The organism is Streptomyces sp. NPDC040410 (assembly GCF_055595715.1).
This window is the reverse complement of sequence record NZ_JBVIVK010000009.1, coordinates 171,644-229,314: the sequence shown is the minus strand read 5'-3', so window position 1 is coordinate 229,314 and position 57,671 is coordinate 171,644. Positions and strand designations below refer to the sequence as shown.

General features: G+C 69.9%; 49 protein-coding genes (2 of these 49 running past the window's edge). 28 read left to right on the top strand and 21 right to left on the bottom strand.

Annotated elements, in window-relative coordinates; translation table 11 throughout:
• The 3 genes in view from ACZ562_RS20260 to ACZ562_RS20250 are tightly spaced (at most 44 nt apart) and all read left to right on the top strand, a layout consistent with a single transcriptional unit that may run on beyond the window.
• A protein-coding gene (locus ACZ562_RS20260) for a LamG-like jellyroll fold domain-containing protein (RefSeq protein ID WP_471180775.1) crosses the window boundary here: on the top strand, positions 1–3,274 show its 3' portion. The gene continues 707 nt to the left of window position 1, outside the view; only the last 3,274 of its 3,981 coding nucleotides appear in the window; its start codon lies off the left edge, out of view; its stop codon occupies positions 3,272–3,274.
• Positions 3,274–3,900: a hypothetical protein gene (locus ACZ562_RS20255; protein ID WP_471180772.1), complete on the top strand. Its 627-nt coding sequence runs from the start codon at positions 3,274–3,276 to the stop codon at positions 3,898–3,900. Before ACZ562_RS20260 ends, ACZ562_RS20255 begins: the two co-directional genes overlap by 1 nt.
• A 44-nt stretch (positions 3,901–3,944) precedes the next feature.
• Positions 3,945–4,994, top strand: a complete 1,050-nt coding sequence (locus ACZ562_RS20250) for a hypothetical protein (RefSeq protein ID WP_471180769.1) — start codon at positions 3,945–3,947, stop codon at positions 4,992–4,994.
• Between the two features lie 230 nt (positions 4,995–5,224).
• Here ACZ562_RS20250 and ACZ562_RS20245 read toward each other — a convergent pair whose 3' ends face one another.
• The 3 genes from ACZ562_RS20245 to ACZ562_RS20235 all read right to left on the bottom strand — a co-directional run bounded on the left by ACZ562_RS20245 (position 5,225) and on the right by ACZ562_RS20235 (position 11,660).
• On the bottom strand, positions 5,225–7,903 hold the full coding sequence (locus ACZ562_RS20245) for a SpoIIE family protein phosphatase (RefSeq protein ID WP_471180766.1): 2,679 nt from the start codon (positions 7,901–7,903) through the stop codon (positions 5,225–5,227).
• A gap of 637 nt (positions 7,904–8,540) precedes the next feature.
• Complete coding sequence (locus tag ACZ562_RS20240; protein WP_471180763.1) at positions 8,541–10,100, bottom strand: serine/threonine-protein kinase; 1,560 nt, start codon at positions 10,098–10,100, stop codon at positions 8,541–8,543.
• Positions 10,101–10,457: 357 nt separating this feature from the next.
• Positions 10,458–11,660: a tryptophan 2,3-dioxygenase family protein gene (locus tag ACZ562_RS20235; RefSeq protein WP_471180760.1), complete on the bottom strand. Its 1,203-nt coding sequence runs from the start codon at positions 11,658–11,660 to the stop codon at positions 10,458–10,460.
• Between the two features lie 370 nt (positions 11,661–12,030).
• Here ACZ562_RS20235 and ACZ562_RS20230 point away from each other — a divergent pair, with 370 nt between their 5' ends.
• Positions 12,031–12,570: a GNAT family N-acetyltransferase gene (locus ACZ562_RS20230; protein ID WP_471180757.1), complete on the top strand. Its 540-nt coding sequence runs from the start codon at positions 12,031–12,033 to the stop codon at positions 12,568–12,570.
• 147 nt (positions 12,571–12,717) lie between these two features.
• Here ACZ562_RS20230 and ACZ562_RS20225 read toward each other — a convergent pair whose 3' ends face one another.
• Positions 12,718–13,494: a chitosanase gene (locus ACZ562_RS20225; protein ID WP_471180755.1), complete on the bottom strand. Its 777-nt coding sequence runs from the start codon at positions 13,492–13,494 to the stop codon at positions 12,718–12,720.
• Positions 13,495–14,304: 810 nt separating this feature from the next.
• Here ACZ562_RS20225 and ACZ562_RS20220 point away from each other — a divergent pair.
• The 3 genes from ACZ562_RS20220 (at position 14,305) to ACZ562_RS20210 (ending at position 17,404) form a co-directional block, all read left to right on the top strand.
• On the top strand, positions 14,305–15,126 hold the full coding sequence (locus ACZ562_RS20220; RefSeq protein ID WP_471180752.1) for a hypothetical protein: 822 nt from the start codon (positions 14,305–14,307) through the stop codon (positions 15,124–15,126).
• 786 nt (positions 15,127–15,912) lie between these two features.
• A complete protein-coding gene (locus ACZ562_RS20215; RefSeq protein ID WP_471180750.1) occupies positions 15,913–16,911 on the top strand; it encodes a DUF6777 domain-containing protein in 999 nt (332 codons plus the stop codon).
• A gap of 262 nt (positions 16,912–17,173) precedes the next feature.
• Positions 17,174–17,404, top strand: coding sequence for a response regulator transcription factor (locus tag ACZ562_RS20210; protein ID WP_471180747.1), 231 nt, complete (start codon positions 17,174–17,176; stop codon positions 17,402–17,404).
• Positions 17,405–17,575: 171 nt separating this feature from the next.
• On the opposite strand, the gene ACZ562_RS20205 is transcribed toward ACZ562_RS20210, so the two are convergent.
• Positions 17,576–17,752: a hypothetical protein gene (locus tag ACZ562_RS20205; RefSeq protein WP_471180745.1), complete on the bottom strand. Its 177-nt coding sequence runs from the start codon at positions 17,750–17,752 to the stop codon at positions 17,576–17,578.
• 101 nt (positions 17,753–17,853) lie between these two features.
• Between ACZ562_RS20205 and ACZ562_RS20200 the strand changes: the two genes are divergently transcribed.
• Complete coding sequence (locus ACZ562_RS20200; protein WP_471180742.1) at positions 17,854–18,990, top strand: CapA family protein; 1,137 nt, start codon at positions 17,854–17,856, stop codon at positions 18,988–18,990.
• Positions 18,991–19,390: 400 nt separating this feature from the next.
• On the opposite strand, the gene ACZ562_RS20195 is transcribed toward ACZ562_RS20200, so the two are convergent.
• Positions 19,391–20,035, bottom strand: coding sequence for a phosphoribosyltransferase (locus ACZ562_RS20195; protein WP_471180740.1), 645 nt, complete (start codon positions 20,033–20,035; stop codon positions 19,391–19,393).
• A gap of 164 nt (positions 20,036–20,199) precedes the next feature.
• Entirely contained in the window at positions 20,200–22,593 is a 2,394-nt protein-coding gene (locus tag ACZ562_RS20190; protein WP_471180737.1) for an ATP-binding cassette domain-containing protein, read from the bottom strand.
• Between the two features lie 1,014 nt (positions 22,594–23,607).
• On the opposite strand from ACZ562_RS20190, the gene ACZ562_RS20185 reads away from it, so the two are divergent.
• Positions 23,608–24,048, top strand: a complete 441-nt coding sequence (locus tag ACZ562_RS20185) for a hypothetical protein (RefSeq protein WP_471180734.1) — start codon at positions 23,608–23,610, stop codon at positions 24,046–24,048.
• Positions 24,049–24,120: 72 nt separating this feature from the next.
• Here ACZ562_RS20185 and ACZ562_RS20180 read toward each other — a convergent pair whose 3' ends face one another.
• Positions 24,121–24,555 (bottom strand): DoxX family membrane protein, encoded by a 435-nt coding sequence (locus tag ACZ562_RS20180; protein WP_471180731.1) that lies wholly within the window; start codon positions 24,553–24,555, stop codon positions 24,121–24,123.
• Between the two features lie 87 nt (positions 24,556–24,642).
• On the opposite strand from ACZ562_RS20180, the gene ACZ562_RS20175 reads away from it, so the two are divergent.
• The 4 genes from ACZ562_RS20175 (at position 24,643) to ACZ562_RS20160 (ending at position 27,129) form a co-directional block, all read left to right on the top strand.
• On the top strand, positions 24,643–25,320 hold the full coding sequence (locus tag ACZ562_RS20175; protein ID WP_471180995.1) for a helix-turn-helix transcriptional regulator: 678 nt from the start codon (positions 24,643–24,645) through the stop codon (positions 25,318–25,320).
• Between the two features lie 115 nt (positions 25,321–25,435).
• Complete coding sequence (locus ACZ562_RS20170; RefSeq protein WP_471180729.1) at positions 25,436–26,008, top strand: GNAT family N-acetyltransferase; 573 nt, start codon at positions 25,436–25,438, stop codon at positions 26,006–26,008.
• Positions 26,009–26,140: 132 nt separating this feature from the next.
• Positions 26,141–26,476: a DUF6233 domain-containing protein gene (locus tag ACZ562_RS20165; protein ID WP_471180726.1), complete on the top strand. Its 336-nt coding sequence runs from the start codon at positions 26,141–26,143 to the stop codon at positions 26,474–26,476.
• Positions 26,477–26,592: 116 nt separating this feature from the next.
• Positions 26,593–27,129, top strand: a complete 537-nt coding sequence (locus ACZ562_RS20160; protein ID WP_471180723.1) for a barstar family protein — start codon at positions 26,593–26,595, stop codon at positions 27,127–27,129.
• A gap of 23 nt (positions 27,130–27,152) precedes the next feature.
• Here ACZ562_RS20160 and ACZ562_RS20155 read toward each other — a convergent pair whose 3' ends face one another.
• From ACZ562_RS20155 to ACZ562_RS20140, 4 genes are all read right to left on the bottom strand, one after another.
• Positions 27,153–27,974 (bottom strand): hypothetical protein, encoded by an 822-nt coding sequence (locus ACZ562_RS20155; protein WP_471180720.1) that lies wholly within the window; start codon positions 27,972–27,974, stop codon positions 27,153–27,155.
• A gap of 485 nt (positions 27,975–28,459) precedes the next feature.
• Positions 28,460–29,143 (bottom strand): HisA/HisF-related TIM barrel protein, encoded by a 684-nt coding sequence (locus tag ACZ562_RS20150; RefSeq protein WP_471180718.1) that lies wholly within the window; start codon positions 29,141–29,143, stop codon positions 28,460–28,462.
• A 44-nt stretch (positions 29,144–29,187) separates the two neighbouring features.
• The gene (pdxA, locus tag ACZ562_RS20145) at positions 29,188–30,177 is read right to left on the bottom strand and encodes a 4-hydroxythreonine-4-phosphate dehydrogenase PdxA (RefSeq protein WP_471180716.1); all 990 of its coding nucleotides are present in this window, start codon (positions 30,175–30,177) and stop codon (positions 29,188–29,190) included.
• Positions 30,174–31,367 (bottom strand): four-carbon acid sugar kinase family protein, encoded by a 1,194-nt coding sequence (locus ACZ562_RS20140; RefSeq protein ID WP_471180714.1) that lies wholly within the window; start codon positions 31,365–31,367, stop codon positions 30,174–30,176. The genes pdxA and ACZ562_RS20140 overlap by 4 nt, the downstream gene beginning before the upstream one ends.
• Before the next feature lie 152 nt (positions 31,368–31,519).
• Here ACZ562_RS20140 and ACZ562_RS20135 point away from each other — a divergent pair, with 152 nt between their 5' ends.
• Together ACZ562_RS20135 and ACZ562_RS20130 are read left to right on the top strand one after the other, a co-directional pair.
• Positions 31,520–32,386, top strand: coding sequence for a LysR family transcriptional regulator (locus ACZ562_RS20135; protein ID WP_471180711.1), 867 nt, complete (start codon positions 31,520–31,522; stop codon positions 32,384–32,386).
• Between the two features lie 300 nt (positions 32,387–32,686).
• The gene (locus ACZ562_RS20130) at positions 32,687–34,165 is read left to right on the top strand and encodes a glutamate-cysteine ligase family protein (RefSeq protein WP_471180709.1); all 1,479 of its coding nucleotides are present in this window, start codon (positions 32,687–32,689) and stop codon (positions 34,163–34,165) included.
• A 138-nt stretch (positions 34,166–34,303) separates the two neighbouring features.
• On the opposite strand, the gene ACZ562_RS20125 is transcribed toward ACZ562_RS20130, so the two are convergent.
• On the bottom strand, positions 34,304–34,984 hold the full coding sequence (locus ACZ562_RS20125) for a class F sortase (protein WP_471180706.1): 681 nt from the start codon (positions 34,982–34,984) through the stop codon (positions 34,304–34,306).
• A 99-nt stretch (positions 34,985–35,083) separates the two neighbouring features.
• Positions 35,084–35,572, bottom strand: a complete 489-nt coding sequence (locus tag ACZ562_RS20120) for a sortase (protein WP_471180703.1) — start codon at positions 35,570–35,572, stop codon at positions 35,084–35,086.
• Positions 35,573–36,562: 990 nt separating this feature from the next.
• Here ACZ562_RS20120 and ACZ562_RS20115 point away from each other — a divergent pair.
• Entirely contained in the window at positions 36,563–36,949 is a 387-nt protein-coding gene (locus ACZ562_RS20115) for a cupin domain-containing protein (RefSeq protein WP_471180701.1), read from the top strand.
• A 19-nt stretch (positions 36,950–36,968) separates the two neighbouring features.
• Here ACZ562_RS20115 and ACZ562_RS20110 read toward each other — a convergent pair whose 3' ends face one another.
• Positions 36,969–37,760, bottom strand: a complete 792-nt coding sequence (locus ACZ562_RS20110) for a DUF429 domain-containing protein (RefSeq protein ID WP_471180698.1) — start codon at positions 37,758–37,760, stop codon at positions 36,969–36,971.
• 582 nt (positions 37,761–38,342) lie between these two features.
• On the opposite strand from ACZ562_RS20110, the gene ACZ562_RS20105 reads away from it, so the two are divergent.
• The 3 genes from ACZ562_RS20105 (at position 38,343) to ACZ562_RS20095 (ending at position 40,252) form a co-directional block, all read left to right on the top strand.
• A complete protein-coding gene (locus ACZ562_RS20105) occupies positions 38,343–38,717 on the top strand; it encodes a hypothetical protein (RefSeq protein WP_471180695.1) in 375 nt (124 codons plus the stop codon).
• A gap of 200 nt (positions 38,718–38,917) precedes the next feature.
• The gene (locus tag ACZ562_RS20100; RefSeq protein WP_471180692.1) at positions 38,918–39,319 is read left to right on the top strand and encodes an ArsR/SmtB family transcription factor; all 402 of its coding nucleotides are present in this window, start codon (positions 38,918–38,920) and stop codon (positions 39,317–39,319) included.
• Between the two features lie 117 nt (positions 39,320–39,436).
• Positions 39,437–40,252 (top strand): SAM-dependent methyltransferase, encoded by an 816-nt coding sequence (locus tag ACZ562_RS20095; protein ID WP_471180689.1) that lies wholly within the window; start codon positions 39,437–39,439, stop codon positions 40,250–40,252.
• 55 nt (positions 40,253–40,307) lie between these two features.
• Here ACZ562_RS20095 and ACZ562_RS20090 read toward each other — a convergent pair whose 3' ends face one another.
• Positions 40,308–41,030, bottom strand: coding sequence for a TetR/AcrR family transcriptional regulator (locus ACZ562_RS20090; RefSeq protein WP_471180686.1), 723 nt, complete (start codon positions 41,028–41,030; stop codon positions 40,308–40,310).
• Positions 41,027–42,322 carry a PucR family transcriptional regulator gene (locus ACZ562_RS20085; RefSeq protein WP_471180684.1) on the bottom strand — a complete coding sequence of 432 codons (1,296 nt, stop codon included), beginning with the start codon at positions 42,320–42,322 and terminating at the stop codon, positions 41,027–41,029. The genes ACZ562_RS20090 and ACZ562_RS20085 overlap by 4 nt, the downstream gene beginning before the upstream one ends.
• Positions 42,323–42,510: 188 nt before the next feature.
• Between ACZ562_RS20085 and ACZ562_RS20080 the strand changes: the two genes are divergently transcribed.
• From ACZ562_RS20080 to ACZ562_RS20045, 8 genes are all read left to right on the top strand, one after another.
• Positions 42,511–43,269, top strand: coding sequence for an ABC transporter ATP-binding protein (locus ACZ562_RS20080; protein ID WP_471180681.1), 759 nt, complete (start codon positions 42,511–42,513; stop codon positions 43,267–43,269).
• A complete protein-coding gene (locus tag ACZ562_RS20075; RefSeq protein WP_471180678.1) occupies positions 43,266–44,189 on the top strand; it encodes an ABC transporter ATP-binding protein in 924 nt (307 codons plus the stop codon). The genes ACZ562_RS20080 and ACZ562_RS20075 overlap by 4 nt, the downstream gene beginning before the upstream one ends.
• On the top strand, positions 44,186–45,067 hold the full coding sequence (locus tag ACZ562_RS20070; RefSeq protein ID WP_471180676.1) for a branched-chain amino acid ABC transporter permease: 882 nt from the start codon (positions 44,186–44,188) through the stop codon (positions 45,065–45,067). The genes ACZ562_RS20075 and ACZ562_RS20070 overlap by 4 nt, the downstream gene beginning before the upstream one ends.
• Complete coding sequence (locus tag ACZ562_RS20065) at positions 45,064–46,173, top strand: branched-chain amino acid ABC transporter permease (protein ID WP_471180674.1); 1,110 nt, start codon at positions 45,064–45,066, stop codon at positions 46,171–46,173. The genes ACZ562_RS20070 and ACZ562_RS20065 overlap by 4 nt, the downstream gene beginning before the upstream one ends.
• Before the next feature lie 5 nt (positions 46,174–46,178).
• On the top strand, positions 46,179–47,456 hold the full coding sequence (locus ACZ562_RS20060) for an ABC transporter substrate-binding protein (RefSeq protein WP_471180671.1): 1,278 nt from the start codon (positions 46,179–46,181) through the stop codon (positions 47,454–47,456).
• A 203-nt stretch (positions 47,457–47,659) separates the two neighbouring features.
• Positions 47,660–48,712 (top strand): alcohol dehydrogenase catalytic domain-containing protein, encoded by a 1,053-nt coding sequence (locus ACZ562_RS20055; RefSeq protein ID WP_471180668.1) that lies wholly within the window; start codon positions 47,660–47,662, stop codon positions 48,710–48,712.
• A gap of 170 nt (positions 48,713–48,882) precedes the next feature.
• Positions 48,883–49,362 carry a DUF485 domain-containing protein gene (locus tag ACZ562_RS20050; RefSeq protein ID WP_471180666.1) on the top strand — a complete coding sequence of 160 codons (480 nt, stop codon included), beginning with the start codon at positions 48,883–48,885 and terminating at the stop codon, positions 49,360–49,362.
• A complete protein-coding gene (locus tag ACZ562_RS20045; RefSeq protein ID WP_471180663.1) occupies positions 49,359–50,975 on the top strand; it encodes a sodium/solute symporter in 1,617 nt (538 codons plus the stop codon). Before ACZ562_RS20050 ends, ACZ562_RS20045 begins: the two co-directional genes overlap by 4 nt.
• A 69-nt stretch (positions 50,976–51,044) precedes the next feature.
• Here the strand turns inward: ACZ562_RS20045 and ACZ562_RS20040 are convergent, their stop codons facing one another.
• Positions 51,045–51,854 carry an SDR family NAD(P)-dependent oxidoreductase gene (locus ACZ562_RS20040; protein ID WP_471180660.1) on the bottom strand — a complete coding sequence of 270 codons (810 nt, stop codon included), beginning with the start codon at positions 51,852–51,854 and terminating at the stop codon, positions 51,045–51,047.
• The gene (locus ACZ562_RS20035) at positions 51,851–52,507 is read right to left on the bottom strand and encodes a carboxymuconolactone decarboxylase family protein (protein ID WP_471180657.1); all 657 of its coding nucleotides are present in this window, start codon (positions 52,505–52,507) and stop codon (positions 51,851–51,853) included. The genes ACZ562_RS20040 and ACZ562_RS20035 overlap by 4 nt, the downstream gene beginning before the upstream one ends.
• A 157-nt stretch (positions 52,508–52,664) precedes the next feature.
• Between ACZ562_RS20035 and ACZ562_RS20030 the strand changes: the two genes are divergently transcribed.
• On the top strand, positions 52,665–53,864 hold the full coding sequence (locus ACZ562_RS20030; protein WP_471180655.1) for a PucR family transcriptional regulator: 1,200 nt from the start codon (positions 52,665–52,667) through the stop codon (positions 53,862–53,864).
• 13 nt (positions 53,865–53,877) lie between these two features.
• On the opposite strand, the gene ACZ562_RS20025 is transcribed toward ACZ562_RS20030, so the two are convergent.
• Both ACZ562_RS20025 and ACZ562_RS20020 read right to left on the bottom strand, forming a co-directional pair.
• The gene (locus tag ACZ562_RS20025) at positions 53,878–56,304 is read right to left on the bottom strand and encodes a SpoIIE family protein phosphatase (RefSeq protein WP_471180653.1); all 2,427 of its coding nucleotides are present in this window, start codon (positions 56,302–56,304) and stop codon (positions 53,878–53,880) included.
• 325 nt (positions 56,305–56,629) lie between these two features.
• Positions 56,630–57,671 carry the 3' portion of a sigma-54-dependent Fis family transcriptional regulator gene (locus ACZ562_RS20020; RefSeq protein WP_471180651.1) on the bottom strand. It continues 629 nt past the right edge of the window, so the window shows 1,042 of its 1,671 coding nt (coding positions 630–1,671); the start codon falls outside the window, past its right edge; the stop codon is at positions 56,630–56,632.

The following is a 57,671-nucleotide window of genomic DNA, read 5'->3' as shown; positions in this document are numbered from 1 at the left end:
GGCTGGTGCGGTGCTCGGGGTTCCGGGCCGCTTCGGCACGGCCGCAGGTTTCGGAGATCTCCCCGCCGAGATCAGAGTCGCCCACCATCCGGACCTCGCGCTGCCGGCGGGGGCGAGCCTGACCGTGGAGTGCCTGGTCCGCCCCGACTCCGGTACGTGGGAGGGGGCCGTCCTGTCGAAGCACGCCGACCCCTCGTCCCCGGCCAAGGCGGGCTGGGCGCTGTCGGTGGGCGGCTTCGGCCGAGGCATCGACCGCAACGTCCGCTTCCTGGTCGCCGACGGTACCCGGCAGGTCGTGCTGTTCGCCGACCTCTCCTTGGCGACCGGCCGCTTCCAGCACCTCGCGGGGGTAGTCGACCGGGCCGCCGGGCAGGCGCGGCTGCACGTCGACGGGGTGCTGCGCGGTGTCGCGCCGCTCGATGCCCTGGCCTCGCTCACCACGACGTCACCTCTGCGCATCGGCCGCTCCGACACCGCGCCGTCCTCCGCATGGCACGGCTCCGTGGACGAAGTGCGGATCTGCGATACGGCACGCACCTCGTTCCACCCGGTGCTCGGCGAGAGCGACGCGAGTTACCGTCGCCGCCTGACGGTCTTCCGTCGGTGGACACTGCCCACTCCCGAGGGTCTGCAGACTGCGGTGAACACGGCGGCCGGCCCGGTGCTGGGCGTCCCGGAACCCTTCACCGTCGAGGACGCCGATCCGGCCGCGGCGAGCGGCTCGCTGCCGGTCACGGTGACCGTGGAGCACGTGCCGTCCGGCGGTTCGGTCGACGCGCTCGGCCGGCGAGGCCACCCCGAGAGCGAGGCCTCCGGCTCCGTCGCGGACGACCGTCACTTCGATACGGCCGTGCTGGTCACCGTCCCCGTCTCGCCCCGCCTGTCCTTCCCGGGCTCCCCCGGCACGCCGCCGCGTATGCGGGTCGGCACCCGGCGTACCCTCCTCGCGCTGGTCGACCGGCTGTCGGCGGAGGTGGCCGCCGGCGCGCTCCGGGTCCGTTCCGGCCACGACCCGGCGGCCGGCGATCTGCGGGCGGTGGGCCGGGCGCTGACGCTCGATCACGACAGTGTGCCGGCGGCGCGTCTCGCGGCTCTGGCACAGCAGGCGGGGTTCAGCTGGGTGCGCAATCTGGGCCACGTCTATGCGTCGGTGGCCTCGACGGATGCGTACGACATCCTGATCGGCCCCAGGAATCCGGCCGCCGGCCAGCGGCACGGCGCGGATCTGCTGGTGGCGGAGGACGCCGACGTCGCGCTCGACCCGCCCCCGCATCCGGGGGCCACCGTGCGCTGGTCCATGGTCCGCACCGGCGAGGGCAGGGGGGACTTCCTCAATGCTTCGAGCGCCACGGTCAACGGGCCCTGGACAGGTCCATCAGCCGCGATGCGGGCTGGTCACCCGGGCCGCCTGCTGCTCCAGGCCGACGTCCGCATCGGCTCACGTACCCTCACCGCCACGCGTCCCGTACGGATCGGCGTGGCGTCCCTGGCGGCGGGCCGCTCCATCGCGGAGGACGGCGCGCTGGACACCCCGGAGCCGGACCTGGCCGCCCTGGCAGACCCGCGCGTCGCGCCCTCCCAGCTGGTCACCGTGGACGACCCGCGGCTCACGGCCAAGGATGCCGCGTCCCGCCGTATGCATCCCGCCCTGGCGGACGCCCTGTCGGCCTGGTTGGAGGTCCTCGCCGCCGAAGGGGCCACCGGACTGCCCCGGTTGACCTCGGGGTGGCGGCCGGACGGCAGTGGCCTGGAGACCGTCGGACGGGCCGTCACCGTCGGACGCGGCACCTGCTCCCTCGCCCTGGACCGAATGGGCGCCCTGGCCCACGCCGTCGGCCTGGGCTATACGGCGCACACCGGATCCGCCCTGCGTATCGCCCAATTGACGGGCGATCCGGTGCGGGTGGAGGGGCCCGCCGTCGTGCCGGAGGACGGGACTGCCGTCTTCCGGGTCCGCCCCCGGGCGCTGCCGTGCGCGGCGGCGACGGCGGGAGCGCGGCTCGTGGTCGCGAACCCGGGGACCGACACCGTCTCGGTGCTCGGGCCGGACGGCGTCGTCGAGAAGGCGGTCACGTCCGGCTGGCGTCCGGTCGACGTCGCCGTGTCGCCGGACGCCACCACCGCCTACAGCGCGGACCGTTCGGGTACGACGCTCACGGTCATGTCCCTCGGCCCGGACCCCGGACCCGAGTCGGTCCGCGCCACGGTGTCCCTCCCCGCCGAGCCGGTGGCGCTGGCGCACAGCCCCACGGCTCCCCTGGTCGTCGTAGCGCTCGCCGACCGGCTGACCCTGTCCGGCGGTACGGCTCTCATCGGTTCCGTCCCGCTGCCCGCACCGCCTGTCGCCCTGGCGCTCTCGCCCGACGGGACGACGGCCTGGCTTGCGCTCGCCGACGCGACGCTCGTCAGCGCGTCCCTGCCTGGCCTCGCGCTCGCCGCGCCGGTCGGGCTGCCGGGCGTGCCCGCGGGCATCGCGGTCAAGGGCGGCCGTGTCTACGTCACGATCCCCGGCAACCGTGCTCTGTGCGTTCACGATCCGGCCACCGGAGTCCTGACGACGGTGACCGGAGTCGGCTCCACTCCGACGGCCGTCGTCGGCGATCCCTCCGGCCCGGGCCTCTACATCGCCGACCCCTCGGCTGCCCGCCTCCTGCGCCGGACGGCCGACGGTTCAGCGCCGCCGACGGGCGCCTCGGTGAGCTGTGTCGGCACGCCGGTCGCGCTCGCGAGCGGCGCGGGGCGCGTCTACGTCGTCACCCGGGCGGACGACACACGCGGGGGCGCCGACGCCGTCGGCGTGCTCGACCCGGCGGCTCCCCACACCGGCATCAGCGCCTACTGGCCGCTCGGCACGGGAGCCGGTGAGCGCCTGCGTTGGACCTTGCGCCCGCTGGCGGCCGCCGCGGCCCGACTGGATGCGTCGGGCACCCCGGCCGTCCTGCTTCGACCGGGCCGCCCCGGCCCACTGCTCCTCACCGCCGACCACCACACAGCGGACCGCGCGCCCTTCCGGCTGCGCATCGGGCTCCATCCGCACCTGCGCCAGGCGGAGGCGGCGGGCACGCCCGTCGTCGTCCGCAAGGACCAGTACGACCTCGTCATGAACGTCCTCAACGAACTGCACCCGATCGGCGTCGAGATCGACACCAGCATGCTGCGGGCCCATGTCGTGGAGCTGCGGGCCGGACTCCTCGACGTGTTTCCCGCCTACACCTATCCCACCTACCGCCAGCGGGTCCGCCCGCTGGGCCGGACCTCGCAGGAGGGTGAGTGATGGCCTTCTCCATCTCCTTTCAGCGCCTGTTCCACCACAAGCCCTGGACCGATGCCGTCGACCGGGTGTCGGCCGGCGGGGACAACGGCTTCAACATCCGCTTCCAGATGCTGGAGGCCGACCTCGACACGATCGGCGCCCGTTTCGACGACGTCACCGACGGCCTCAACTCCCTGGCGCAGGGCGTGGAGTTGGAACGCGCGGTGAACGTGGCCCCCGTCCTCACCTCAGTCGGCACGCCTGGCTGGGACATCTCCAGCCCGGGCACCGCCCGCAAGCAGGCCGGTGCCGCGAGCGCCTCCGGCGCCGTGCCGGTGGCCCTGCCGCCCGGGGGCCGGATCACCGCCTTCCGGGCCCTCGGCAACAACACCGGGTCCGGGGTGCTGCGGCTGGAGCTGATGCGCCAGGACCTCGACGGCAAGGGACAGCTGCCGATCGTGCGGATCCTCGTGCGGGAGCAGCCGGCCGACCGCCCCTTCGACGAGTCCAAGAACCCCTCCGGAGGCGGCGGCATCGACGTCATCGACGCCGAGTCCTCGTACTTCGTACTCGCCCGCCTCGACGGGGCGGGCGTCACGGACAACGTCTTCCTCACCGGCTTCCAAATCCTGTACCGCGCACGCTGACCGACCGCTACCGCCCGGCGCTGTCACACCCGAAAGGACCTGCCATGGCCTGCCTCAACCCAACCCTCAAGACACGGGGGCTTCTCCTCGCCTACGGCGCCGGCGACACCGGCGTCCGCCCCACGCCGCCCGGCGTGCCGTTCTGGCTCTCCCCCGACGTCCGCCTGGCCACCGCGGCCGACGCGCCGGGGCTGATCGCCGACCCGGCGAGCTGGGAGTCGAGCCCGTGGAACCGGCGGGCGGTCGTGGGCACCGACTACTACTTCCTGGTCAGGGTGCGGAACACCGACCCGGAGCGGGAACGGCACTTCGTCAGGTTCCACGCCTGGGTATGCATGTTCACGATGGGAGGGGTCGGCCCGGGAAGCTCGAAGCTTCCCGGAATCGAGCAAGGGTTCAGCGGAGCCTCGACCGCCCCACTGCCCGCGCACCTCGATCCCACCACCCCACAGCCCATGCAGGTAATCCAGAGCAACGAGCTGTGGACCCCGACCGACCAACAGATGAACATGACCGGAGGTCATCCGTGCCTCGGCGTCAACGTCTGGGCCGACGCCGACTCCGACTCCACTCCCACGACTCCCTCGGACGGCGGCTCCTTCATCGGCAACCCCTTCCTCGACCCGACCTGCGACCGCCGCCACGCCCAGGGCAACATGGCCATCGTGCCCAAGCCGGTCGGCATCCGGGCCGACGTGCCGATCATGCTCATGGTCCCGGTCACCGACCGCTGCCCTCTCCAGGCCCGGGTCACCCTGCGTCCCGTGAAACTGGACGACGGAAGCGGACGGCCCCGGCGCATACCCGAGCTGGAACAGGCCGCAGAGGAGCAAGGGATCGGGTATCTCACCCTGCCCGAGGGCGCGCCCTTCGACCACGTCGGCATCGGGCGCGACACGGAGTCCGCAGGCAGGACGCTGACGGCTCGGCTCCAGCCCGGTGAACGGCTCGACCTGAGGGTCGCCCTCGACCCCTGGCCTCAGGAGAGGCCCGGCGATGTCTACGCTGTCGACGTACTGACCACCGACACAGTCGCGCAGCAGCGTTACGGTGCGGCACGCACCTACGTCCTGGTCACCGACCGCCGGGAATGACGAGGTCGCTCACCGCCGGCTTCGCCCCCAGTGAGGGCGGCGCACCGACCGCCGGATCTTGGTCAGTGCTTACGGCTGCGAGGTCGCCGCGGAGATCCCGCAGGCAGCTCCTGCTCGCCGCCCTGTCCCACAAGAAGTCAGCGCAGGCCCGGCCGCGAGCGCCTCGGACGTGCGGAGAGGAGCCGGGCCGCGTGGGTCAGTCATGCGGCTCCAGCGCCTGACTTCCCCTCTCAGTGATCCGGTAGCGCCTGCTCCGCCCAGATCACCTTGCCCTGGGGCGTGTACCGGGTGCCCCAGCGCTCGGTCAGCTGCGCCACCAGGAACAGGCCCCGGCCACCTTCGTCGGTCGTCGCGGCATACCGCAAGTGGGGCGAGGTGCTGCTGCCGTCGGCCACCTCGCAGATCAGCGTGCGGTCGCAGATCAGCCGCATGCGGATCGGCTCGCAGCCGTAGCGGACGGCGTTGGTGACGAGCTCGCTCAGCACCAGTTCCATGCTGAAGCCGAGTTCGGACAGGCCCCACTCGTCGAGCTTGCCGGTCGCCGCGGCGCGCACCCCGGCGACGGCGGCCGGCTCGGGCGGCACGTCCCACTCAGCGATCCGGTCCGCCGGCAGCGCATGGGTACGGGCGATGAGCAGAGCGACGTCGTCCGTGGGGCGTCCGGGCAGCAGAGATTCCAGCACGGCCTGGCAGCTCTCCTCCGGCGGGCGCTCGGGGTGGCCCTCCAGGGCTTCGCGCAGGAGTTCCATTCCCTCGTCCAGGTCGCGGGTCCGGTCCTCGATGAGGCCGTCGGTGTACAGGACGAGCTGGGAGCCTTCGGCGAGGTCCAGCTCGGCTGTCTGGAAGGGCATGCCGCCGAGGCCCAGTGGCGGTCCGGGCGGCAGGTCGGGAAAGGTGGTGCTGCCGTCCGGAAGGACCAGCGCAGGAGCCAGGTGCCCCGCGCGCGCCATGCTGCAGCGTCTCGTCGCGGGGTCGTAGATCGCGTACAGGCAGGTGGCGCCCACGACTGCGGCGGGGCTGTCCGTGCTCGCCTCGTCCTGGTCGATGCGGCTGACGAGGTCGTCCAGATGGCTCAGCAACTCGTCGGGCGGCAGGTCGAGCGTGGAGAAGTTGTGCACCGCGGTCCGCAGTCGCCCCATGGTGGCCGCGGCGTGCAGGCCGTGGCCGACGACGTCACCGACGACCAGTGCCACACGGCTGCCCGGCAGTGGAATGACGTCGAACCAGTCTCCGCTCACACCCGACTGGGCGGGGATGTAGCGGTAGCCGACATCGAGGGCACTCTGCTCGGGCAGGGCGCGTGGCAGCAGGCTGCGCTGGAGGGTGACCGCCAGGGCGTGCTCGCGCGTGTACCGGCGGGCGTTGTCGATACTGACCGCGGCACGGGCCACCAGTTCCTCAGCCAGCGAGAGCTCCTCCTCGTCGAAGGGGCCGTGCTCCTTGGAGCGCCAGAAGTTGACCATGCCCAGCACGACACCACGGGCCTGGATGGGAGCCGCTATGAGCGAATGGATGCCGTAGTCCACGACCTCCTCGGTGCGCTCCGGGTCCTGCATCTGCCAGCCCGTCGCGGTCGACAGGTCGGCCACCAGTTCGGAGCGGCCGGTGCCGTAGCCGCGCGCCTGGGGCGTGGACGGCAGAAAGTCGATCAGCCGGCCCTTCTCGTAGAGCGGATGGTCGTCCCGAATGCCGCACATGGCAACGCGTCGCATGCCTGTTGCCGTGGTGGCCGGCTCCTCGCCATGCAGTACGGCGTCGGCCAGGTCCACGGTGACGAAGTCGGCGAAGCGAGGGACGGCGATCCGCGCGAGTTCGTCGGCCGTCTGGATCACGTCGAGGGTGGTGCCGATACCCAGTCCGGCGTCGTACAGCAGCTTGAGCTGCTCACCTGCGACCTCGGCCCTGCCGGACACGGCCCGCAGCTCCGTGGTGTCGCGCAACGTCACAACAGTTCCCCTGGGGCCTCCGCCGCGGTCCGTGGGCCTCTGGTTGACAGCCAGAAGGCGCGGCCCTGCCAAGTGCACCTCGTCGGTGGCCTCGCGCCCGGAGCTGAGCAGCGACACCGTTTCCAGTTCCAGGCCCGGCAGCTGGGACACATGCTTCCCCTCTGCGTCCGGGGGCAGCTCCAGGAGTCGCCTGGCCTCGTCGTTCGCCAGCAGCAGTCGCCCGTCCTCGCCGACGATGAGCACCCCTTCGCGTACGGAGTGCAGCACCGCGTCGTGGTGGTCGTACATGCGGGTCATCTCGTTCGGGGCCAGGCTGTGGGTCTGCCGCCGCAGCCGCCTGCCCACCAGCGCCGTGGCGGCGGTGGCCACCCCGAGAGCGCCTGCCCCGGCGGTCAGGATGATCGGTATCTGCCGGTCCACCAGACTGGTCACGTTCTTGACTTTCAGCCCGGCGGAGACGAGGGCCACGACCCGGCCGTCGGTGTTCCGGATGGGAACGGTGGCCTGGACTTCGCGGCCGAGGGGGCCGTTCACGCTCTCGGTGTAGACCTTTCCCGCCAGCGACGGCCCGATCGTGCCTACGAACCGCTTGCCGATCCGGTCCGGCAGGGGATGGGTGTAGCGGATCCCTTTGGTGTCCATGACCACGACGAAGTCGACGCCTGCGGACTTGCGTCCCGCCTCGGTCAGCGGCTGCAGCACTTTCGACGGATCGGGTGCTTGCAGCGCGGACAGGACCCCCGGGGAATGCGCGAAAGTCTGGGCGACGGCTATGGAGCGCCGCTTGGCCTCGGCGTTGGTGTCCCGCTGCGACTGCAGGACAAGGGCGAAGACTGCGAAGGCAACGAGCACCACCACCAGCGCCACCTGCAGGATGAATATCTGCCCCGCGACGCTTCGCAAGTTCCTTCGCACCAGCGACCACAGCGATACACGTCGAAGCCGGGCAAAACGGTGTGCCATCTGGCCTTTCTAGCACTGGTCAGCCCGAGTAGTCACGGTCCCGCACTGGAACCTTCATACCGGCCGACAATCCTTCGCCTCGCTTGTCACATCAGCCACTAAAGTGAGACCCCAACTATACCAACTGCGCCAACAGCACCAAATGCCACAGGTAACGCGCGTCGGGTTAGGTGCGGGAGGAGGCTCGGGGCCTCCGGAGCCTCGCCCCGGAAACGCCGCTGTGAGCTGCGGGGCACCTTGCCGACGCCGCCAACCCGCCCTGACGGATCGTCACTTCGCGCCGTCAGACACATAGTTGGCCCGGTCGGGGACTGACGCGCAATCGGGTCCGACCGGGCGTGACCGGTACGTCCCCGGCGGGGTCAGCACGTCGTACGGGTTCGAGGCCGGCGCCGGCGAGGTGCCCTGTCCACGGCGTCACCGCCTCGCCGCAGCCGGTACGTCGCAACCTCGGATGCTGCCCGTCGAGCCGTCCAGTGCCAGTTGCTGATCTTGACGTCGTGCGGCGCGGGCTGACCCCTGCCGGCTTCGACCAGGTTCTTGAGGCTCAGGAGTCGCCCGGGATGCGCCACCAATGGTTGCTCCGACCTGGGCTCATTCGGCGAGTCTGCGGCAGCAGGCAGCCGGGGCGCGTCCTTCAGCGCCGGGTGAGGGTGGACGGCGCCCCGGCGGACTGGGCACCTTCGTCGCCCAGGCCCAGGGTGTCGCGGCCGGTCATCGTGACGACGTAGATATTGCCCTTGGGGCAGGAGAGGGCGGCCGACCGGTCGGTGGGGTGGCTGGTGACCGCCTCGAAGACCATCGAGTCCCCGCGTACCTCCCGCAGTTGCAGGGCCTCGGTGCATCCCAGCTCACGGCCGGTGTCCATTTCGGTCACCTTGCTGACTTGCTTGCCCGCCAACTCACCCCGCAGAGCCGGGTGGAGGGTGAGAGTGACGGTGAACCGGTCGGTCCGGGCCTGGGAGACGCCGTCGGCGGTGGGAGTGCCCGGGCCTGAACCGACCCATGTACCGGCCCAGGACGCGGGAAGCGACGCGGCCGTGGGCGACGGCGACGGCGAAGACGTCACGTCGGATGCGTCATCGCCGGAAAGATGCTGCACGACGAGCGTGCCCGCCGCGACGATCAGAGCCGCGGTGACGGTCGCGGCGACCGCCCGGACGGCACGGCCGGGCAGCCACCGCCGGAGGAAACCGGTAGCCGGCGGGGCAGCCGTCCATGTTCCGCCGGAAGCCGGACCGTATTCGGGATGAGGTGACACAGCGGCCGCGGACGGCGGTCCTACTGCTGCGGAGACCAACGCGTGCGCCTCCTGCTCCCGCACGGCGAGATCCCTTTCCAGCGCCTCGGGCAGCAACTGCGGCCAGATACCGGGCCGGCCGCCCAGGCGTTCCAGCAGCGCGCCGACGGCGCCGGCCGTGGGCCGCTGCTCGGGGTTCTTGGCCAGGCAGGACCGCAGCAGCGAGACCAGGGCGGCCGGAACGCCGTCGAGGTTCGGCTCCTGGTGCACGATGCGGTAGAGCAGCGCCGCGGCCGAGGCCTCCTCGTCCGCGTGGGAGAAGGGGCCCACTCCCGTCGCCGCGTACACCACTACCGCAGCCAGCGAGAAGACATCACCCGGCGCACCTGAACCCCCGGCACTCGCCTGCTCCGGCGCCAGATAACCGGGAGAGCCGATCACACCGCCGGTGCTCGTGTGACGTGAGTCCTCCACGGTGCGCGCGATCCCGAAGTCGATGAGCAAAGGACGATGGCGGCCCAACAGCACATTGGACGGCTTGACATCACGGTGCGCCAGCCCCGCCCCGTGCACCGCCCCCAGCGCCCCGAACAGCTCGGCCGCCAGAGCCAGTACGGAGCGCTCCGGCAGCCTGCCGTACCGCTGCACCCACTCCGCGAGGGACGGCGCGGCCACGTACTCCGTGGCGAGCCACTGCGGGCGCTCCCCCACCGGGCTGTAGTCCACCACCGCAGTCGTCCAAGGGGATCGCACCCGGTCGCTGTTACGTATTTCCCGCGCGAACCGCTCCTCGAACCCCGGCTCCCGCCCGAACTCGGCACGCACCGTCTTCAACGCCAGCGGACGCCCCGACACCGTCCGGGACAAATACACCCGCCCCATGCCACCCTCACCGAGCCGCGCCAGCAGTGGATAACCACCGACAGCCCCCGGATCCGACCCGTCCAGCAACTCCACGCCCCCGCCGTCCCCTCACATCAGCACACTGTCAACCAGGTTCAACCCGGACCAGCCCAACCAAGCGCCGCATCCGTAACATCCGCACCAAGCATCGCCTCCCACACCCACAACAGGCCAGCTGACCCCAAATCCCAAGCTCGGGTGGTGATGCTGGTTGCCGTCCACTGGCACGCCGTTGGACGGGCATCCGAACGGCGGCGGAGGGCTCAGGCGGCTGCCGCGAGAGTAACCGAAGCCGAACCTGCACGGCTCTGCGCCTGCGGAGCCGCACAGGAGCGCGGCGCCTCCGCCCGGCGCGTCTCGCTACGGAGGCACGGGTGCACGGGTCGCCTTCGGGAGGGCGTGGGCCCGGGTTCATTGCCCGCCTAGTTGCCAGAACAGGCGGTTCTCCAGGCATTTCGTCAGGTACGGCACGCCATCGGTGTAACCGGACCCGTGCGCATCGCCGAGCATGCGCACGGCGAGGCTGCGATGGGTGGATTTCCAGCGCTGGTGCCTGCTTTCCAGCCTGCTGAGTGCCGCGTCGAGAGGACGCCACTCCGCCTGGCTGAATCCACCCGCGCCGCGGAGGTCGAGATATGCCTGAACGATGGTGTCATGCGCGGAGTGTTCCGCCTCGGCTCGCACGACGGGAACGCTCGTGAAGGCAGCCGACCGCAAGCGCGGGGCAGTCGGAACGCCGCAGAGAATCTCGAACCTCTTGTACTGTTCGGACTGAATGGCACTGGCACCTTGGGTGAACTGCCGAAATGCCATGAACTGCCCGGCTCGCATCGTGGCGACTATCCGGAACAGCGCTGCGGCGCGCTCGAACATTGCAGCCGCATGATCTACTCGCTCCACACCCGCTTCCAGCCGACCGTCACGCAGCGCTCCGATCGCTGCTTGTATGTCCGTCGCGATCGCGGTGAAGAGCATTTCGTGGGTCTGGAGGACGCGGATGAAGAAGTATTCGTCGTGGAGCACGTATACGGGCTGGACGGTCACGTAGAACCACCGACCGGCATCCGTGGCCGGCGGACCGGGCAAACGGTCGACGAGACCCTCCAAGCGGGGCTGGGGCATGTGAGCCACCTGGGTCGGCAGGTCATGGGCATCCGGTCCCCCGAGGTCATCAACCACGAACCGCAGGGCCTGGCGCAGCCTCTTGCGGAGTGTCGCCGGATCCGGCCGGCCCCGGCCCGGCGACTGCGCCCCGGCCGCCGTCTCGATCTCGAAACGTATGACGTCGGAGACAAGCAGGGTGGACAACCGGTCAGGACTCAGCGCGGAATTCCGGCCGTCCAAGAGGAGCTCCAGGAGCGGCAACGCAAGGTAGCTCCGGTTCCAATAACGTCCCTCATGCTTGTCCAGCATGCAGTCGAGAAACGCTTCGAGGAACGGGCGGCGCGTGGCATGCCGGCATCGAATGTCGCTCAACTCGACCAGCATTCGCTCCGACAGAAAATGCTTACCCGTCCGCCCCGCCTCCTCTGTGACCGAGCGGGCCAATGAGATTCCGTCGAATTCGTTCGGGATATTCCGTGCGGCCGCCCAGCGGTCCACCTCACGGGACACCGACGTGTGTGAACCGCATCTCTTGCGGGTCGGCAGGCCGGATCCCCTTCCCAAACGGAATCCGAGGAAGCCACCTCTGGCCGGTTTCCGAATACCTCGACCTGCACGGTGCGCAGAAGCCATCGTCGCTCATCTCTTCCGTTTCGTCGTGACACAACTCGCCGTGAGACGTCGTCCGTACCACGGCCGCCCCTCACGCTGTCCGAGTGAGGCTTTGGCATTCACTAGGCACGATCGAAACGCCGCACGTCATGTCTCGAATATTCGTGTCTTGACAAGAGCGGGTGCGCCGCAGCACGCACGGACGGTGTTCACGGTGGTGGCTCTCTGCGCCGGCCCGCGCGTGGTGGCTCGACCTTACGATCTTGAGATGAGTGACCGGAGCCCAGCAGCCGAGGAGCTGCAGACAGCACGGCTGTCCCTGCGGCGCCCGACCGAAGCCGACATCGACGCGGTCTTCGCCATCCACAGCGATCCTGAGACTTGCTCGCACAACCCCTCTGATGCGCTGGCCCAGTTCGAGGAGGCCCGAGCGCTCTACCGGCGCTGGAACGAACAGTGGCAGCAGTACGGATACGGGTACTGGGTTGTGCGGCGCCATGACTCCGCTCGGCAGCTCGGATTCTGCGGAATCAAGCCCATGGAACTCCACGGGACGAAGGTCCTGAACCTCTTCTACCGGTTCGCCACCTCTGCCTGGGGCCACGGCTTCGCTGGTGAAGCCGCCGCCGCAGTCACTGCCTGGGCATCCCGTCACGTGCCCGGCCTCCCGCTGATCGCCCGCGTCCGGCCGGCGAACGTAGCGTCCCAGCGCGTGGCGCTACGCGCCGGACTCAGCCGAGCACAGCATCTCGACACAGACGGATACGACGGCTTCGACTGGATCTACGTCGCCCGGCCGGCGCGCTGATCAGAGTCCCCGGAGGCGGCCCTGGGCGAAGCTGCCTCCAGGACCGCCCGAGGCTCCAACAACGATGTGGGTCCGGCCGGTGGCCGTACCACCGGCCGGACCCACAGGTCCGACGCCCGTGCCGGTCGCGGGAATGCTCCGTGAGGATCAGCCGATGTGGTAGCTGTCGCCGTAGACCTTCCAGTCCAGCGGGGGGTTCAGGTCGAGGTTGCCCCGGCGCAGGAAGACACGCTGGGCGGTGTCGACCCGGCTGGTGTCGCTGTGTGCCTCCTCCTGCTTCATCGCCCACACGCGCGCGTCGAGGAAGGCGTTGAGGTAGGCCGTCTCGTCGCCGCCCTGCGCCGGAGGCTTCGCCCTTCGCAGGGCACGCTTGCGGATGTTGCCGAAGCTGGTCGAGTCGCCCCCGTCGCCGTGCATGACGATGGCGTCGTAGTAGGCGAACTGACCGAGTGCACGCAGGCCGTCCGCCTTGCCCTGTTTGACGGCGGGGTTGAAGTAGACACGGTCGCGTTCGTCGTTCTGCGCCTGCTGGAACGCCGTTTCCTGAGCAGCCTTGCGCCAGTCCCTGGTGAAGTTCGGGTCGAGACCGTCGTGCGAGTCCGTGCCGTTGACCTGGCGCAGTGCGGGCAGGTATCCGGCGAGAACGTTGCCGGGCCTGCGGTCGGTGTACAGCTCCACGAGGTCGAGCATGTCGCCGGTACCGGAGCAGAAGCCGATGATGCCGGCGGTGTAGCCGCGACCGTCACCGATGTCCTCGACGTATTGGTACTGGGCCTTCCAGTCGAGCGAGGAGTTCTCCGCGCTCGACACGAGCTTCATGGCTATCTCCTTCTTCGCCGGGTCGTCCAGTCCCGGTGCGGCCGTCGGCGCTCCCACAGCATGCGGGACGCCGAGCAAGGGGACGGAGGTCAGTGCGCCGATCATGACTAGGACGGTGCGGCGGGAGGTGCGGGCCGGTGCTGCCGTCTCGGGTTCCACAGAGACTCCAAGTGAACGTGGGGGGTGGAGAGTTGAACTCGTGGATCGTTAGGAAAGTTTCCTACCAGGCTCTCACGAGAGGCGGTAACCCGCCCGGCGGGAAGTTTGTAGGATCAAATGAAAGCAGCTCGCGATGCCAGAGGCTCGACGGGGCGAAGCCCAGACGCACGTACGTTCGACGCCACCGCGGCGGCAACCGCGGACGGCTGCACCGTTCACGATCCGGCCGGGAGCGCAGACGGGCTGTTCGTGGTGGGGAGTCCGGCACGCGCCGCAATCATCCGGAATCAACGGATCAGGTGCCCGTCACCTGGGTGATCACTGAACTCATCGTGGGGATCGGTCCGTTGCGGCATGAACCGCACCGGGTGACCTGTTGGCGGGAGATGTGCGGGAGGCAGCGCACGACGCAATCCTCGCGCCGCATCCGGCGGGTCTCCGCGGCATGCTGGGGAACGCGGCACTCCGGTCGGGACCCTGGTCGGTGCGTCGAGTCGGAGCCCAGCGGGTTTCCCCAAGGTCGCAAGTACCCATTCTGACTTGCGAGTTCGAACCTTCCTCCAAGAAGAGACCGCCAGCGGCGCATTTCCCTGCGGGGCCTTTACCCGGTGTCGTGGAATCCGTCAAGTCCCGAGCCCTCGGAACATGACCCGCCGGGACCGGGCGGGCCTACTTGAAGTGCGGGCCTCACCAGAACACCGGAACCCCAACGAGGCCCCGGACACAGATACCCACCCTTTTCCTTCAGGAGGAATCGTGAACCGCATCATCCGCAAGCAGGACGACACCACCCGCCCCAAGCGCCGGCTGGGCATCGCCACCGCGGTGGCGTCGGCCGTGGTCGTCGGCGGAGGCGTCATCCTGCCGGCCACCGCCGCCACGGCGGCCCCCATGCCCGAGGCATCACCCTCGACCATGGCTCCCGCCCACCACGGCAAGCACAAGAACTACTGCTGGAGCAAGCACCACAACAAGCATAAGAAGCACAACAAGCACAAGAAGTACTACTGCTGGGGCAAGCACTACAAGTACTACTGGGACGACCACTACGACTGCTACTACATCGTCAAGCACCACCACAAGTGGTACTTCTGGGACACCTACAACGACTACCACTACTGGGAGAAGAACAAGCACCACGAGGACCACTGGGACAAGCACAAGGACCACTGGAAGGACGAGCACGAGGCCGAGAAGACCCACGAAAAGACGGAGGACAAGAAGACGGAGGACAAGAAGCCCGACGAGAAGAAGCCGGACGACAAGAAGCCCGACGAGAAGAAGCCGGACGAGAAGAAGCCGGACGACAAGAAGCCGGACGACAAGAAGCCCGACCCGGCCAAGCCCGACCCCGCGAAGCCCGACCCGGCGAAGCCCGACCCCGCGAAGCCCGACCCGGCTGCCCCGGCGCCCCCGGCCCCGGCCGAACCGGCGCCCGCTGAGCCGGCACCCGCTGAGCCCGCCCCGGCGGAGCCTGCCCCGGCCCCGGCCGAGCCCGCCCCGGCGGAGCCCGCCCCGGCCCCGGCTGCCCCGGCGCCCGCTGAGCCGGCCCCGGCCGAGCCTGCCCCGGCGGTATAGGACACGGACGGGCGGTGAGGACGCTGCCAGTGGGAACGCCACTGTGACGTGCCCTCGCCAACGGACCGGACGGGAACGTGACGCCCGGACCACCACACCCAACGCGACGGGGTGAAGGCCCACCACAGCCTTCACCCCGTCGCCTTCTCCACCCACGCCCTGTCCCCGAAAGGACACAGCTCACATGTCCACCAGGCCCTGCCAGCGGCTCATCGTCTCGACCACCAACCCAGCGGCGAATGCGAATGCCACCAGCACCGCACCCGCACCCACGCCACCAGGCGCAGAGCCCGGCACCGGCCGCTCCCCGCACCGCCCCGGCCCTCGCCGGGAAGGCGGGATGAACGGTGAGCAGCCGGCGGCAGACGGTGCGGTCGGGCGTGGATCACTGGCGGGACCCAGCGGGGTTCCGGCCCCTGGCGGGATGCCGCTGCGCCGGCGCCCGGCGGCGAAGGTGTGTCGGCAAAGGCCGTGCGGGGGCCGGTGCGTGGTAGGCCCTGATACCGGAAGGCCAGGCTCATGAACACCAGCCCGCCGTCGCCCGACCGCCCCGTCGGCCCGCGGCCCTCCGACCGTCTTGCCAGCCCTCCCCCCACTCCTCCTCCCCCTCCTGCGGGTCCTCCCGCGGGTCCTCTGTCGGGCGGGGGCTCCCGGCCACCGACGGGCGGGGGTGCGGGCGGGCCTGGCCAGGGCGGCCGGCCACCGCGTCGACGGGGCAGGCCCGGGCCGCGGGCGGCCCTGATCACCGCCGCCCTCGCGACGGCGCTGGCCCTGGCCCTGGCCCTGGTGCTCACGCACCCCACCGGCTCTGCGCACCAGCAGGGCGAAGTCTTCCTGCAGGCCGCCGGAACCACCGGCCCCGATCCGTTCACCCAGGCGGCGATGCCGGAGGACGCCTCACCGGCGGCCCCGGCCGCCGGCAGCGCGACACGCAGCGTGAACGGCGACTCCCCCGGCCTGTACGGCGGAACACGCACGGCCGCCCGCTGCAACGTGAACCGGCAGATCTCCGCGCTGGGGGCACAGCCGCCGAAGAACCAGGCCTTCGCCACGGTGCTGGGCATCAAGCCCTCCCGCGTCCCCTCCTACCTGCGCGCTCTCACCCCCCTCGAGCTCACCACCGACACCCTCGTCACCAACCACGGTTACCGGAACGGGACAGCCACCAGCTACCCCGCCGTCCTGCAGGCCGGCACCGCGGTCCTGGTCGACCAGCACGGCGCACCCCGAGTGCGCTGCGCCTGCGGCAACCCCCTCACCCCACCCGCCGCCCAGCACACCCCACCCCGCCAGACACGCCAGGCATGGCCCGGCTACCAGCCCTCCAACGTCATCACCGTCACCCCCGCCCCCCACCCCGTAAAGACATTCGTCACGACCAGCCCCACACAGGAAAAGCACCCCACCCGGCGGGGCGAGGCCCGCCCGCACGCCGAGACGACACCCCCGCCCGCCACGCCGTCCGCGCAGGGCACGACGACCGCACCGCCGAAGGACAAGCCCGCGAAGGACACCTCCTCGCCGCGGACCGGCCGGCCACCCACGTCCTCCCCCTCGACATCACCGGCCGGGCCGTCCAGACCCGCCCCGTACACCCCACCACCCCCTTCCACACCGTCTTCGCAGCAAGCACCACCGCCGTCGTCCAGACAGTCCTCACAGCCTCAAGCCCCTCCGTCCGAACAGCCCTCCCCACCGTCCGCGCCTGAGACCGTCACGCCGGACGACTCCGCCGCAATCGGGCCGCCACAACAGCCCGCCCCCGACAGTGCACCCGCCGGGTAACGCATACACGCGCGATGCCGACCAAAGGCACCCTGCCGGGCCAACTGCCAAGGCAGACAACCCCGTTGTGGGGTTCGAAGTCGGTCACCAGGGGCACTCCCGAGAGGGGCCTGTGACGCGCCTGTGACAGTCGGCGGACACGGTCATGACGTCGCCCAGGCAGCATCTTCAAAAGGGACAAAACGCAGCATTCAGGCATTTGCCCCCTGCTTCCGACGGTGTGAGCAGTGATGACCGAGCCGATCCCGGCGGAGAACATCCCATGAGCCTCACACGCACCGCGCCGTCCACCGAAGCCCCCGCACCCGAGTTGGCCCCCCGTGAGCTGGAAACCCTGCGCCACATCGCCGCCGGCTGCACCTACCTGCAAGCCGCCCGCCAGATGGGACTCTCTCCGCACACCGTCGACGCCTACCTCCGCCGCATCCGAGCCAAACTCAACATCAACACCACCGCCGAACTCACGCGATGGGCCATGACTCTCGGACTCTGACGCCCGGGCCAACCAGGCCAGTACCGCCCACAGATGATCCGGCCCCCTGCCCATGCGCCCGGTGTGTGCCCCACGCACGTGGCCGCGCAATCCCACGCCCGATCGGCCACCTCAGGAAACAGACGCCACCCGGCTCCACCGCCCGCGCCGTCACCGGCCGCTTCCTGGCTGTCATGCGCTCTGTATGTCGTCCACCCGCTCGCCCTCCGCCTGCGACGGCTCCGTCCTGGGAACATCCGGGTGCTGCTCCACGGCCGCGCGCTCGGCCGGTTCGTCGCGTTCGCCCTCGGCCTGGGACGGCGTGTGTGAGTACAGCCAGGAGTCGTACTCCGAGGCTCCGGTCTTCATGGTGGGCCTCCCTCGCTCACCTCCCATCCTCCCTCCTCCACCGGAGCGGAGCGAGCGTAGCCGGCGGTCACCGGCGTGCGGGCGGCTCCTAGTGTGGAGGTATGGCCGAGGGCGTGGTGACGCTGTTCGTCTGCGGTGATGTGATGCTCGGGCGCGGTGTCGATCAGATCCTGGCGCGGCCCTGTGACCCGGCGCTGCGGGAGGATTACGTCCGGGACGCACGGACGTACGTGCACCTGGCGGAGTCGGTCAACGGTCCCGTTCCCGCCCCGGTCGATCCGTCCTGGCCGTGGGGCGACGCCCTGCGGATGCTGGAGGAAACCGCTCCGGACGTCCGGATCGTCAATCTTGAGACAGCCGTGACGCGGTGTGACGCGTTCGCGCCCGGCAAGGCGGTCCACTACCGCATGCACCCGGCCAACCTGCCCGCTCTCGCGGTGGCCCGTCCCGACGTCTGCGTCCTGGCCAACAACCACGTGCTGGACTTCGGCCGAGCGGGTCTGGAGGAGACACTGGCCTCGCTGACCCGCGCCGGCCTGCGGGCGGCGGGTGCGGGGCGGAACGCCGAAGAGGCGTGTGCACCCGCGGCGGTCACCGTCCCGACCGGGGGCCGCGTGCTCGTCTTCGCCCTCGGGGCACGCACCAGCGGCATCCCGCCCTACTGGGCGGCGGGCGCCGACCTGCCCGGTGTCGCCTACGTTCCCGACCTGTCGGCCGATGTGGCCACCGCGGTGGTCCGGCGCGTGCGGCAGCTGAGGACGGCGGGCGACATCGTGGTCGTGTCCGTCCACTGGGGGTCGAACTGGGGCTACGGCGTCCCCCGGGAGCAAATCCGTTTCGCACGTGCCCTGGTGGACGGCGGAGTCGACGTCGTCCACGGGCACTCCTCGCACCATCCCCGCCCCATCGAGGTGTACCGCGACCGGCTGATCCTCCACGGCTGCGGTGACTTCGTCGACGACTACGAGGGCATCGCCGGGTACGCCCAGTACCGCGACGACCTACGTATCGCCTACCTCATCACGGTGGCGGCGGCCTCGGGCCGGCTGACCGGCCTGCGCATGGTTCCCCTGCAGGCCCGGCGCATGCGTCTGGAGCCCGCGCGGGACGAGGACCGCGGGTGGCTGCGCACCACCCTCGACCGCATCAGCGACGGCGTGCACATCACCCTGAATCCCGACGGCACACTCTCGTGCGCGCCGTCTACCGGCGCAGGCGCGAGGGACATCGGTCCGTGAACCCTGGTCGTTGCGGCTCATGCTGCTCGGCACAGGCGCCATGGAATCGCCCCGAATCGCCCCGGCGGGTCCCCTGCTCCGCCACGGCCGACGCCGCGCGTTCGACGGCATCCCCGGCGCCGAACCACCGGGCCGCCGTTCGCGCCACGGCCGGTCACCGGCCAAACGGTCGGAGCCGAGGTCCGCGCTGTGCCGGAGCGACGCCGCGCGGGCCTCGGTCGGGCCCGTGATCCGGCCTTCGACGGGTGCGAGAGCGCCTCCGCACCGGCCCACGCCCACCGGGTCTCATCGAGGCGGGCGAACTCGTCACGGTGCGGACGCCGGAGTTCAGAGTTTTCTGCGGGGCCGACGGGGTCGACGAGTGCCGGCGTGCCGTCACGGGACTCCCCTGCGCGCCCGCTCACCGACTGTCGTCCAGCGCCTCGAGTACATCGTCGTCGGTCAGCTGACCGAAAACCTCGTACCACTCGCCGACGGCCATGAACGCCCTGGGCCGATACAGGCAGACCACGTCGTCGGCCTCTGCCCGCATCAGGTCGGCCGCCTCCGGTGAGCCGACGGGCACGGCCAGGACCACCCGCTCGGGTGCCTGGCTCCGTACGGCGCGCAACGCGGCACGCGCCGTGGAACCGGTCGCCAGTCCGTCGTCGACGACGATCACGGTCCGGTCGCGCAACCGCGGGGCCGCCCGGCCCTGGCGGTAGTGCTCCTCGCGGCGCCGCAGTTCCTTCCGTTCACGTTCCACCACGTCCGCGAGGGCCTCCTCGCTCAGCCCCAGCCGGTCCAGGGTCTGTTCGTCGAAAACGGGAGGATCCTCACCCGCGATCGCGCCGACACCGAACTCCTCCTGGAACGGTGCCCCGATCTTCCGCACGACCAGCACGTCCAGCGGGGCCTGAAGCCTCCGGGCGACTTCGCGGGCCACCGCGACCCCGCCGCGGGGGAGGGCGAGGACCACGGGATGCGGAAGAGCGCCCTTCTCCTGCAGGATGCGCAGCCGATCCGCCAGTTCCTGTCCCGCCTGCCTGCGGTCTCGGAACTGCATGTGCTTCTTCTTCCTCACGGCACCGGGCGACGATGGTGCGGCGTGCATCTCACGTGCCACCGCGTACCCGACGGGCCACCATCCACACCACCGCGCCACTGCTCTCCCGACCACCGGCTGCTGCCCTCCCAGCGGGGCCATGGTGTCGGCGGCGCCCCTGGGCGTCACGTGCCGACGTAGCCCGCGAGGTGCTCGCCGGTGAGGGTGGAGCGGGCGGCGACGAGGTCGGCGGGGGTGCCCTCGAAGACGATCCGGCCGCCGTCGTGGCCCGCGCCGGGGCCGAGGTCGATGATCCAGTCGGCGTGCGCCATGACCGCCTGGTGGTGCTCGATGACGATGACCGACTTGCCGGCGTCGACGAGCCGGTCGAGCAGGCCGAGCAGGTGCTCGACGTCGGCGAGGTGCAGGCCGGTGGTCGGCTCGTCGAGGATGTAGACGCCGCCCTTCTCGGCCATGCGGGTGGCCAGCTTGAGGCGTTGCCGCTCGCCGCCCGACAGCGTGGTGAGGGGCTGGCCGAGGGTGAGGTAGCCCAGCCCGACGTCGGCGAGCCGGTCGAGGATCTTGTGTGCGGCCGGGGTGCGCGCCTCGCCGGCGCCGAAGAATCCCTCGGCCTCGGTCACCGGCATCGCGAGCACCTCGCTGATGTCGCGGCCGCCGAGGTGGTGGTCCAGGACCGAAGCCTGGAACCGCTTGCCCTCGCACTCCTCGCAGGTGGTGGCGACGCCGGCCATCATCGCCAGGTCGGTGTAGATGACGCCGGCACCGTTGCAGGTGGGGCAGGCGCCCTCGGAGTTGGCGCTGAACAGCGCCGGCTTCACGCCGTTGGCCTTGGCGAACGCCTTGCGGATCGGGTCGAGCAGTCCGGTGTACGTCGCCGGGTTGCTGCGTCGGGAACCCTTGATCGCGCCCTGGTCCACCGTCACGACCCCCTCCCGTCCGGCCACCGAGCCGTGGATCAAAGAACTCTTGCCGGAGCCGGCGACCCCGGTGACCACGGTGAGCACGCCGAGCGGGATGTCGACGTCGACGTCCCGCAGGTTGTTCGTGCCGGCGCCGCGCACCTCCAGCACTCCCGACCGTGTCCGCACCGAGGGCTTCAAGGAGGCCCGGTCGTCCAAGTGCCGCCCCGTGAGCGTGTCACCGGCCCGCAGCCCCTCGACGGTGCCCTCGAACACCACCTCGCCACCTTCGGTTCCGGCGCGCGGGCCGAGATCGACGACGTGGTCCGCGATCGCGATCGCCTCCGGCTTGTGCTCCACGACCAGCACGGTGTTGCCCTTGTCGCGCAACTGCAGCAGCAGGTCGTTCATCCGCTGGATGTCGTGGGGATGCAGGCCGATGGTGGGCTCGTCGAAGACGTAGGTGACGTCGGTGAGTGAGGATCCGAGATGGCGGATCATCTTGGTGCGCTGCGCCTCGCCGCCCGAGAGCGTGCCCGAGGGGCGGTCGAGGCTGAGATAGCCGAGCCCGATCTCGACGAACGAGTCGAGCGTGTCCCCCAGCGCGTCCAGCAGGGGCGCCACCGACGACTCGTCGAGGCCCCGGACCCAGTCGGTCAGGTCGCTGATCTGCATCGAGCAGACGTCGGCTATGTTCTTCCCGTTGATCTTCGACGACCGGGCCTCCGTGCTGAGACGGGTGCCGTCGCACTCGAGACAGGTGGTGAACGTCACCGCCCGCTCCACGAAGGCCCGGATGTGCGGCTGCAGCGCGTCGACGTCCTTCGACAGGAACGACTTCTGGATCTTCGGGATCAGCCCCTCGTACGTCAGGTTGATCCCGTCGACCTTGATCTTGGTCGGTTCCTTGTGGAGCAGGTCGTACAACTCCTTCTTGGTGTACTTGCGGATCGGCTTGTCCGGGTCGAAGAAGCCGCAGCCCCGGAAGATGCGGCCGTACCAGCCGTCCATGCTGTAACCGGGGATCGTGAGCGCGCTTTCGTTGAGCGACAAGCTGTCGTCGTACAACGCCGACAGGTCGAAATCACTGACCGAGCCCATGCCCTCACACCGGGGGCACATGCCGCCGAGACGATGGAACGTGACCTTCTCGGCCTTCGTCTTCCCCGCGCCGCGCTCGATGGTGATCGCACCGCCGGCCTTCACCGAGGGGACGTTGAACGAGTACGCGTTGGGCGAGCCGATGTGCGGCTTCCCGAGCCTGCTGAACAGGATGCGCAGCATGGCGTTGGCGTCCGTGACCGTGCCGACGGTGGAGCGGGCGTTGGCGCCCATCCGCTCCTGGCCGACGATGATCGCGGTCGTCAGCCCGTCGAGTACGTCAACCTCGGGCCGCGCCAGCGTCGGCATGAAGCCCTGCACGAACGCGCTGTAGGTCTCGTTGATCAGCCGCTGGGACTCCGCGGCGATCGTGTCGAACACCAGGGAACTCTTGCCCGAGCCGGAGACACCGGTGAACACCGTCAGCCGGCGCTTCGGGATCTCGATGCTGACGTCCTTGAGGTTGTTCTCACGCGCACCGTGCACGCGGATCAGATCGTGGCTGTCAGCAGCGTGCAACACAGGCGACTGCGTCTTTGCCCTCGGTGCCGTGCTCATCGTTTCTCCATCTGTTGTGCGGGGCCGCCTCCGCGATCCGGCGTCGGCGTCGCCTGGCTCGATCCAACCAGCTTCGAGCAGTACGTCAGGGGTCGGCAACGGCAGCCGCCCAGCGGCCGCCACCGGCGTCGTGCGCGGCTCCTGCACGGTGCCGTCCGTGCAGGTCATGGATGCGATCGTCGGAGGGCTCAGCGCAGTGGCCGAATGCGGATCAGGTTGCCCGCGGGATCGCGGAAGGCACGGTCGCGAACGCCGTCGGTGGACGCCTGAACGACCTCGGCATCGTATGCCTGCGCCTTGAAGCCGAGGGTGTCGCCGTAGCAGGCCAGTGAGGCGTCCGGGTCGTCGTGCGGGAGGAAGCTCGCGTGATCGTGATGCCCATGGCTCTCACGCTAGGTGAGGCTCGGGGACGGGCGCTTCTCGATTCCTGATCGGTCTGGTCTCCTCGGGCATGGCCGAAGACGGCGTGGCCGACGGGGGCATGGTCGAAGGGGCGTGGTCCGACGAGGAACGGATGCGGCACTCGGCCGAGCCCGGTGGACGCCGGACCGGACTGGCACGGTACGCAGGGGTACTTGAGGCGTCAACTGCCTCACACGGAGCGCTTCGGGGCTACTCATGCCCCGCTCCCCGTTCGGGCGGACGATCGCCGTGTTCGGCGTCCTCGCCGCCGGTGGGGGCGGTGGGGCCCGTCGTCCCACCGGCGATCCGAACACAGCGGCGTGCGGGTACGTAGTGGATTGCGTATTTTCCCGGATGGCTCGCCCGCGCCGATGCGGCATCCTCGGATCCCAGGCCGTGCCCTCGGGGAGGACGAGGCGAGCAACGCTTGAATCTGGTTCGCCCTGCTGCTCGGCATCGCCCGGATTCTGTACTTCACCCACCGAGGAGACCCCGCTCTTGAACATGGGACAACAGCTCGAGTTCCACGGCTCGTGCGGGCACTTGCTGGCGGTACCGACCGACCGGGCGGGTCAGGACGTGCGCTGTCCCCACTGCCACCAGGTGGTTCGCGTGCCACCGCCGGAGGTGCCGTACGCCTCTGCTGTCCCTGTGCCCGTCGGCACTCCGGAACCGGCCGCTTTGAACGCCCTCTACACAACGCTTCTGCTGGGCGGCCTGGCAGGGGCTGCACTCATCTACCTGGTGCTGTTCGACGAACTGTCGGAGTCTCAGCTGGTCGCGTACACACCATTGTGGTTCTTTCCCGTCGTGTTCGGCCTGTACGGATTCGTCTCGCAGCGGCTGCTGCGCCTTCTTGCGGCAGGCCGGGCCAGGACTCTCGGTGAGGCTGCCCGTATGTCCGTCGACGTAGGAGGTTTCTGGGCCGTCCTGGTGATGTTTCCGTTCCTGGTGCTGAAGTGGCGCAGTTCCCTGCTCGTTTCCATGGTCGCGGCGCTGTTCTGGGCGGTGCTGCTCTGGCTCTTCTTCGCGGTGGTCTTCCCGGTCCTCTGAGCGCGGGACATTCCGTGGTCGTCCCCGCAGGGGGTGCGCCGGACCGCGGTCAGGACCCTCGGCGCGCAGGGGTCAGCGACGCGGGTTGCCGCGATAACGCGCTGCGAGCCGTGCGAGTGCGACTGCGCCGAGCAGCAGTCCGAGGTCACGCAGCGCGATGTCGTAGTAGTCGGGGATGGTCAGGAGGTTGATGATGATGCCTGCCAGCCAGCCGGCCACCAGCCAGGCTCCGAAGCGGGGAGCGAGGCCCACGGCGATGCCTGCCGCGATCTCGATGGCACCGACCACGTACATGGCCGCCTGGGCACTGCCGGGAACGATGTCGTTGATCCACGGCGCGAGGTAGGCGGGCCAGTCCACGAGGAGGTTGGCGAACTTGTCCAACCCGAAGAGGATCGGCGCCACGGTGAAGGCGGTGCGAAGGATCAAGAACGCCTGATAGCCGGGGTCGGCGAGCAGCGCACGCCGCGAGGTGTAGGACGTGGCGTCTGTGGTTACGGAGGACATGGGCCGGCCTCTCCTTCTATCGACAACTTTCATTAACGATAGAAGCTCGGATTCCTTCTTTAGTCAATGGCTGTGGGTTTTACACTGGTGAGCGTGGACGCCCCCGACGAAGCACGCGACGCCGATGTCTCCGCCATCGCCGCCCTGGACGAGCCGACACGCAGGAGGCTGTACGACCACGTGGTGCGCCATCCGACGCCGGTCAGCCGGGACGAGGCAGCCGCCGCCCTGGGCCTGGCTCGGCAGACCGCGGCGTTCCACCTCGACCGACTCGCCGATGAATCCCTGCTCGACGTGGTCTACGAGCGGCGCAGCGGGCGGGCGGGGCCGGGGGCCGGCAGGCCGGCCAAGCTGTACCGGCGCTCGACGAAGCAGGTCATGGTCAGCCTCCCGGACCGCCGCTACGAGCTGGCCGGGCGACTCCTTGCCCAGGCCGTGGAGGAATCCGAAGCCACCGGGGCGCCGGTGCGGGACGTACTGCACCGCGCGGCCGAGGAGCTCGGCACGCGATGGGGCGGGCAGGACGACGCGAGCCTTCTCGGTCTGCTTGAGCTGCACGGGTTCGAGCCGCGGCGCGAGGAAGACGCCGTCGTGCTGGCCAACTGCCCCTTCCACGCCCTGGCCCGTGAGCACACGCGGACGGTGTGCGGCATGAACCTGCATCTGCTGCGCGGCATCCTTGACGGCCTGGGCGAGACCGGGATTTCGGCACACCTGGCAGCCCGTCCCGGCCGGTGCTGCGTCCGGCTGGAGCCTGTCGGCTGATCGACTCGGACGACGGAGACCGGCGTGTTCGACGCGACCGCGGACCACCTGCCGATGCGGGCCCGCAGCACCGAGGGTGAGGCGGTGGCCAGGAACGCCGTGCCAGTGTGGTGCCATGACCATCGAAGTTCGCCCGGCTTCGGTCTTCGAGGATGTCCGTGCCGTGCTCGGCCCGAAGTCACCTGGCGCCAATGTCTGCTGGTGCCTGAGCCACCGGATCCCGTCCAAGCTCAACAACGGGCTTCGCGGGGCGGCCCGCGGTCAGTACGTCGCCGAGCTGTGCCGTACGCAGCCCCCTCCGGGGGTGCTCGCCTACGACGGCGACGAGCCGGTCGGCTGGGCCGCCGTGGCACCACGCTCGGACACCTCCTTCGCACGGAACCGTAAGCTCCCGCACGTCGACGACCTGCCCGTCTGGTCGCTGTGGTGCATCCGCGTACGCCCCGGCCATCGCAGGAAGGGGATCTCGCACGCCCTCATCGCCGGCGCGGTCGAGTTCGCCCGCACCCACGGCGCACCGGCGGTCGAGGCGTACCCCCTCGACAACGGTGACGCCAGGGTGGACATGACTATGGCGTACGCGGGGATCCGGAAGAACTTCGAACGTGCCGGGTTCGCCCACGTCGCCGACACCACCTCGGTGCTCGCCGGTCACCCCCGGATCCTCATGCGGCTCGACCTGCGCTGACAGGTCAGCCCGGGGCCGGGCGGCCGACGTCCCGCCTCTAGCCAGCCCCGAAGGACGATGCTCAGCCTTCACCGGCACGGAAACCACCCCCCTGGGATTGCAGTACGCCCCCGCGATCATAGAATCGAACACGTGAACGACTTTCCGCCGGATCTGCCGCGCCTCCGCACCCTGGAGACCTGGTTGGTCCTGACCCTCGACCGGGTCCGGCGGCAGATCGCAGACGCCGAGCGGCGTGAGACCGAGCGACAACGCGGAATACGGGCGCGGCCGCCCGCGCCGGACTGGCTCCTCGAGCAGGGCCTCAACCGTGACGCCGTACCCGTGTACGTGCATGTCGGCGGCTGTCACATGGCGGGCCAACGCAGTAAGGGCGTCGGCCGGGAGCAGGCGCTGCGCGCGCTCACCGAAGGGGTCAAGGCCTGCCCGCACTGCCATCCTGACACCGAGCTGGGGATGCTCGACTAGGCCCTGTCGTCGAATTTCCCGCCCGCCCTCCGGGCGGACGACGGGGACTTGACGACAGGACCCAGGACGCGCGAAACCGGGATTCCCTCTGCGAGCCCGTCAGCTAGGGTTCACCGGTGGCTGCCTTCGACCCCGACGCCGACCCGTCCGACGACCTCGCCCTGCGCCTGATGACGAACACCTTCATCACTCTCTACTGGCGCCGGAGTCTGCTGGACGAAGCCGCTGCATGGCTGCGCGACCACGACTACCAGGTCGTCGTCATGGATGCGGGCCAGTGGACGACGGAAGCCGACATGCACCGCGACGTCTCCTCGGCACTGGACTTCCCGGACTACTACGGACGCAACCTCGACGCACTCAACGACTGCCTCCGGGACGTCGAGTCCTTCGCGTACGGCGGCAGAAGGGACGCGACCGGCCTGGTCCTTGTCTTCACCGACTACGACCACTTCGCCGGCGCTGAACCGCGAGCTGCTCAGATCGTTCTGGACATCCTCGCCGACCGCGCCCGCAGCGCGGCGCTGTTCGGACACCGCATCATGGGCCTGGTCCACAGCAACGATCCGGACATCGAGTTCGATCCGGTTGGCGCCATGCCTGTCATGTGGAACCACGCGGAACGGCTCGACGCCAGTCGTCATCCCTCCTGATCCCCGCTGGACAGCTCCGCAACTCAGGCATCTCTTCCTGTGTTCTCGCCCGGCACGAACGTCCGGCGTGCCCAAAGGCCCAGCAACACCGTCCCGCCGACCCATAGAAGCACCGGATCGGGGGCGAGGGGAGCCAACGCATATCCCAGCGCCATGACCGTGAAGACGGTCAGGGGTACGAACGCCGCGGCGCCCTCCATACCCAGCCGCAGCGCCGGCCGGCCGGCGCCCAGGACGCACGCCCCGCCGGGCACCCAGGGGCCGGCAGCGACCACCAGCAGCCCGGCCGTGGCCAAGGCGTCGGCCAGCCGGGTAGGCATCACTTCGGGGGCTTCCGGGCTGACCACCCACAGTCGCAGGGTGTCACCGATCAGCGTGAGGGACAGCCCGACGACCGCCACCCACACAGTGGCCCGCTGGTCGAGCCGTACGAGCCGGCGCAGGGCGAACAGAAAACTGAGAAACACGACTTCCGCGGTCCAGAGGACACCCACGAGTCCCGTTTCCAGCCGCCAGCCGTTTCCCGCGCCCCGCAGCAGTACCCATCCGGTCATGTACACGGACCCAGCTGTGACGACCCCGTCAAGCAGGCGCCTCAGCCACATGTGCCGCCCGGTACCGGCGTCGGCCGCGACCACCAGACCTGCCATCCCCAGACCGACCGCCATCGTCACTCCGGCGACCACCAGCGAAGTGAGCAACGGTCGCGCGCCCAGTCCCCACTCCGCGGGGTGAGCCGACAGCACGTTGACAGCGGCCCGGTACATACCCCCGGCTGCCCCGGAAACCGCCGACAGCAGCAGACGCGTCCGCACCCGTCCCCGCGTCCCCGACGCGCGGAACATCAAGGAAACGGTCAACGCCCAGCAGCCGACGGCCGGTCCGAAACCCGCCACCCGCACCGTCCGGCTCTCGAGCGCCCACCACCCGGTGACCGTCAGCACAGTTCCTGCGAGACATGCCACACCGACCGAGAACCATGCGCCCGCCGTGGTCCAACGGCGGTGGCCCGGCCGGGCCTTGGGCATGCCCGGCGACTTCCACAACCCCAACATCAGGTGCGCCCTTCAACCGGCGCCCGCGCTTGGGACCTCCCCTGCAGCCGCCGGATCTTTCCCAGACCGTAGGGGACTCACCACCAGCGCCGGAACGGAAAAGTCGACTGATTCACTCGTACTGCGTAAGAGGTGAGCGATCGCCGGCCCGCATGACACCCCGCTGCCCACTCAGCCGCCGGCGTCCAAGGCAAGGAGCCGCTTGCCCACCGTGCCGCCCCAGCGGGACCCGCTCGGCAGTACCCCGACTCCCGGCAGGACGCGGGCGTGAGCCGTCAGCGGTAGGGGTCGAGTGCGCTGACCGCTTCGAGTGCCGGGGCCAGTTGGGATCCGATCGTTCCGGCATGTGGCGACAGGGAGCCGTCGAACGCAGCGGAGCCGATGGTGAACGCGTCGGCTCCGGCTGCTGCGAGGGCCTGGATCTGGTCGGTACTCGTGATGGAGCCGGCGACGACCAGGCGGCCTGTGGTGGCGGCGCGGGCGGCGCGGACCAGGTCGAGAGGGTCCGCTTCGGTGGCACGGTAGGCGAGCAGGTCGACGCCGGCGCAGCCGGCCGCTTCCGCTCGCCGGCAGTCGTCGGCGACGCGGTCCGGGGTGCCTGCGAGGCGGGTGGGGTGCCCGAGGGGCTCTCCGACGAACGGCAGGTAGCCGATGGATGTGCCGTCCAGGAGAGCCAGGGTCTCCTCGATCCAGGTACCGCCCATGAGCCGGTCGACGCCGAGTTCGGATGCCGTGCGTACCGACGCGAGGGCCTCGTCCCGGCTCGTGCTGACGACTTCGAGGTACGTGGTGGCACCCAAGTCCTTGACGGCGGAGTGCAGTTGGGCGAGGGTGCCGCGGTCGACGCCTACGTCCTTGAAGCCTATGTGCGTGATGCCGAGGCCTTTGACGGCGTCGAGGACCTCGAGGCAGTCGGTCACGGTGCGGTCGTTGCGGGTGAGCATGAAGATGAAGTCCACGATGGCCCTTCGGCTTTCTTTGCGGGTGGATCGAGGCTCGGCGTTCAGCGGTGGCCTGCCGCCACGGACGACAGACGGTCTGCGTGGTGCAGGGCGGTGAGCAGGCTGGCGTGGTCGGCGGTGCCATGACCGGCGATGTCGAAGGCCGTGCCGTGGTCGACGCTGGTGCGTACGAAGGGCAGGCCGATGGTGATGTTGACCCCGCGTTCCAGCCCGAGGTACTTCACGGGAATGAGGCCCTGGTCGTGGTACTGGGCGATCACGGCGTCGAACTCTCCGGCGCGGGCCCTCATGAAGACGGTGTCGGCCGGCCAGGGTCCGCTGGCCTGGATTCCTTCGCCCTGTGCGGCCTCGATCGCGGGGGCGATGACGTCGAGGTCTTCGCGGCCGAACAGTCCGTTCTCCCCGGCGTGCGGGTTGAGTCCGGCGACCGCGATGCGCGGGGCGATGAGACCGCTGCGCCGGAGGGTGCGGTGAGTGAGCCGGATGATGCCGAGTTCACGCTCGGTGTCGATCGCGTCGATGGCCGTACGCAGCGACTGGTGGACGGTGACCAGGACGACCCTCAGCTCGTCGTTGGCCATCATCATCGCGTAGTCGCCGGTGCCGGACAGGTCAGCCAGGATCTCGGTGTGTCCGGGGTAGGAGACCCCGCCCAGGCGGAGTGCTTCCTTGTTGATCGGCGCGGTCACCAGGGCCCGTACCTCTCCCCCCAGGGCCAGCTGGATGCCCCGGCGGACGTACGCGAAGGATGCCGCGCCCGCGCGGGCGTCGAGCGCTCCCCACGGCAGGTCGGCGGGAAGGGCCGTCTCGGTGAGGACGTCCACCGTGCCAGGTGCGTACGTTGCCTGGTCGACGGACGTGACCGGGTGGAGGGCCAGGCCCGTGTTCGCGAATCCGTCGGCCCGGGCGAGGACGTGTGCGTCTCCGATCACGAGGACGGGCATGGTGCGCCGTCGGTCGGCGCACGCCTTGAGCGTGACCTCAGGGCCGATTCCGCAGGGGTCGCCCATGGTGATGGCGATCGGGGTCATGCGTGGTCTCCACGGTCGAGGGGATGCCGGATGATGTGGCACAGCCGGAGGAGCAGGTCGTCGTCGCCGAAGCCGCCCGCCTTGATCAGTACGGGGATGGCGAGCCGTCCGAGCGCGGTTCCGCGGGCGACGCCGGGCTCGGGTTCGTCGGTCAGGCTGATTCCGGTGACTCCGGTGGCCCGGAGCACGGTCGCGGCTGTCTCTCCGCCGGTGACGACGAGCGCGTCCACCAGGCGTTGTTCGGCAAGGGTGCGGACCACTGCCGCCAGAGAGCGGGCGAGTGCCCGCGCGGTCTGTGGAGCGCGGCGTTCGTCAGGTGTCTGCACGGTGAGGACGGGGGCGGTCAGGCCGACCAGCGCCTTCACTGCCGCGGCCGGATCGTCGCTGACGGTCACGCCCTGGACATCCGCCCGGGAACGGAGCACGGCCAGTTGCCGACGGGTTGCCGGGTTGGCGCTGCCGACGACGACGAGCGGTCGGCGGGCCGGCGCGGCTACGGCGGCGGTGTCACCGGCAGTGAGCGCGCACCTTCTTGCCAGAGCTGCCGCCAGCCCCGGGGAACCGGCCCACAGCACGTCGTCGAGGCGCGGCACCGCCGCCACCAGCCGGTCGAGGTCGCCGTCCCGCTCGGCGGAACACACGATCAGGCCGCCGTCGCCGAGCAGTTCGGGCAGCTCGGCCGTCCGGTGTCCCCCGGCCACTACGGCCTCGGGGAACACCGTCGCCAGATCCGAGCACCGTACGGGGTGGGCCGGGTCGCGGGCGTAGTCGCTCTCGTGGACCGGCACGCCCCGCACGTACTGAACCGCGCCCACCGTCACCCGGCCCTCCGCCGGGAAGGCTGGAGCCATGATGACGGCACGCCGCCGCGACCCCGCCCACGCGGCCCGGACCTCGGCCGCGACATGGCCGCGCAGCGTGGAGTCCACCGTTTTGAAGAGCAGTCGGGAACCGGCGAACATGCGCGCCGTCTTCCACATCCGCAGGGAGGCGGCTTCCTCGTCCAGCAGGCGGCTCCCGAGGTCGATCGCGGTCACGCCGTGGGCCTGCCCGGGCACCGCCTCCGGTGGGGAGAACAGGACCTGTACGTCGTGGCCACTGCGGCGGAACGGTGCGGCACCGTCGCCCGCGCTGGTGAGATCATCCGCAAGGATGGCAATGCTCGGCCTGGGGCCGTTGAACGCTGTCATACCCCGCCCCTCCGTCGGTCGGTCCGCGCTCTTCCGTGACTGAAGCAATTATTCGTCCCCACAAAAGCTCAGGACAAACGATTCATAATCACGACTGCTGTGAGTAAAATTCATACATGCGATGGTCGGCTCTTCCCCCTCTGAATGCCCTGTTGCCGTTCGAAGCGACCGTCCGGTACGCGAGCATGACCTCGGCGGCACAGGAACTGCACGTGACGCACGGCGCCGTGAGCCGACAGATCCAGAACCTGGAGCGGGCCCTCGGCGTATCACTGTTCGAGCGGCGGGCACGCGCCTTGCGCCCGACACCGGAAGCGCGCCAGCTGGCGGCCGTCGTCAGGGACGCACTCGATCAGATCGACGCCGCCGCCCGGCAGATCTCACGACGCGCTCCGGCCGGACCGCTCACCCTCTCGTGCGAGCCCACGCTGCTGATGCGATGGCTCATCCCGCGGCTGCCCGACCTGTCCGTGAGCCTGCCGGACGTCACCGTCCATCTGTCCGCCGGCGGAGGCCCGGTCTTCTTCGAGCGGGAAAACGTCGACCTCGCGATCCGTCGGGACGATTTCCCGTTTCCCGAAGAGGTGAGCCACACCCGCTTGTTCGCGGAGCGGATCGGACCCGTCTGCCGACCCGATCTCGCGGACCGCGTCACCACCGACGTCGGCGTCGCGGAGGCCGTTCTTCTGCACACCGGCACGCGGCCTGGGGCCTGGAACGACTGGCGGAACATCACCGGGATGAAGGCGGAGTCCGCATCGCAGCAGACCCTGGAGCACTTCTACCTGACCGTCCAGGCCGCCACGGCCGGTGTAGGGGTCGCCATCGCCCCGTACGCCGTTGTCCGCGACGATCTGGAGCGGGGACAACTCGTCGCGCCCTTCGGCTTCGTACCGGACGGGACCAGTTACCACCTCCTCAGCCGCCAACCACCCGAGCAGGACGAGCGCGTCCGCGGGCTGACTTCATGGCTGCAGGCCCAGACGACCGACCTGGACGCCGATTCCGATCAGGCATGACCACCGCAACCAGTACGCCCGCCGTCCGGATGCCGGGTCGGCTGAGCGGCCGGCCGCGTCGGACGAGACCATCTCCAGGACCGGGAACGGACTCTGCGTCGGACGAGACCACCTGCAGGACCGGGAACGGGGGTCGCCCGGTGTGAGCCCAGCCGCACGTCTGGGGAGCGGTCCTGCCCCCGTTGCCGCGTCGCTCGGTGTGCTGGTGTTGCGGCGATCCTCATCCCGCCTGGTCCGGGGCGTCCGGTGGTGCGACGCTGGAGTGGAGAGGTGTCCGAGGAGGGCAACCCGGGAGGGCCGATGGGACGCGACGTCCCGGCGCTGGTCTTCACCCGCGAGGACCGTCGCCGGTACCGGATCAAGATGCAGGAGTGCCTCGATGCGTTCGCGCAGATGCTGCGCGAGTCACGGTTCGAGTCGGAGCGGCCCCAGGTGGGGCTGGAGATCGAGCTGAACCTGGTCGACGACCGGGCTGAGCCGGCGATGCGCAACATCGAGGTGCTGGAGGCGATCGCGGACCCCGCGTGGTCCACCGAGCTGGGCCGGTTCAACCTCGAGATCAACGTTCCGCCCCGGCGTCTGACGGAGGGCGGCCCCGATGACTGGGAGTCCGAGATCCGCGCCGCGCTGAATCACGCCGAACAGCGCGCCAGGTCGGTCGGTGCACATCTGATCATGATCGGCATCCTGCCTACGCTGCGGCAGGAGGACGTGGGCGAGGGGGCGCTCTCGGAGAACCCGCGCTACAGGCTGCTCAACGACCAGGTCTTCGCGGCCCGGGGCGAGGACCTGCGGATCGAGATGGACGGCATCGACCGGCTGCGGACCTACGCGGACACGATCACCCCGGAGGCCGCGTGCACCAGCACCCAGTTCCACCTCCAGGTCTCCCCCGAGGAGTTCGCCGACTACTGGAACGCGGCGCAGACGATCGCCGGGGTCCAGGTGGCGCTGGCGGCCAACTCACCCTTCCTGTTCGCCAAGGAACTGTGGCACGAAACCCGGATCCCGCTGTTCGAGCAGGCCACCGACACCCGGCCGCAGGAGATCAAGGTGCAGGGAGTGCGGCCCCGGGTGTGGTTCGGAGAGCGGTGGATCAACAGCGTCTTCGACCTGTTCGAGGAGAACCTGCGCTACTTCCCCGCACTGCTGCCTCTGTGCGACGAGCAGGACCCCGCGCAGACACTGGACCAAGGAGACGTCCCCGAACTGGGTGAGCTCACCCTGCACAACGGCACCATCTACCGCTGGAACCGACCGGTCTACGCCATCGCCCACGACAAGCCGCACGTGAGAGTGGAGAACCGCGGGCTGCCCGCCGGCCCGACCGTAGCCGACACCCTCGCCAACGGTGCCTTCTACTACGGACTTACCCGCGCCCTCGTGGAAGAGGACCGGCCGGTGTGGTCGAGGATGTCCTTCCAGGCCGCCGAGGACAACCTGCACACAGCGGCGCGACACGGCATCGAGGCCCGACTGTACTGGCCCGGAATGGGCGAGGTGCCGGTACCCGAACTCGTCCTGCGACGTCTGCTGCCGCTTGCACACCATGGACTGGAACGCTCCGGCATGGACGAAGCCTGGCGCGAACCCCTGCTCGGCATCATCGAGCAACGGTGCGTCACGGGCCGCAACGGAGCCATCTGGCAGAAGGAGATGTTCCACCACATAGCCGCCAGGACCCATACGGGCCGCCACGAAGCCCTGCGGCGGATGACACAGCAGTACATCGACTACATGCACCTCAACGCCCCGGTCCACACGTGGCCCGTCGACTGACACGGGAACACGGGGCGCTGGGCGCGGCGAATCCCAGGCGTTCAAGGAGCCGGTGGCGCCGACGGGTGGCAAGGTACCGTGCCCCACGAAGAAGGGGTGCACGTCCGGTCGGCCGCCCGTGGCCACGTGGCCGTCACCCTATTTCACCGCGGTGAGCGTCGCGTAGACCACGATGTTGCCCTGGTATCCGGCTTTCCTGACGTAGCCGCCGCCACAGGTGATCACCCTCAGCTCGGGCTTGTCGGAGCTGCCGTAGACCTTCTCGTTCGGGAAGCTCGCCTTCTTGTAGACCTCCACGGCGTCGACGGTGAATACGGCCGTACGCCGGTCCGCCCGGCTGATCTCGATCCTGGCGCCCTTGGTCAGCGCGCCGAGTCGGAAGAAGACGGCCGGGCGGCCGGTACGCAGGTCCACATGCCCCGCGATCAGGGCTGTGCCCGCCGAGCCTGGTGCCGTGCCTTTGCCGTACCAGCCGGCAAGGTTGCGGTTGTCGGCGGGCGGGGGCTTCAGTGCCCCTGCCCGGTCGAGGTCCAGCTTGGTCAGGGGCGCGTTCACGTTGATGGCGGGAATCCGAAGCGAGACGGGCGTGGCGGAAGGCAGCGGCGGCACGGCGAGCGCTGATGCCGAGGCAGTGCGGCTGGGCAGCGTCGGGCCTGCCACGGGGGTCGAGAAGGCCTGGCCTGCCGACGGCTGTGGTGGCTGCCGGTCGTGCATCGCGCCGATCACCAGTACGGCACCTGCCGCCAGTAGCCAAGCCAGATGCTTGGCCGAGGGGACGAACGGGGGTGGGGAAGCGCTGGTCTTGTGCCCGGGTTCCATCGCGGTTGAGCCTCTTGCCTGCAGCGGGGTGGGTTCTTTCCATGCGGCCCCCGGACGTGAAACACGGTGCCGGGGGCCGATGCACGGCGGGAGTGCGTGTCAGGTCTGGTTGCCGGGCGAGCGGCGACGCATTCTGACCAGGCACCCGGCGGCGGCTGCCGCGAGCAGCACGCCGCCCACAGCGAGCTGCGTGTCCCTGTCTGTGGCGTCTCCGAAACCGGCTTCGACGGCGCCGTTCGGCCGGCGGGCGACGATCTGGTACGTATCCGTGAGCTTGATCCGGGGTGGGCACTTGAGGGTGACGGTGTCGGTGGTGGGTGCGGTCCCCGCCGGGATCACGAACTGGCCGGTGAGCACACCCTTGCGGTCGCCTGCGAAGAGGTGGAACTTCCCACCCACCTCCGACTCGCCCTTGCCGTAGGTCTCCGTTCCGCAGGCCGTGGTGCTGACGGTGACCGTAGAGCCGGGCGTGGCCTTCCACGGGCGGATGTATACACCGGAGTCATCGGCTGCTACAGCGGCCGGACTCTGCAGAGCCAGGACACCGGCAATCAGGCCGATGCCAACGCCAACGTGTCTGTTTCGCAAGGGAATCCTCCAACGGAGCAGTGGCCGGCCTGTCTGCGCGGCGCCCCTGTACTGCTCCACTGACGAGGCAACCGACGGTCCGTCAGGTCTGCAACCTGACGCATCGACAAATGTGTCACTCAGCCAGGCCTATTGGCTGCTCGCATATGATCATTTACGCAGGTCACTGGAGCAGAGACCTGCGCGAAGGAGGAATTCACCACGGGACAGCGAATGGGTTAACGACTGCGGTGCGCGAGTTGCTGCCGCGGCCTGGTGCTGCCCCAACATGGTTCGGCGTGAGCTGATGGCCCACCAGATCAAAGCGGTCCAGGCCTCCTTGGAGGCGGTCCCGGGAGGGGCGGCGACGTGAAACCACCCCACACGGTCCACGCGGCCGCCGACCCCGCGGCCGGCGCCACCACGACGGCGGTGGGACATACGGAATCCGGGAGCGGGTGGTCGGGGGGAAGGGTTTGCGCGCTGCGAGGAACACCAGCGCGGCCAGTGCGTGCGCGGGGCCGCGGGCGCGGGCCGGCGCGCCCCGGAAGGACTCGGGCCAGAGGATGTGGTGGGTACGGATGCCCGGCCCCAGGCTGACCGCCTCCCGCCGACGGCCACCGATCACGCGCCTCACAGCCCAGTCGCCCCTTCGTGCCCTGCCGGGCCCCGCGGCACACGCGCACCGCGGAGGCCAAGAACCAGCACGGCCCTTCCGTACCGCGCGCCCGACGGCATCCGTGGAACCACGTGATCCACTACGTAGCCTGGCCCGGCGCACGGGCGTCATCCGAACGACAGCGGGCGTCATGAAGATCTGCGGATGGCCTGGCACTTGCCCGTTGCCGGCACGCGCCACGTGCGCTCACCCGGCTCACCCGGCTCACCCGGCTCACCCGGCTCAGCCGCAGTAGCAAAGTGCCCGGCACGGTGGAGCGTCCGCACGGGGCTGTGGAGCCGGTCTCCGCTAACCTTGTGAGGAGGACATGACCGCCCATACAAGGAGTCGTCATGGACCCTGCACATGATCAGGTTCTCGTCGCCGCTCCTGGTGACAGGAGGCCGGGGCCCAGCACTCCGGGGATGGACCGGCAGGAGGCTTTCGCCACCGATGCGACGTGGTCGGGGTTCGTCCGCACCGAGGCCGGGATGGTCTCCGGCTGGCATCACCACGGCGAGTACGAATCGGTGATCTACGTCCTCACAGGAGCCCTGAGGATGGAGTTCGGCCCGGACGGCTCGAATACGGTGGAGGCCGGCCCCGGCGACTTCATCTACGTGCCCAAGGGCGCCGTGCACCGGGAGAGCAATCCCTCGACGGAGCCCGCCGACATCATCGTCGTGAGGGCCGGGACAGGGCAGTCGACGTTCAACGTCGACGGGCCGGCACCAGGCTGAGGCTCCGCTCGGGATCCGCTCAGCGGCGGAGGGCCGCGAGGTCCGTACCCGGCAGGTGGATCCACCCTTCCGACCGGGCCGCCGCACGCTCCTCCGGAGAACTCGGCCGGCGGGTGTCCCCGACCAGGACGGCGCGGGCGACGAGGGCGCAGACCAGGGCGTCGAGGTGGTCGTGGCTGTCTGTGCACTCCGTGCGCACCGGCTCGGGAAGAGCCGACCCCAGTCCCGCCTCGACCGAGCGGACGATGTGCTCTCGGACGGAGCGCGCTTCGGGCGTGGCGCTCTTGTAACTGCGGGTGAGGCGGAGTCCCCATCGTCGAAGTGCCGCAGCGGGATACACCTCGGCGACCGGTCCGGAGCCGTCACGGGGCACGGGGGCGCCCGCCGCCCCGAGGGCGTCAAGGAGATAGGCCGCTCGCAGTGCCACGACGCCCAGGAGATCGGTGGACACCGACAGCGGTGGCCGCATCGAGGTCACTTTCCACGTAAGGTCGTCGGTCAGCCGGAACCGCAGCGGATTCAGCCCGGCCCGGCCGTCGGCACGCTCCTGGAACCGGGCGGGGGACGGCAGCCGCGCGCCCTGGTGGTGGGCTACGACCGTTGCCACGAAGCTCGACGGCCAGCCGAGCGGGCAGTCGAGGCCTGTTTTGTCGGCTGCCCGGACCATCTCCAGCAGATCCTCATCCCCTTCCGGGACGACGAATTCCGCCGTCATGCCGCCCGCCCCATCCCAGACCACCCGGCACACGGCGGTACGCCGTGCGCTCGCGGCCAGGTCGACGCCGACCGTCACCGTCTGCCGTTGCATCATGTCGGGATCCTCCCCCAGCACCCCGGGGCGGCCCAAGCCGCCCGGACGCGGAGCCGCGTCGAAACGGCAGACGTTCGACTCGACCGTTGTCGCGTCAGGCCGACGCCGACGTCCCGCAGGATCTCGGGGCGCGGCCCTCGGCGTCAGCGGCACCGGCCACGGCGGAAGGCCCGCGGACCGGCTTCAACGATCCGCGGGCTTAGCCGTCGGGATCAAGGGCGGTGATGCCCGTCGGCCCCGACAGGATCGCGAACACGTCACCCCACGCCTGCCGCGCCATTGCTCCTTCGGCGGACCGTGGCGCTGCGGCTGGCTCCATGGACCCCTTCTCCCAGCACCCGGAGGTGCGCCCCGACAACCACACCGCATCACCCGGATCCCCGTCGACCAGCCACGGTCAGAGCCTGTTGCGGCCAAGCCCCGCACGGGATCGATCAAAAGGTCGCAGATCGCTGAGCATTTCGAAGTTCCAGCGCCAGTCCCAAAGCATCACGCCCCTCTGGCGGACGCGCTCCGTACGGTTCGGTGTCGAAAGACCGGACCCGCCGAGCAGGTCCATGGAGCAGAGGAAAAGAGAACACCATGGCGAATGTCGAAATCTCCCTGAAGGAAATGATGACCGCGGTCGAGGGGGCGATGGGGGCCGCCATCGTCGACTACACGAGCGGCATGGCGCTGGGTACGCTCGGCGGCGGCAAGGATCTCGACCTGGTCGTCGCCGCGGCAGGCAACACAGACGTCATCCGCGCCAAGGTCCGCACGATGGAACAGCTCGGTCTGAAGGGCGAGATCGAGGACATCCTCATCACCGTCGGCAGCCAGTACCACCTCATCCGGCTGGTGAAGGGCCGTCACGGCGCCGGCCTGTTCCTCTACGTCGTCCTCGACCGGGCCCGGTCCAACCTGGCCATGGCCCGCCATCAGCTCAAGCGCGTCGAAGCGGAACTCGAGGTGTAAGCAGGCACACGCCCATCGGCTCCGTATGCCCGCCACTTGAAGACTTCTTCAACTCGCGAGATCCACATCAACACAACTTGGGGTTACGCGGAGCCCTGAGCAGCGAAAATCGGTGCGCATGACGCGCGCGGCGGCACGCGCAGGCCGCCGCATCACCGAGAAAGAACGCCCTTGAATGCGGCAGGGAGCGAGCCATCACCATGCAAGTGCCCCTCTACCAGGCCAAGGCCGAGTTCTTCCGCATGCTCGGCCACCCGGTGCGCATCAGGGTCCTGGAGCTGCTGCAGAACGGTCCCGTCCCCGTGCGGGACCTTCTCACCGACATCGACATCGAGCCCTCCAGCCTCTCGCAGCAGTTGGCCGTACTGCGTCGCTCCGGAATCGTGGTCTCCGTCCGGGAAGGCTCAACAGTCAGTTACGCCCTCGCCGGCGGCGACGTGGCCGAACTTCTGCGCGCCGCACGCCGCATCCTCACGGAACTTCTCGTAGGACGGAACGAACTCCTCGCAGAACTGCGCCGAACCGACGCCCCGCTCCCCAACCCCCACTCCGGCACCAGCACCAGCACCAGCACCAGCACCAGCACCAGCAGCCGGACATGACAAGGGACATCCACCGCTCGTACCGACTTGAATCGTGAACTGGTGTGCACAGCATGTCTGTTGGGACGTAGGTTGTGCGTTGAAGATCCTGCCTTGGCTGAGAGACGGACGGTACTCATGAGCGACCATGCAACGACGCCTGGACCCGCGGCCCATCAGAAGATCGACACGTCGGTGCCGCACTCGGCCCGGATCTGGAACTACTGGCTGGGCGGCAAGGACAACTATGCCGTCGACGAGGAAGCCGGCGACGCGTACACCGCCGTGTTCCCCGGCATCGTCACCATCGCGCGCAGCAGCCGCGCCTTCCTGCGCCGCAACATCACATACCTGGTCGCCGATGCGGGCATCCGCCAGTTCCTCGACGTCGGGACGGGCCTGCCGACAGCCGACAACACCCATGAGGTCGCCCAGCGGATCGCCCCTGAGACGCGGATCGTCTATGTCGACAACGACCCGATGGTTCTGGCACACGCCCGCGCCCTGCTCTACTCCACTCCGGAGGGGGCGACCGCCTACGTCGACGCGAACGTGCTGGACCCGGACCGCATACTGGCGGCCGCCTCCGAGACGCTGGACTTCACGCGCCCCACCGCCCTGATCCTCAGCAACATCCTGGGCCATGTCGCCGACTACGACCAGGCACGCTCCATCGTCACCCGCCTGATGGACGCATTGCCGTCCGGCAGCTATCTCTCCATCAACGACGGTTCACGGGGCATCGACCCGGTCTTCGAACGGGCCCAGGACGCCTACAACGAAAGCGGCGCCGTCCCGTACATCCTGCGCACCGTCGACCAGATCGCGGCGTTCTTCGACGGCCTGGACCTCATCGCCCCCGGGGTCGTCTCGGTCCCCCTCTGGCGCCCGGAATCCCCCTCCCCCACCCCGGAATCCATCGGCGAGCACGGCGGCCTCGCCCGCAAGCCGTAACACCCGACGGGGGCCCCGGGCGCGGAGGCGGCCCGAGGCGACGCAACGATCCCGCTCAAGGCACAGGCCGAGGAAGTGGCCGCCTGCCGCTACGCCGACGCTCCGGGCCGTCGTCCGCGCCCATCACGCTGACCGAGGTCGCCCACAGATGGACGAGGATGCCACACACCTCATCCACGATTTCCTGCGCCTCCGCCTCGTCCGCGCAGTCGCCGAGCTCCCGCGCCGCCCCTCCGATGACCGTGGTCAGCACGATCACCCGTACCCGGCCCGCGCGACGCTGCTCGTCCACCTCCAGGAGCCGGGCGTTGCGCCGCACCCACGCACGGTCCCATTGCCGCCGTAGTGCGTCGAACCCCGCGGGGCCGTCGTCGTCCACGAGCAGCCTGCCGATGCGGCGGTTCTCCCAGGCGCCCTCCAGGTAGGCCCTCGTTCCCTCCACGAAGAGGGTGATGGGGTCTTCCGTCCCGCGGCTGCGCGCCGCCGCCAGCATCCGTGCGGTCCGGCGTTCCTGTTCCTCCCGGAAGTCCTCCCACAGTTCCAGGTACAGCCCCTTCTTTCCGCCGTAGTGCTGGAAGAGATTGCCCACCGGGATGCCCGAGCGCGCCGCGATCTCGGCGAGGCTGGCGTCGGTGTAGCCGCGCTCTGTGAACACCTCGAGCGCCGCGTCCAGCAGCGCTCGCCGGGCAGCCGGGCATTCCGGCTCGGGAGGAACCCCCTGCACGGCCGGCCGCTGACGCGCGGCCTGGGGCCGCGCCGGCTCAACGGTCTCGCTCACCGTTTGTCCTCGCCTTCTTGGACCCCGTCGCGGATGGCGAGGGCGACCAGCAGTTCCAGGAGGTCCGCGATACGGCGCGGATTGCGCCCCGTGCGTTCCTCGATCCGGCGCAGCCGGTAGTGCGCCGTGTTGTGATGTACGCGCAGCCGCTCCGCGGCCAGCCGCAGGTTCAGGTCCGCGTGGGCGAAAGCCCGCACCGTGGCCGCCAGCGGGGCCCCGCGCCTGCGGTCCTCGTCCAGGAGCGCGCTCACCCGGGGGTCGACCAGCTGCCGGGCGATGTCGTCGGCGCGCAGCGCCAGATAGTCGAACGGGGACAGCCGGGGCAGCGCCGCCACCCCGCCCTCGTCCGGAACGAGTTCGAGGGCTGCCCGTGCCTCCTGGTAGGCACGTGGCAGTTCGGACGCGCCCCGGGCGACCGTGCTGATACCCATGGAGAGCACGGTGCCCTCCCGGGCGAGCCGGCTTTGCATGGCGTCGAAGTGTGCGCACACGTCTTCCGCGTCCATGCCGGCGCGCACGACGGGCACGGCCACCACTTCACCGTGGCGCACGACCACCAGGGTTCTGCTGGCCCAGTAACCCGCGGCGTTGATCGCCGCGGTGGTGGCGTAGCCGTTCTCGGCCAGGGCCGGGTCCCCGGTGCGGGTGTCGCGGACACACGACGCCAGGACCACCATCATCGGTGAGTGGGGCCCGATGCCGTACGCCTGCGCGGCGGCGAGCAGCGGGCCGCGTGTCGGCCCCACGCCCGCCAGGAGCTGCTCCAGAAGGTCCCTCCGCTCCCGGTCCGCGTCCGCCACGATGTGCTGCTGGTACTCCACGTAGGCCTGCGCCGCATGCGTGCTGGCGAAGTCCACGTACCGCATCAAGGGCGTGACCAGGGACAACGCGGCCTGCTGCGCCGCGGGTGAGGTGCCCGCACACGCCATCAGCGCATCCCAGAAGACCTGACGGCCGACCCGGAAGGCACTCATCCAGTCCTCGAGGGCGAAGCCGGCGCGTGCTCGGCGCATGGCCGCCGCGCGGCTGAAGACCAGGTCCTCCGAGGCGATGTCCCGCTCACCAGCCAGCACCGTCAGTTTGATCCTGTAGTGCGAGAGCACCTGGTCCCGTACGTCGTGGAAGAACCGCTCGTCCTGCACCCCGTACGACGGGATCTCCTCACGCATCACCGCCACGGCGGTCTCCGCCACCTCCTCGACCCGGTCCTGCACGGCGCGCAGGATCCGCCGCCGCTCCTGTCGGAGCGGTTCGGGAAGGGCTGGGGTGCCCACGATGAGCGCACTAGGCATGGCGCTGATAGTTCATTGCGACCTCGTGCCGCGTCAACAGGTCCGGCGGCGGAGATTCCGGGGGGACTGTGCGCGGCGCACAGGTCATCGGACATGAAGTTGGGTTTCCGCACCCAATGTGCGCCCGGAACGCGCCCACCTACGGTGACGCTCTCCCATTCTCCTGGACCTCGGAAAGGGCGTCATTCATGCTCACGGTCGACGGCATTACCGTGCGCTTCGGCGGAATCACAGCTCTTGACGGCGTCGCGTTCGCCGTCGAGGCGGGTACCGCCATGGGGCTCATCGGGCCCAATGGAGCCGGAAAGACCACATTGTTCAACTGCCTCACCCGGCGCTGCACACCCGATGCCGGAACGGTGCGGTACGAGGACGAGGACCTGCTCGGCCTCGCGCCGCACGCCGTGGCCCACCGCGGCATCGCCCGCACCTTCCAGAATCTGGGCCTGTTCCCACGCCTCACGGTCCGCGAGAACGTCATGGTCGGCGCCCACAGCACGGGCCGCGCCGGACACCTCGCCGCGGCACTGCGGCTTCCCCGCATCCGGCACGAGGAGGCGCGGCTGCGCGCCCAGGCGGACGAGCTGCTGGAGCGGCTGGACCTGGCGAACGTCGCCGACCAGCCCGCCGCCGGGCTGCCGTTCGGCACGCTCAAGCGGGTGGAACTGGCCAGGGCGCTCGCGGTACGGCCCCGGCTGCTGCTGCTCGACGAACCCGTCAACGGTCTCAGCCACGGCGAGGTCGACGCGTTCGCTGACCTGGTGCGCGAGATCCGTCGGGACTTCGACCTCACGCTTGTGGTGGTCGAGCACCACATGGGTTTCGTGATGGGCCTGTGCGACCAGGTGGTGTGCCTCGACTTCGGACGCAAGATCGCCGAGGGCCCGCCGGAACAGGTCCAGCGCGACCCCGCGGTCATCGAGGCGTACCTGGGGGTCGCGGCATGAGCGACCACACCACCGACCGGCCCGAGGACGGCCGGCCGGAGACGGATCCGGCAGGGCAGGACCACCCGGCCGAAGGGCACTCCCCCGCGGCCACGCAGGACGCCCCGGAGAGCCGCGAGGCGGAGAGCACCGCGGCCGGTGAACCGGCCGAGCCGGACTTCCTGCGGGTGTCGGACCTGCACGCCGGATACGGTCAGGCCCGCGTGCTGCAGGGCCTCGACTTCTCCGTCGCACGCGGAGAGGTCTGCGCAGTCCTGGGGCCGAACGGCGCCGGCAAGACAACGACCCTTCGGGCCCTGTGCGGCATGGTCCGCGGCCGCGGCTCGGTGACGCTGAACGGCACGCAACTGCTGGGACGCTCTCCCGAGCAGGCCGCCAGGCTCGGTGTGGCACACGTGCCCGAGGGCCGGGGCACGTTCAGCGACCTGACCGTCGAGGAGAACCTGCGCGTCGGCGCCCACCTGCGCACCGGCGTCCTGCGTCGCGGCAAGGGCGAGCGCGCGGCCGTGGCGGCCGACCTGGAGCGGATCTACGGCTACTTCCCCAGGCTTCGCCAGCGCACCCGCCAGGCGGCGGGCAGTCTCAGCGGCGGCGAGCAGCAGATGCTCGCCATCGGCAGGGCGCTGATGCTGCGTCCCGCTCTGCTGCTCCTCGACGAGCCTTCCCTGGGCCTGGCTCCCCTGGTCACACGCGAGCTGTTCGAGATCGTCCGTGCCGTCAACGAGGAGGAACGCACCACTGTGGTTGTCGTCGAGCAGAACGCCCAGCTCGCGCTGGACATCGCGCACCGGGCCCACGTACTGGAGGCAGGTCGTCTGGTGCTGTCCGGCCCGGCCGACCAGATACGCGAGGACGGGCAGGTCGCCGAGGTGTACCTCGGGGTCTCCGTCCGCTCCCGGCAAGGTGGGGGAGCGTCGTGACCGAACTTCTCCAGCAGGTGGTCGAGGGCGTCGGTGCCGGCGCGGTGTACGCCAGCCTGGCACTCGCCCTCGTACTGATCCACCGGTTCACCGGAATCGTCAACTTCGCGCAGGGTGAGCTCGCCATGCTCTCCACGTACGTGGCGTGGCAGCTGATGGCGTCCGGCATGCCGTTCTGGCTGGCCCTGCCGGTCACCCTGGCGGTGTCCTTCATCGGCGGAATGCTGGTGGAGCGGGTCGTCATCCGGCCCGTGGAGGGCGCCCCCGAACTGACCCTCGTCATCGTCACGGTGGGCCTGTTCATCTTCGTCAACGCGGCGGCCGGCCTGATCTGGTCGTTCACCGTGAAGGACTTCCCGCAGCCGTTCCCCGACGGCGGCATCGACCTGGCCGGGGTGAGCGTCGGCTGGTCCACCCTCGGGATCATCGGCGTGGTGGCCGCCGTGATGGGACTGCTGTACCTGCTGTTCCAGCACACCTCGGTCGGCCTCGTCATGCGGGCGGTCGCCGCCAACCCCGCCTCCGCCCGGCTCTCGGGCATCCGCGTGGGCAGGGTGCTGATGCTCGGCTGGGGCCTGGCCTCGACGGTCGGCGCGGTGTCGGGCGTGCTCGTCGCCCCGCTGCTGTTCCTGGAGCCCAACATGATGGGCGGCGTCCTCATCTACGCGTTCGCCGCGGCCACTCTCGGAGGCTTCGACAGCCCGGTCGGCGCGGTCGTCGGGGGCCTGCTGGTGGGCGTGGCCGAGACGCTGGCCGGGGCGTACGTGGATGTCGTCGGCGCGGACCTCAAGATCGGTGTGCCGCTGGTGATCATCCTGGTGGTGCTGCTGGTGCGGCCGCAGGGCCTGTTCGGACGGGCGGCGGTGGAGCGGGCATGAGCACGGACAACGGGATCCTCCGCACACACGACAACCGCGCCAGGCGCCTTAGGGTCGCCCTCGTCGCACTGGCCGCGGCGGCCGCCGCCGTCGCCGTACCGTTCTACTTCGCCCCCTTCCAGGTCTTCCAGCTGACCATGGTGCTGGTGTACACGGTGGCGCTCGCCGGGCTGAACCTGCTGGTCGGACAGGGCGGGCAGATCTCCCTGGGGCACGGCGCGTTCTTCGCGGCCGGGGCGTACACGGCGGCGGTCATGCTCGACCGGTTCGACATCGGCCATCTGGCCACGCTTCCGGTGGCCGCCGTCGGATGCTTCCTGCTCGGCCTGGGCTTCGGCGTGCCCGCACTGCGACTGCGCGGGCTCTATCTCGCCCTGGTCACCCTCTCCTTCGCGGTGTTCCTGCCGCTGCTGCTGAAGCGGCTCGAACCGGTGACGGGCGGCTCCATGGGCCTGACCGTGGACAAGCCGCAGCCGCCGTCCTGGAGCGGCATGGCCGAGGACCAGTGGCTGTACTTCCTCGTCCTCGCTGTCACCGCGGTGGCACTGCTGGTCGCCCGCAATCTGCTGCGTTCCCGGGTCGGTCGTGCCCTGCTCGCCATCCGGGACCACGAGAGCGCGGCCGAGGTGATGGGTGTGCGGCTGTCGCTGCACAAGACCCTCGCCTTTGCGTGGAGCGGGATGTTCGCGGGTGTCGCCGGCTGCCTCTACACGTGGGTGATCGGCTTCGTCTCGCCCGACTCCTTCAGCTTCGTCCTGTCCATCACGCTGCTGGCGGGTCTGGTCGTGGGCGGACTGGCATCACTGTACGGACCGCTGCTGGGAGCGGCGTTCGTGATGTACGTGCCGAACGTGGCGCAGGACCTCAGCGAGGCCGCACCCGGTGTGGTCTTCGGACTGCTGATCATCGCGGTGATGTACGTGGCCCCGGCGGGACTCGCCGGACTGGTGGGCCGCGTCCGCGGTGCCGCCTCCCGTCACCTCCCACGCACCACCGCCCCGGACCGGGCGCAGACCCTCCAGCCCGATTCCTCCGCGATCCCCGCGGATCCCACCCCGCTCGACGCCGAAACCGTGGGCGCACCGCCCCGCACGGAAAAGGAATGAATCGAATGCGCAACAAGACCGCTCTGCGGGCGGCCGCAGCCGCGACCGCAGTTCTGCTCACCGCCACGGCCTGTGCCAGCCAGCGAGGGCAGGACGACAAGGACACCGCCGCCGACGGCGCGTGCAAGGGCCAGCAGACCACCGGCATCACCGACAAGACCATCAAGCTGGGTGGCATCTACCCGCTGTCGGGACCCGCCTCCGCGTACGGCACGATCAGCAAGGGCGCGGCCGCCTACTTCAAGTACGTCAACGAGAAGGGCGGCATTGACGGCCGCAAGGTCGAGTTCGTGGTCCGTGACGACGGCTACCAGCCGCCCAAGGCCGTGGAGGAGGCCAGAAGACTGGTCGAGCGGGAGAAGGTCTTCGCTGTCTTCCAGACCCTGGGCACGCCTTCCACGGCGGCCGTGTGGGACTACCTCAACAAGCAGAAGGTGCCGCAGCCCTTCGTCGCCACGGGCGCCTCCGTGTGGGGTACGGACGACAAGCACCCCTGGACCACCGGCTGGCAGCCCAACTATGTGGCAGAAGCACGGGTCTACGCCAAGTACCTCAAGGACACCAAGCCGAAGGCGAAGGTCGCGGTTCTCTACCAGAACGACGACTTCGGCAAGGACCTGCTCGGCGGGTTCACGAAGGCGGTGGCCGGCAGCGGAATCAAGGTGGTCGCCAAGGAGAGCTACGAGGTCACCGACCCGTCCGTCTCCGCGCAGATGGCCAACCTCGCCCGCTCGAAGGCGGATGTGCTGCTGAACATCACCACGCCCAAGTTCGGCAGCCAGACCCTCGCCGCGGACGCCAAGAACACCAAGTGGAACCCGCTGCACATCGTGAACAGCGTGTCCTCGTCCGCCGCTGTGCTCAAGCCGGTCGGCTTCAAGAACGTCCAGGGCGTGGTGTCGGCCACGTACTTCAAGGACCCCGCCGATCCGCAGTGGACCGACGACGCGGAGGTGAAGGCGTACCGGCAGGCGATGAAGAAGTTCGCGTCGGACGCCGACCCCACGAACCAGTTCAACGCCTACGGCTGGGCCGTCGCCTCCAGCTTGCACCAGGCCCTGGCCGCGATGAAGTGCCCGACCAGGGAGGGCCTGCGGGATGCGGTGCGCAATCTCAAGGACGTCAAGGTGGGCATGCTGCTGCCCGGCGTCACCCTGGCCACCGGGCCCGATGACGCCTTCCCGATCGAGACGATGCAACTGATGCGGTTCAAGGGCGAGCGGTGGTCGCTCTTCGGCAAGCCGCTGGACACGCGCAAGGAGTTCGGCCCGGTCACCCACTGAGGCGTTCGGCCCGCTCGATCACTCCGGCGGGGGCGGGGACGGACAGCTCGTTCGTCAGGCTCCGCCCCCGTCCGGACGGTCCCGGGGGACGTATGGTGAAGGCCACACCCCTTACATACTTACTGGTCGGTATCGTCGTCACGGGTCGGCCCTTGTCGACGACACACCGGGGCCGCGCCGCCCCGCCCCGATGGAGGAATCCTGTGAAGGCACTGACCTACCGCGGCCGCCACGACATCCGCTACGAGGACGTCCCGGACCCGGCGGTCACCAGTCCCACCGATGCGGTCGTCCATGTCACCACGGCCGGTATCTGCGGCAGCGACCTGCACATCTACGGAGGCAACGGGTTCAGCCCGGAGGTCGGCTACACGCCGGGACATGAATGCGTCGGCGTGGTCGTCGAGACAGGCGGCCAGGTCACCCGCTTCAAGCCCGGCGACCGGGTCCTGGTTCCCGCCTCGGTCGGCTGCACCCTGTGCAGAACCTGCGCGGTGGGGCTCACCGCCAGGTGCGAACGCGCCCAGGCCCCGACGGATGCGTGCTACGGAGTAAGTCCGCAGCTTCCGGGCAGTCAGGCCCAGGCCCTGGCCGTGCCCCACGCCGACGTCAACCTGGTGCACCTCCCCGAAGGCATCTCCGACGAGGCCGCCGTCGTCCTGACGGACAACGCCCCCACAGCCTGGTACGGCTGCCGCCGCGCCCGCATCCAGCCCGGCGAAACGGTCCTGGTCATCGGCCTCGGCCCGGTCGGACTCATGGCCGCGCAATCCGCCTTCGCGATGGGCGCCGCCCGTGTGCTGGGCGCGGACCTGGTCGCGGAGCGGCGTGCCTTCGCCGCCACCATGAACGTCGAGCCGGTCGAGGGCGAGGACGCGCGGGCGGCCATTCGGGAGATGACCGCCGGGCGGGGACCGGACGCCGTGGTCGAGGCCGTGGGTTCGGACGCCACCATCGAACTCGCCCTCAAAGCCGTCCGCCAGGCAGGGCGGGTCAGCGTCATCGGGGTCAGCCAGAGCAAGGCCTTCCCCTTCCACATGGGACTGGCCCAGATCAAGGAGCTCGAGTTCGCCATCGGACTCTGCTCGATCCATTACGAACTCCCCGCGCTGATCCCGCTCGCCCAGGCCGGCCGGATCACCCCGGAGGCCGTCGTCTCCCACCGCGTCCCCCTCTCCCAGGGGCCCGCCGCGTACGAACTGTTCAACAGCCGCGCCGACGGTGTCCGCAAGATCCTGCTCGACCCGGCCCGGTGAGCCACGTGGACGGCCCGTCGGCCCTCGGCTGATCAGCACTGACCGCGGCATCGAGCCCAAAACGTGACGTGCAGCCTGCTTACAGTCATTCCGACCAGTCGGTATCGTGCGCCGCCGTACCCATTTTCCCAGCTCACCCCCGGCTCCGAGCCGCACCGGAAGGCCAGGCGATGACATACGCCGATGACAACTGGTACCCGCCACCAGCCCCGACGCGATGGGCGCAGGCACCGTCCGATCCCTATGGACACGCCCCTCGGTACGACTCGTACGGATACGACGTCTCTCCGTACGACTCGTACGGGCAGGCCCCCTGGCACGGGCATGACACGCACGAGAGCCTTCGGCCGAGTACCGACCTCGCCGCCCTCCGCTCGGCCTACCGCCTGCTCCGCCGGGTCTCCACGCTCACCGCGCTCGGCTCTTTCGTGGTGTACGTGGTGCTGTCCTGCTTCGCCCCGGACGTGATGGGCTCCAGGATTGCCGGGGAGCTGAGCCTGGGCATGGCCCTCGGGGTCCTCCAACTCCTCGTCACCTTCGCGGCGGTCTTCTGGTACGGACGCAGCGCACAGCGCTCGGTGGACCCGTTGGCTCTGGTCGTACGGGAGCAGGCGGTCCGGGCGGGCAGCAACACCGGGACGGCGAGATGAACGACTTCAGTGCCGGGACACAGGCCGTCATCCTGATCCTGTTCGCCACCCTGGTCACGCTCACGCTGCTGATGTGTGTGATGGCGGGACCGGAACGCGACGATCTGACGAACTTCTACACCGGCTACCTCTCGCTCACCCCGCTCAAGAACGGGCTGGCGATCGCGGGCGACTACATCTCCGCGGCCACGGTGCTGAGCACCACCGGCATCATCGCGCTCGCCGGATACGACGGCTATGTTCTGGCGGTCAGCACAGCTCTGTCGCTGGTCCTGCTGATGTTCCTGCTGGCCGAGCCCCTGCGCAACGCCGGCAGCTTCACGATGGGCGACGTCCTCGCCCGCACGATGCCCGGACGGGCCGTCCGGATCGCCTCCTGCCTCGTGACGCTCGCGGCGACCGTGCCCTTCCTGGTCGTGCAGCTCTCCGGGGCAGGGTCGCTGCTCACCTTCATCCTGGACATCCCGCACGGGACGGGTGCCAGGACGACGTGCATCGTCTTCGTCGGCAGCTTGATGATCGTTTACGCGGCGATCGGCGGCATGCGCGGCACCGCGCTCATCCAGATGATCAAGATCGTGCTCCTGCTCGGCACCAGCCTCGTCGTCGCCGTCCTGGTCCTGAACCGCTTCGACTGGAGCCCGGGCGATGTCCTCAGGGCCGCCCAGCAGGGCAGCGGGGCGGGCCCCGCCTACCTCACACAGGGCCTGCAGCTGGGCACCTCGGCCGGCGACCGGCTGGACTTCGTCAGTCTCCAGATCACCGTGATCCTCGGCGTGGCCTGCCTGCCGCACATCACGATGCGCCTGTACTCCGCGCGCGACGTACCGGCCGTGCGCCGCTCCATGTCCTGGGCGGTCAGCACGGTCACCACCTTCTGCCTGCTCGTGATCATCATGGGTACGGGCGCCGCGGCCCTGGTGGGATCGCAGTACATCACCGCGGCCGATCCGCACGGCAGGACGTCGGTGCTCATGCTGTCCCGGGCACTCAGCCAGGACGCCTCCGCCGTCGGCACGACGCTTCTCTTCGCGGCCGTGGCGGGCATGGTGTTCATCACCCTGCTGTCGTCGGTCGCGGGGATGACCCTGGCCGCGGCCTCGTCGCTCGCCCACGACCTGTTCGCCCATGCGGCGCGACGGGGACAGGCGGAGCCGCGTACGGAGATGGCGGTGGCGACGTGGGCGAGCGTGGCCGTGGGAACCGTTGCCATCGTTCTGGCCACCATGGTCCAGAACTGGGACGTCGGTGTACTGACCACTCTGGCCATCTGCATCGGGGCATCGGCGGTGGCCCCTGCACTGACCTACTCTCTGTTCTGGCGAGGATTCACCCGCACCGGCATGCTCGCGACCCTGTACGGCGGCGCGGCCTGCGCTCTGGTGCTGATGGTCTTCTCCCAGGCCGTTTCGGGCACGCCGTCCGCCGTCTTCCCGGACGCCGACTTCGACCTGTTCCCGATGCAGTCCACCGGCCTGGTCTCCATCCCGTTCGGCTACCTGGCGGGCTGGCTGGGCAGCCGTCTGGACCACCGGCGGCGCGCCGCCCAGAGCCGTGAGAACCGGCGGCTGTACGAGGAGAGCGAGGCACGGCTGCTCGCCGCAGCCGAATGACCACGGCGAGAGGGGGCGCGCCGTGCCACCGGGCGCGCCCTGCCGGATCTGCCTCCCCTCTTCCCGGTCTCAGACCGCGCTCAGCCCACCGTCCACCACCAGGCTCTGCCCCGTGATGTAGGAGGCTCGATCGGAGAGCAGGAAGGTGACGGCCTCGGCCACCTCCCACGCCGTGCCCTGGCGGCCGAGCGGGATTCGCTCGAACGAGGCGGTCCTCGAGCCCCGCCCCGCGGAGGCGCTTCGGCCCATCGGAGTGTCGATCAGGCCGGGGACGACGAGGTTGGCGCGGATGGCGCGTGGTGCGCCTTCCTTGGCGACATGACGGACGAGACCGAACAGTGCCGCCTTGGAACTGTCGTATGCAGGGGAGTTGGTGGCGGCACGGAGTCCGGCGACCGAGCCGATCAGGACGATCGCGCCGCCGTCGGCGAGTTCGGGCAGGCCGTGCCTCGCCGCCAGGAAAGGAGCACGCAGGTTGAGTGCCATCACGTCTTCCCAGTCCCGGGGCGAGGTGCTCGCCAGTCCGGCGCCGAGGCCTACTCCGACGTTGACCACGATGGCGTCCAGGCCGTCGAGGCGGCGGCGCGCCTCGGCGACCATCGCGGAGGACTGTGCCGGGTCGGTGGCATCACCCACGACGGTGATGGCGTCGGCGCCCTCCGCGCGGACGAGTTCGGCGGTGGCCGCGGCCGCTTCGGCGGATATGTCGGCGCACGCGACCGACGCGCCTTCACGTGCGGCGAGGACGGCAATGGCCCGGCCGTTGCCTTCTGGAGCCTCCAGGTCGTCGCTGGGCCGGGTGCCCGCGCCGATGACCAGCACCCTGCGGTCGGCCAGGCGGCGAGCCGCCGTGATTTCCGGCTCCGTTGCGCCGCTCATGACCGCCTCCCCTCGGCGGAGGCTGCGGGGGTGGACCCCATGGGGCCTTCGGTCGCTGCGGGAAACGCCGCTGGGCCGAAACCCGGATCGAGTTGTGTGCCGGCCGAGTTCAAGAAGAACGCCACCATGTGGTACTGGCCCACGAGCATGGTGATTTCGATCAGGCCGGCATCCTCGTGGTCCGCCGCGAGGGCCTTCCAGGTGGCCCTGGAGAGCCGTGCCTCGCGGTGGAGCTCATCGGCTGCGCGCAGCAGATGGCGTTCGGGCTCCGCCCATCCGTCGGCGTCCGGTCCGTGGGGAACGCGCGCGATCTCGGCCTCGGTGACACCGGCCGCTTTCGCCAGCGGGACGTGACGCCCCCATTCGTACGTGGACCCTGTGTGACAGGCGGTACGCAGGATCAGCAGTTCACGAACCCGGCCCGGCAGCCGGCCGCTGCGCAGCAGATAACCGCCGAACGGCATGAAGTGCTCGTAGAGTTCGGGATGGCGTACGAGAGTGGTGAAGATATTGGGAACCTGGCCTCCGGGATCCCGCGGGACCAGGGCGAGCAGCTGCCGGATCCGTGCGTCCCAGCGGTCCTCCGCCAGCGGGGTGAGGCGGGGGCCAGCCCCGGCGGCATCGCCGCGCGGTATGTCGTCTGCCGTCGTCATGGCAACCTCCAAATTGTCAGCTGTGGCACGGCCGTTCCCGGTGGTCACGTCACTGTGCGTGTCTGGCGGGGTCACTGTCGATGGCTCATCGGCAAACGCTGACGGGGGGAATTCTGTGCGCTCCTACAACACCCGTACGCGTCAGGGATGAGGGTCCATGGCCGGACCGGAGTACGCCGAAGAGGCACTGGAGGCGGTGATCGGCGGCATGCGCGCCAAACGGGGCGAGGTCGGCGACCGACTGCGCACGAGCCTGGCCGACCGCATTCCGTCCTACCGCGCCGTACCCCCCGAGCTGATCGAGGAGGTGTGGACCCGGCACTTCACACGTGCCCTCACCGTGCTGCGCGAGGGCCGGGTGCCCGCGCCCGAGCACATCGACGAGGCGGACGTCACCCGGGACCGTGCGGCCCGAGGCGTGCCCCTGGGCGACGGCCTGCGCGCCTTCAGAGGGGCGCTGGGAGCGATACGGGATCTGTTCCTCTCGGAAGCGACCCGGCATGGACTCGACCCGGTGCTGACCGTCGAGCGCGCCAGGGCCCTGTGGGAGCTCGCCGACAGCGAGAGTCTGCAGATCGCCTCGGTCCATCGTCAGGCAGAGATCTCCGCGGCCCTGTTCGACGCCCGTCGTCGCGCGGACTTCGTACGTGGCCTGCTCTACGGGACGCTCAGCGCGGTGGAGATCCACAGCGGTGCCGCGATCTACGGACTGGATCCTCAGCAGCGCTACCAGGCCTTCAGAGCCGTGCCGGGAGGCGGCCTCGGCGTTGGCCGGCTGGAGCGGCCGCTGGAGACGCGGTGCCGTGCGCACGGCCGCACCGCGATGCTCGCGGTGCTGGACGAGACGATCGCGGGAGTCGTGCAGACCAGACCCGTCATCGGTGGGCTGGAGGTGACCGCTGGGCTCGGCCCGCCCACGGAACTGGGCGAGGTCCACCGGTCCTTCCGGACCGCCGGCCGCCTGCTCGACGCGGCAGGTGCCTACGGCCTCACCGGCGTGTACGACCTGGGCGATCTGTCCTGGCGAGTGGCGGTCGTCGCCGAGCCGGAACTCTCCGGAATGCTCCGTGCCCGCTATCTGCGGCCGCTTGAGGCGGAAGGCGAGTTCGGCACGCTGGTCGAGGAGTCGGTGCGGCTGTACCTGGAGACAGGGCGGCGCATCGCCGACGTCGCGCGGAGCCTGCACATACACGTCAACACAGTCCGCTACCGTCTGCGGCGCTTCGAGGAACTGACCGGCGCCCGCCTCGACTCAGCGGATACGACGGTGGAGATCAGCTGGGCGCTGGCGGCGCGTGACCTGCGCCCTGCCGTCTCCCCGTTCGACGGCCCGGCGGGGTCACCTCGATCCACCTGACATCCACACAGGCTCAAGGCCCCAGGAGCGGCTGCTCGGTCCAGACGGTCTTGCCCTCGCGGGTGTAGCGGGTGCCCCAGCGCTCGGTCAGCTGAGCCACCAGGAACAGACCGCGCCCGCCCTCGTCCGTGGTGCGGGCGCGACGCAGGTGGGGCGCGGTGTGGCTGGCGTCGCCGACCTCGCAGACGAGAGATCGTTCACGGATCAGCCGCAGGGTCACGGGGCCGCTGCCGTAGCGGTAGGCGTTGGTGACCAGCTCACTGGCGATCAGTTCGGTGGTGAACTCCATGTGTTCCAGCCCCCATTCGGCGAGCTGGGCGGTGGTGAGCGCTCTGGCTCGGGCGGGGGCGGTCGGCTCGAGCGGGAGTTGCCAGGAGGCGACGTTATCCGGTGGCAGTACCCGAGTGCGCGCGATGAGCAGGGCGATGTCGTCAGCCGGCTGTGCGGGTACGAGGTGTTCGACGACTGCCTGGCACGTCTGCTCCAAGGGGTCCGCGGGACGTGTGAGCGCGGTGCACAGCCGCTGCAGACCCGCGTCGATGTCAGTGTGTGCTCCCCCGATGAGCCCGTTGGTGTAGAGCGTGAGCAGACTGCCCTCGGTCAGTTCGATCTCTCGGGACTCGAAGGGCAGGCCGCCAAGGCCGAGCGGCGGGCCCGGGGGCAGGTCGAGAAGGCCGGCCTCTCCGTTCGGTGTGGTCACAACCGGCAGGGGGTGCCCTGCGCGCGCCGCGGTGCACTGCCGGGAGACGGGGTCGTAGACGGCGTACAGGCAGGTGGCGCCGACGACCTGCTCGCCCGCGGGTTGCCGGCCGGCTGACTCCTGTTCCGCGGCAAGGAGGTTGACGAGGTCGTCCAGTCGGGAGAGGACCTCGTCCGGTTCCAGGTCAAGGGTGGCGAGGGTGTGCACGGCGGTGCGCAGGCGGCCCATCGTGGCGGCGGCGTGCAGCCCGTGGCCCGCCACGTCACCGACGACGAGGGCCACCCTGGCCCCGGACAGCGGGATGACGTCGAACCAGTCACCACCAGGACCGGGAGCCGTGCTGGCCGGGAGGTAGCGATGGGCCACGTCGACGGCCAGCTGGTGCGGAACCGTCCTCGGCAGCAGCGTGCGTTGCAGGGTGGACGCGGTCTGCTGCTGCTGGGTGAAGCGTCGGGCGTTGTCGATGCTGACGGCGGCACGCGAGGCGAGCTCCTGGGCCAGGGTGAGATCGTCCACCTCGAACGGCTCGGGGTGCCGCGCTCGCCACAGGCTCATCACGCCCAGCACCAGGCCCCGCGCGACCAGTGGCACCACGATCAGGGAATGTGCCGAGAGGTCCGGTGCAGGCTCGCCCTCGCGCGGTTCGGCGGAGAACCAGTCGGGCGAAAGGACCGGTTCGAGGACGGGACGCCCGTCGGCCAGGCATCTGGCCTGCGGTGTGCCGGGTGCGAACTGCAGCAGCCGCCCTTGCGGGTTCGGCAGGTCGGGCTGCTGGGCCACGACGCCGCGGACCGCGACCCGTGCGACGGGTACCGCCAAGGTCTGTGCCGGCTCCTCGCCGCGGGTCACCGGTTGCGAGACGTCCACCGACACGAAGTCGGCCAGGTGAGGGACCATCACATCCGCGAGCTCCCTGGCCGTCTCTCCCACATCGAGCGTCGATCCGATGCGGGCACCGGCCTTGTCGAGGAGCGCCAGCCGAAGCCGGGCGCGATGGCGTTCGGTGACGTCCTCGACCGTCTCGGCCACTCCCAGGACCCGGCCGGCGGGATCTTCCAGCCGGAAGGCCGAGACGGACGCGGCCCGGACTCGTGTCGGATCGTGCTCCAGACGGACGTACTGCTCGGTGGAGACCAGTGATCTTCCGGTCTCCATCACCTGGCGCACCCGCTGCACGGACGCCCGCGCGTCCTCGGAGACCAGCAGCGCGCCCGTAGGCAGTCCGCGGAATGCGGCGGCCGGCATTCCGGTGAAGCGTTCGATCGCCCGGTTGACCCGCAGAATCGTCATCTGGGGGCTGTGGACGGCCAGACCGATCGGGCACCGGCGGAACAACCCGTCGAGGACCGCCCGGTCCCTTTGCGACTCCAGGACCTCCACCGCGGGTGCACCGACGAGGAACCACTCGCGGACACCGTCATCGCGCAGGAGCTCGCGTGCCCTGAAGCCCATCTCGACGAGCTGCCCGTTGCTGTGCCGCACAGCCAGTACGCCGAACCAGCCCCCGTCTCTCCGGCACATCGCCACGGCGCCCTTGGCCGCCGTCATGTCACTGGGGTCGATCAGGACGTCGAGCGCCGGACAGCCGATCACCGCAGACCTGGGGTAGCCGAGCAGCTCCTGGGCGCGCCGGCTCCAGCCGACCACGATTCCGTCGTCGTCGAGCACCGCCGAGGCGGCATGATGCAGAGCGAACGGATCATCCTCGCTCTCGCTGAGCACCGTAATCCGCTTCTCCACCTCGGACACCACCTCGTCATCGGGTACCGATGTTCTCCCGCCAGGTTCTTCGCACGCTCAGGCACCGGCGTCACGCAGACCCCCGGGCGGGTCGGTCTCTGCTCCCACGCCCGGCACGCCGGCCGGACTGATGCCATGCCGTATTGAACCCGGTCAGGCCGGCGCTCCGCCGGGCGCCGTGGCACGGCGTAGCAGCCATCACCCGCACGGTCCCACATGGGTCCCACGGGGGATCCGCACCCATCCCACGTTAGACGCGGCTGCCCGCCCGGGGCGGGTGGCGTCTCTCCGAGTCGGGCACGGCCGACCCTGCCGGAGGCGGGCGTCAGGTCAGGGTCGACGGGACGATCCCGTACCGGCGCATCTTGCGGTACATCGTGGCGCGGGAGATCCCGAGGTCCTGCGCGGTGCGCTGGACGTTGGAGTTGCGGTCCAGCAACCCACGCAGAATGGCGTCGCGTTCCAGCGCTTCGATGGTGGTCAGGACCTTGTGCGAGGACACCCGGCATTCCGGCGGGAGGTCCTCCACGTGGATCATCCGGCCGGGCAGCCGCCGCGCCAGGCCACGGATCACCGACTCGAGCTGCCGGACGTTCTCGGGCCAGGGACATCGCCGCAGCATGGACAGCGCATCCGGGGAGAATCCGCTCTCGCCGCCGCTCGGCCGGTACTTGCGCAGGAAGAACCGCGTCAGGTGCTCGATGTCCCCATGGCGATGGCGCAGGGGCGGCACCTCCACCGAGCTGCCGCAGAGTCGGTCGAGCCGGTCGTCGGTACCGACCATCGACGGCTGGCTGGTCATGACCAGTTGCCCGGTCGAGGTGCCGTCCAGGTCCGTCAACAGGCCGGCCAGCCGATGCCGCAGGTCGTCGCTCAGGAGGTGGATATCGGGCAGGACGAGCACGTGCGAGGGCCCGGCAAGCAACTCTCGGATGTCGTGCAACCAGCGCTCGGTGGCGGCCGGGGCATCCGACAGCGGCGGTTCCGTCACCTCCAGCCGGCGTCCGGCGCCCTGGGCCCGGTGCAGGGCCTCGACCAGCGTCTTCTTGCCGACACCCGCTTCGCCCAGGAGATGCAGCCACGTCCCGGCCGCGAACGCCGCTTCGCTGTCGGCGACCGCGCGCAGCCAGTGCGGGGAGGAACCCGCCAGTCCCAGGTTCGACCGGGCGGGCGCGGCCGCGGGCCGGGGCTGGGGGCGCCCGATCAGCCGGACTCGGAAGACGGCGCCCGCGTCGCTGTCCTCGCGCCGACAGCGGCTGACCCTGAGTTCGGCGACCCGTCCGGACGGCAGGGCGATGCTGCGCGTCCCCTCCCACCACGCGTCCTCGGCGATCTCCCGGGCATGGTCGAGCAGCGCGTAGTGATCG

Coding starts and splice junctions, on each gene's coding strand:
- ACZ562_RS20255 (WP_471180772.1), top strand. CDS start 3,274: ATGGCCTTCTCCATCTCCTTTCAGCGCCTGTTCCACCACAAGCCCTGG.
- ACZ562_RS20250 (WP_471180769.1), top strand. CDS start 3,945: ATGGCCTGCCTCAACCCAACCCTCAAGACACGGGGGCTTCTCCTCGCC.
- ACZ562_RS20245 (WP_471180766.1), bottom strand. CDS start 7,903: ATGGCACACCGTTTTGCCCGGCTTCGACGTGTATCGCTGTGGTCGCTG.
- ACZ562_RS20230 (WP_471180757.1), top strand. CDS start 12,031: ATGAGTGACCGGAGCCCAGCAGCCGAGGAGCTGCAGACAGCACGGCTG.
- ACZ562_RS20225 (WP_471180755.1), bottom strand. CDS start 13,494: ATGATCGGCGCACTGACCTCCGTCCCCTTGCTCGGCGTCCCGCATGCT.
- ACZ562_RS20210 (WP_471180747.1), top strand. CDS start 17,174: ATGAGCCTCACACGCACCGCGCCGTCCACCGAAGCCCCCGCACCCGAG.
- ACZ562_RS20205 (WP_471180745.1), bottom strand. CDS start 17,752: ATGAAGACCGGAGCCTCGGAGTACGACTCCTGGCTGTACTCACACACG.
- ACZ562_RS20200 (WP_471180742.1), top strand. CDS start 17,854: ATGGCCGAGGGCGTGGTGACGCTGTTCGTCTGCGGTGATGTGATGCTC.
- ACZ562_RS20195 (WP_471180740.1), bottom strand. CDS start 20,035: ATGCAGTTCCGAGACCGCAGGCAGGCGGGACAGGAACTGGCGGATCGG.
- ACZ562_RS20190 (WP_471180737.1), bottom strand. CDS start 22,593: ATGAGCACGGCACCGAGGGCAAAGACGCAGTCGCCTGTGTTGCACGCT.
- ACZ562_RS20180 (WP_471180731.1), bottom strand. CDS start 24,555: ATGTCCTCCGTAACCACAGACGCCACGTCCTACACCTCGCGGCGTGCG.
- ACZ562_RS20170 (WP_471180729.1), top strand. CDS start 25,436: ATGACCATCGAAGTTCGCCCGGCTTCGGTCTTCGAGGATGTCCGTGCC.
- ACZ562_RS20155 (WP_471180720.1), bottom strand. CDS start 27,974: ATGTTCCGCGCGTCGGGGACGCGGGGACGGGTGCGGACGCGTCTGCTG.
- pdxA (WP_471180716.1), bottom strand. CDS start 30,177: ATGACCCCGATCGCCATCACCATGGGCGACCCCTGCGGAATCGGCCCT.
- ACZ562_RS20140 (WP_471180714.1), bottom strand. CDS start 31,367: ATGACAGCGTTCAACGGCCCCAGGCCGAGCATTGCCATCCTTGCGGAT.
- ACZ562_RS20130 (WP_471180709.1), top strand. CDS start 32,687: ATGGGACGCGACGTCCCGGCGCTGGTCTTCACCCGCGAGGACCGTCGC.
- ACZ562_RS20125 (WP_471180706.1), bottom strand. CDS start 34,984: ATGGAACCCGGGCACAAGACCAGCGCTTCCCCACCCCCGTTCGTCCCC.
- ACZ562_RS20115 (WP_471180701.1), top strand. CDS start 36,563: ATGGACCCTGCACATGATCAGGTTCTCGTCGCCGCTCCTGGTGACAGG.
- ACZ562_RS20110 (WP_471180698.1), bottom strand. CDS start 37,760: ATGATGCAACGGCAGACGGTGACGGTCGGCGTCGACCTGGCCGCGAGC.
- ACZ562_RS20105 (WP_471180695.1), top strand. CDS start 38,343: ATGGCGAATGTCGAAATCTCCCTGAAGGAAATGATGACCGCGGTCGAG.
- ACZ562_RS20100 (WP_471180692.1), top strand. CDS start 38,918: ATGCAAGTGCCCCTCTACCAGGCCAAGGCCGAGTTCTTCCGCATGCTC.
- ACZ562_RS20095 (WP_471180689.1), top strand. CDS start 39,437: ATGAGCGACCATGCAACGACGCCTGGACCCGCGGCCCATCAGAAGATC.
- ACZ562_RS20085 (WP_471180684.1), bottom strand. CDS start 42,322: ATGCCTAGTGCGCTCATCGTGGGCACCCCAGCCCTTCCCGAACCGCTC.
- ACZ562_RS20080 (WP_471180681.1), top strand. CDS start 42,511: ATGCTCACGGTCGACGGCATTACCGTGCGCTTCGGCGGAATCACAGCT.
- ACZ562_RS20075 (WP_471180678.1), top strand. CDS start 43,266: ATGAGCGACCACACCACCGACCGGCCCGAGGACGGCCGGCCGGAGACG.
- ACZ562_RS20065 (WP_471180674.1), top strand. CDS start 45,064: ATGAGCACGGACAACGGGATCCTCCGCACACACGACAACCGCGCCAGG.
- ACZ562_RS20060 (WP_471180671.1), top strand. CDS start 46,179: ATGCGCAACAAGACCGCTCTGCGGGCGGCCGCAGCCGCGACCGCAGTT.
- ACZ562_RS20050 (WP_471180666.1), top strand. CDS start 48,883: ATGACATACGCCGATGACAACTGGTACCCGCCACCAGCCCCGACGCGA.
- ACZ562_RS20045 (WP_471180663.1), top strand. CDS start 49,359: ATGAACGACTTCAGTGCCGGGACACAGGCCGTCATCCTGATCCTGTTC.
- ACZ562_RS20040 (WP_471180660.1), bottom strand. CDS start 51,854: ATGAGCGGCGCAACGGAGCCGGAAATCACGGCGGCTCGCCGCCTGGCC.
- ACZ562_RS20035 (WP_471180657.1), bottom strand. CDS start 52,507: ATGACGACGGCAGACGACATACCGCGCGGCGATGCCGCCGGGGCTGGC.
- ACZ562_RS20030 (WP_471180655.1), top strand. CDS start 52,665: ATGGCCGGACCGGAGTACGCCGAAGAGGCACTGGAGGCGGTGATCGGC.